Here is a 57,671-nt window from a genome sequence, read left to right as displayed (position 1 = left end):
ACAGTATAAAGTAATCCGTCCTGATTTGAGAGGGCATGGAGAATCAGGAGGTAAATTAGATAACTATTTTCTTTGCTCTGCTGATGATTTGAATGATACGCTAGAACATTTGCAAATTAATAGTTGTCATATAGCGGGTGTTTCACTAGGAGGATTAGCGGCTTTACTATTTGCAAAAAAATATCCAGATAAAGTGAGGACATTAACTTTTTCAGGTATCTTTCCAGTTATGCGAGATAATTGGGAAGAGTCTCAGGAGTATGAAGCAAAGTGCCATCAACAGCTGATGGAAAATATAGAAGTTGTAACTTATATGAATCAAATTCATGTGAAAAGCGATTGGAAAGCATTGCTTGAATCGTGGCAAGTTAAGGATTGGTACCCATTTCACGAAACGGGTGATGTAACTAATCTTCAAGTACCTACACTGTGTGTTGTCGGTGGAGATTCAGAAGATGAAGTTATGGCTGCTATGACGTTTAAACAATTAAATAATAATATACATATTGCGGTTATTCCGTTTGCAGGTCATCTAGTACATAGCAATCAACCAGAAATGTATTCGAATATATTGTCTAATTTCTTACAGAATGCGCAAGCTGCTAGTCGAGTATGATGATTTTTGGGTATAATAATATAGGATTTATTAATTGTATCGGTTAGGAGCGCAGCAAATATGAAAACAGTCGTTGTCATCGGTGGAGGTATTACTGGACTTTCTACTATGTTTTATTTAGAAAAATTAAAGAAGGATTATAATATAGATTTGAATTTAATCCTTATTGAGAAAGAAGAGTATTTAGGTGGTAAGATCCACAGTGTGGAAGAAAATGATTTTATTATGGAATCAGGGGCAGATTCTATCGTTGCTCGTAATGAATATGTTATGCCGCTTGTAAAAGAATTGAATCTAGAAGATGAAATGGTATATAACGAAACAGGTATTTCCTACATATATTCTAATAACATATTACATCCCATTCCGTCTGACACTATATTTGGGATCCCTATGAGTGTTGAATCATTATTTAGCAGTACGCTAGTCTCAACGAAAGGGAAAATTGTTGCTTTAAAAGATTTTATAACGAAAAATAAAGAGTTTACGAAGGATACATCACTTGCTGTATTTTTAGAAAGTTTCTTAGGGGAAGAGTTAGTTGAAAAACAAATCGCTCCTGTGCTTTCAGGTGTATATTCTGGTAAATTGAATGAGCTTACAATGGCATCTACATTGCCTTATTTACTGGACTATAAGAATAAATACGGAAGTATTATTAAAGGTTTTGAAGAGAATAAAAAACAGTTTCAGTCAGCAGGAAATAAGAAGTTTGTATCATTTAAAAGTGGACTATCTACGATTATTAATCGCTTAGAAGAAGTGTTGACTGAGACGGTCGTTAAAAAAGGCGTTGTAACGACGACTGTAAGTAAACAAGGAGATCAATATGAGATTTCTTTGGCAAATCATGAGACAATTCAAGCAGATTATGTTGTTTTAGCAACTCCGCATGATATTGCACAAACTTTATTACAGTCTAATGAGTTAAACGAGCATTTTAATAAATTTAAAAATTCATCGCTTATTAGTATTTACTTAGGTTTTGATATACTAGATGAACAATTACCAGCAGACGGCACAGGGTTTATCGTAACAGAAAACAGTGATTTACATTGTGATGCTTGTACATGGACGAGTCGGAAGTGGAAACATACGTCGAGTAAACAAAAGCTGTTAGTAAGAATGTTTTATAAGAGCACAAATCTAGTATATGAAACGATTAAAAATTATAGTGAAGAAGAATTAGTACGAGTTGCTTTATATGATATTGAAAAGAGCCTCGGAATTAAAGGCGAACCGGAAGTAATTGAAGTTACAAATTGGAAAGATTTAATGCCGAAATATCATTTAGAACATAATCAAGCTGTTCAAGGATTACAAGAAAAATTGACAGCTCTTTATCCTAAAATATATTTAGCTGGCGCTTCATATTACGGTGTCGGAATTGGTGCTTGTATTGGAAACGGAAAGAATACGGCCAATGAAATAATTGCTACATTAAGTGAAACGCATAATGAGTAGTTTTAAAATACATAAACAAAAACATCCCTCCAGCAAAAGAAGAGGGATGTTTTTATTTTACAGTAAGTATTATTTCTTTATTTGTTTTGTTATCTTGCTGAATTGTTAATGTTACTTTTCCAGATTCTTTAAAGGTGTATGGTGGTAGTTGATAAATTTCTTCAATTTTATGTTTTTCTTTTAACGTACTTGTAGATATGGGCGATATAGTAGGTGCCCAAGTTTCTTTTTTACCGGAAGGGTAGTCGATTTTTATTTGCGGGTGTTCTAAATGTATTGGTTCCCAAGAAACAAAATACACTTTAGTTTTCACATCTTTTTTCAGTAATTCTTCTGAGAAATAACCGAATTCGCCAACATTACCGAAAACAGTGTGATTTTGATTTTGGAATTGTATATCTAAATGACTAGGTTGATACGTTACTGCGTGATAAATCCCGTATGAAAGAGAAAGTGCGGCAGCGATTAAAATACCAATTGAAAATGTCTTAAAGCTATTTCCTTTAAAACTTGTCATCATGAATGAGTTTGGTGTGAATTTTTTTGCGAATAAAAAAATGAGTAAAATAAATAGAAGTGCTAAGCCAATGAAAATATACATAAAGTTTATACACCTCCGTAAGAAGAGTTACAACCTCCTAAATTATAACATAAAAGTATATGTTAGGAGGTTGTTTTTACAGGGGAAAAATACACCTGTGTCTATCTCTTCGTTAATGAGTTAGATACACTTCTCAGACTTACCGGATTTTCAAGTGAGAATGGAGACAAACAGCACGTTGTTATTGGGTGTTAGTTGCGTATAAAGAAAAAACAAAGAGAAAATCATCTCTTTGTTTTTTCTAATTTCCAAGAGCCAAATATTAATAAGCTACCAATAATAAAACAAATGACAATATTGACTGTTATTAAAACAAGGAACAACGGAATTTCGTTATGGATTCCTTTCCCAGTAAGGACTACGAATACGTCATTTAATGGTATACGATATATGTAACTAAGTACTAATATAAACGTAATTAATAAAATTTGATTTATCATACTTCCTAGTTTAGACCAGCGATTACGAAGTAATAAGCTAGAATCTTTAAGGGAACTAGTAGCGGCGTATGCGAAACGATTTAATTGTCTTGCTTGTAAAGATGAGAAGAACCCGACTAGCAAACCACCGATTGGTAATGTCCATGATAGCATTGTACATAGTATACCTAATAATGCGCCCACATTTGTTACTGTTATCGGGTGATAAGAGTTAAAGTGATGGAATAGTTTGGATCCTAAAAATAAGGATAAAATAATCCCGATTCCATATGGTAAATAAACGCCATAAATCATGAAAGTGCTGCTTTCCTGTGACAGTGCAAAGAATGTGCCGTACAATAAGAAAAAATTAACGATCATTCCTTGTGTAAATCCAAAGTAATAAATAAACTTAGGTAATTGAAACTGAAATTTTACTTTAGTGATGTATACAGTTAGTAGTGCTATTGCAACAAGGATGGTGACGATTAATAGTACAAGTAGCAGTTGTAAATTTATTTCACGAGTTGCTTTCATAAGGAAAAGTAGCGTAGTAAAGAGAATGAATAATAAAAATGAAGGCACTGAAAAATGGAATGAGTTCTCTACTGTGACTTCGTATGTTGGCATTTTTCTTAAGGATAAGTAACAAATACAAAGAGCGATTCCGTAAAATATAAAAGCTAAACTTGGATGGTTAGAGTTAGCAGTAAATAAAATAAGTGGAACAATCAATATAACTGTTAAAAGTGCAAAAAGATATTGATTCATTTTCATTTTACTACCAAATAAAAATTTTTCATGATATTGAGTTGTTGTATAAAGTGGTAATAAAATACTTGATGCGATTCCCATAAAAAGGGCAGAGAGTTCAATCCAAATTGTTGAAAAAGTAGCTAAAGACCCGCATAAAGTTCCGATTATCGCAAGCGCAAGAAAGTGTAATAATTGTTCACGTGCGTTTATTTTTGTTTTAAAAGAATGAATAAGAAAAGCGCCTGTATATTTAAAAGTGTAGAAGATAATGAGAGGGAACCAACCATTTAATAGTGTGTTGTATGAATTTCCGATAATGATAAAAAGGAAATAAGGTAAAAAGATAATTGTGTTCATGAGAGCGTATGTAAAATAATTATATTTTGTCATAAAAATAACCTCTTTGCAGTTGTTAATGATTTGAAATTCAATTTATAGTAATTATAGCATAAGGCGAAAATGGTAATCAAAAAGCAAGAAGGTATATTCTTAGTTTATATAGAATAAAAAGGTTGAGTGTCATTAGAAATGTTTGATTAGTGGGACATTGAGGACTTTCCTAATTATAAATATTTTTTCTGCTATAATAAATTAGTAGAGAGAAAGGAGTGATCCTATGGCATTTCCTGTGTTAGAAACAGAACGCTTGCGCTTAGTTGAAATAGAACAATCGTATTGTCAAAAAATATATGAAATATTTTCATTAGATGAAGTAACGTGTTATTATGGTATGAATTCTTTTACTGAGTTCGGACAAGCTTCACGTATGATTGAATCTTTTTCGAAAAATTACTATGAGAAAAAGGCAATACGTTGGGGAATCGTATTAAAAGAAACAAATACTTTAGTAGGGACAATTGGATTAAATAATTTACAACTTTGGAGTAAACGATCTGAGATTGGATATGACCTACATCCTCGTTATTGGGGAAACGGCTATGCTTCAGAGGCAGCTAGGGAAATCATTACTTATGGATTTCAAGAGTTAGGTTTATTTAGAATTGGAGCTATTACATATCCTGAGAATATTACTTCTTGCAATATGTTATCTAAAATAGGCTTCCAAAAAGAAGGCTTGTTACGTGGGTACATTCATCAAGGTAATCAACAACATGATGCATTAATGTATTCTATTGTAAGAACAGATGTTGAGGATATTCATTATTAATAAAAAGCCCATCTTATTTAAAATAAGATGGGCTTGTAAAAATTAACCTAACTTAGGTAATAAACGTTCTCCGCTTTTCATGTTACTTTTACATAAAGGGCATTTAGGCTCTTCTTCAAATGAAAAGTTCTTTCTCATCCATCCTAAACAATCCTCTGATTCACATTCCCAAACAGGGGTTTGTTCTGGTGGTACTTCTGCTACATCGTTCTTTCGATTGCGATACATGTAACCACTCCTTTTATGTAAAAAATTTTAGTTATATATTAAAAAGGTTGTTAACCGAGCTGGTAACAACCTTTTTATTGTTTAAATTATAGCTTTACAACGTTTTTAGCTTGAGGTCCACGGTTACCGTCTTCAACTTCAAAGCTAACTTCTTGACCTTCGTCAAGAGACTTGAAGCCGTCGCCAGTGATAGCTGAGAAGTGAACGAATACGTCGTTACCGTCTGCAACTTCGATGAAACCGAAACCTTTTTCGCTGTTAAACCATTTTACTTTACCTGTTAATGTCATGGTAATGCCTCCTAAAATTTAAAAAGATTACAATATGATCGGCCTTATTTGAATGAAAATAAAAGTTCACATATTATCAAAAACCCATAAGGAGTACAAAATGTTCCTGATTGATACTTGATAATATGCAAAGAAAGTATAGTGTTAAATTGACCTTAATTACTATCTTACAACAAATGGTGTGAAATAGCAAGTGTTGGAAAAATAAAGAAAAAATAGGGTGATTTATAGCAAAAGGCACAAAGACATCTCTTTTATTTATATATTATTCCTAATTTGGATTTATGCTAAAAATTGATGTAAGAAAAAATGTAGAGTAAATATTAATAATGTATTCTTTGTGGTAAAATATGGTTTATTCATTGATAGTAATTAAATATTATAAAAGGAGGAGAGAGAGTTGAAAAATGATTCATTTAATATAATTGAGGCAGCAAAAATAGGGAGGAGAAAAGTACACCCAATTTTTGCTGTAATATTAGCTATTATATTTTTGACTTTAGGCGAACTTTTTATGTTGTTTATGCTATTTTTACCGAAAGCTGAAACGACATTCATGAAAGGGATTTATGATAATGTTAGAATGCTGTTAACATTTGGAGGAGCTATATTCATTTTATTTATATGGGTTCGTTTTGTAGAAAAAAGACCTTTTTCGTCCATTGGTTTTTGGAAAGAGCAATGGATGAGAAAGTATTTGAAAGGTGCGTTAATAGGGTTTGTATTTATTTCAATACCAGTTATTCTACTACTATTAATGGGAAGTGTAAAATTACAAGTACAACATATTACCTCAACAGTGATAGTAGGAATAGTAGGATCTTTAGTTGCATTTTTAATACAAGGGGCAACGGAAGAAATTATTGTACGAGGTTGGTTATTCCCGGTTCTTTCTGTTAGAAGTCGTATATGGGTTGGAATAATTGTTACTTCTTTTTTATTTGGTTTTCTTCATCTACTCAATCCAGGAATTACAATATTATCTATATCGAATATAATATTAGTTGGTGTTTTCGCAGCTTTATACGTATTGAAAGAAGATGGCCTGTGGGGAATATGTGCATGGCACTCAATTTGGAACTGGGCTCAATATAATGTATATGGTTTTGCGGTTAGTGGTACAACTGTATATTCCACTCCAATTTTTAAGTCTATAACAAATGGACCAGAAATATTGCATGGAGGCTCATTCGGAATTGAAGGTAGTATTATTACAACAATTATGCTCTCTATCGCTTCAATTGTTTTATGGAGACAGTTATGGGGTAGAAAAGCGAAACAACGAGATTTTAGTTAATGAAAGTGGGAGAAACTATGGGGATTTTAGCGTTTGAAGGAGCGAGTGCTGTTGGTAAGAGTACAACGTGTCGTGAATTAGAAAAAAATTATGGTGCTTATATTATACCTGAGGTTAATTTTTTATTTGAAAGACCAAAAAATGAACATAGAACATGGTATTTTGAAAAACAAGTAGAGCGCTGGAATATAGCAATGCAGAAGTCGCAGCAATATGAGTTAGTAATACTTGATGGGGATATATATCAGCCGCTTAGCTATAATTGGTGTTTCCATTTTGATGTATTTAATCAACCGTTATCTTTAATAGAAAACTTTTATAAAGAAAAGATGATAAATAGGGAAATTGGTTTTCCAGATCAATATTTTTATTTATACACGAATGATGAAGAACTTAGAAAACGGAAAGAATCTGATGAGACGAAAAGAAGAAGGAACTTTGAAAAACATTTACATATATCAAAATCATTTCAGTGTTATTATGAAAATTTAAATAACGTTACAGAAGGATACTGCAAGTTAATCGAAGCGAAAAGCGTAAGAAATAATGAATTGGAAATTGTGAAAAGGTTAAAGGACTTGAAAGTGAATGAAGAAAGACGTTTTGATGTTTCGAGGCTAGCTGCTATTACGAAGTGGTTAAAAGAGAATCGTGCATATTAAAAAGCGGCGGGTGCCCTATAAGGCACCCGTTGTTTTTTATTTAAATGCAATATGTATACATCTACTTTATGTATTAACCTGGCATAAAGTTAAAGTAAGTATAATTGTAAGAAATAAAATTTGGTTATTCGACAGAATAATCTTTTAATTTACTTACAAAAGAAATACAATATAAGGAAATCTATAAAAGCTTTCCTATGTAGTTTAGGAGGAATAGGTGTATCAAAGTATTAAAAGGTTTATTGAAATAATTCTATTAAAGTAACTAATTATTACTGGTGAAAGGAGACTAAATTTAAGCATGAAGAAAGTTATTATTTCGGATCTAGATGGGACTCTATTAAGAAGTGATAAAACCATTTCAGAGAAATCTATTAATATTTTGAGGGAATGTAAAAATAAAGGGAGTGAACTGATTTTTGCCACGGCAAGACCTCCAAGAGCCATTAACCAGTATATTCCAAGTGCGCTAAAGAATGATATTATCATTTGTTATAACGGGGCTCTTGTACTTAAAGGTAATGATACTTTGTATAAAAAGGAGATTTCTAAAAATGTCATTTTAGAAATTATAGAAAAAGCAAAAAAGTATAACTTAAATAATATTTGCATTGAAATAAATGATAAGCTGTACTCAAATTTTGATGTTACTGATTACTTTGGCAATGTGCCGAATGAAGTTATAGATGTAAGAGAGCTAGACTTCAAAGAAGCTTTTAAAGTGATTCTTTGTACGAAGGGTTCAATAAATAAGAATTTAATTAAAGAACTTCCTGCCGAATGTAATGCAGTCATTACAGATAACGGAACATTGTGTCAAATTATGCATGCGGAAGTTTCAAAATGGAATAGTATTCAACATGTTCTTCAGCACCTTAATTACGAGGCATCTGACGTAATTGCATTTGGAGATGACTATAATGATATGGAAATGATAGAGAAGTGCGGTATTGGTGTAGCGATGAACAATGCTGTTGAGGAATTAAAATCAGTCGCTAAATTTATTGCAAAAAGTAACGATGAGGATGGCGTTGCTACATTTTTGGAAAGTAATAATTTTATTTATGTTAATTAGTGTGAGGAAATGAATGGCAGTAAATTGTAAAAAAAAGAGATGCTACACCTGTTTTTGATAGATATAAACTATGAATAGGGATATTTGGGAGGAAACAAGCGGGATGAAAACACTATTTAAAATATTAGGGATTATAGCTGGGATGGCGGTAGTTGGAGTAGGTTTAACGTATGGTATGCTGTATTATATGAATCATAGTAAACCGACAGCAAAAAAGACATCGCCGGCAGCTCCGGCAGTAGAAGTGTTAGCTGATAGTAATGTGAAAGCGGAAGATGCAAAGCTTTTAGAAAATGGGAATTATTCGTTACCGAATAGTGGTTTTAATAAAAATTTTAAATGGACTGATGAGAACATACAGACTGCATTACATGAAATGACACATCAAAAAACGAAAGCAGATCAAAAGTGGGGATATATTTTTATCACACAAGAACGTATTGAAAGTTTACTTGATATTGTAAATAGCAATGATCTTGTACAAAGAAGTGCATATATAGAGATTTTAGAACGATGGAAACAAGGAAAATATGAAAAGGTCGATGCTGATCATAACAAGATTTGGAAATTGCAAAGCGGGAATTTAGGAGAAGGAAAAGGAATTATGTCACAAGCGGAACAAAAAGAATTAATTAATCAAGTATTTATGCAAAAAGGTACATATTCAGGTAGTAAATTAATTGCAGGTGGGGGACAATCTAATAAATAAGATACATATCGATTTTGAAACATCTTTGTTGTTAAAAGCGCAAAGGTGTTTTTTATTGACATTAGAAATAAATGGGGATATATTAGCGTGATGATATTCTCACTTTCTATAGAAAAGTTAGGAATTGCAATTGCTATACATATAATTTGGAGTTTATTTATTGGATTTGGTCAAGCTTCATTAACGGCTTTAGTTTCAGAATTAAAACCAGCCGTGCAAGGGACTGTTATGGCGTTAAATAGTTCTGCCATGTATATTGGTATGACTATTGCTTCGGGAGTAGCTTCACTTGCTGTAAGTAATGGATTACCGTTTTCTTCTTTAGGAATAATGTGTGCAATTGCTAGTTTACTTGTTCTTCCAATCGTATATGTTCTAGTTAAAGAAAAGGAAACATCTAATAAAAAGAAGATGAGTATCTAAGTTATCTATTAGAAAAATGAGTTAATATTCTTCAAAGGGTATCAACTCATTTTTTCTTTAATACTGTTTCTATTGCACTTATATCTTTTTTAATAGTGTAAGAAACGATTGTAAAATGGGTGATATCCATCTAGTTTTATGATAGATCACATGACTTTGAATGACTGCTGGAGTTTCGATAGGGTGAAAATATAGTTGCTCTTTCTGACAATTTTCTTGTACAACGATGTAAGGGAGAATAGAGATTCCTAACTCGCACATAACGGATTGTTTAATCACTTCAACATTGGAAGTCTCAAATGTTTTATCAGGAATATTCCCGCTTTGACGTAAATAACGATCTACCATCGGTCTATAGCCGCAACTTTGTTCTGTAAATATAAACTGAGTTTCCTGTAATAAACGGAATGGATCAGTGTCGGCAGGGGAATGAGCAGGTAAAATCCATCCAAATGCTTCATTACAAAAAGTATGTGTAATAAAATCATTATGTTCTATAGTTTCTCCAATTAAGAAGATAATATCGGTTTCTCCTTCATGTAGTTTTTTCATTGCTTGTTCATTTGTATTTGTCTCAAGAACGATATTTACTTTCGGATGTTCCTGTTTGTAAGTACGTAATAATGGTGGTAAACGATATACTGCTAATGATTCGTTAGAAGTAATAGTTAATGTCCCTTCCAAATAATCATTACTTTGAGGGATTTCTTGCGCTTTTTCATAAATAGCAAGTAATTCTAGTGCGTATGGATGAAATTGATGACCTGCTTTTGTAAGAAGTACTTTTTTCCCTAATCGATCGAAAAGAGGAATGTGTAAATCATTTTCTAATGCTTTAATGTGCGCTGTAACAGTAGATTGCGCATAACCTAATGCATGAGCAGCTTTGGAAAAACCACCATATTTAACAATGGCACAAAATGTTTTAACATGCCTTATCTCCATAAGTGATACCTCTTTTATTATCATGATTTGTGAATGATTATATCATGTATTTCAATTTTTCAAATGATTAAATTTCTTTTAAAATTAAATTGTGAAAAAATTCATTCAAGTGATATTGGAGGAGAAAACATGGGTGAAAAGGGCTATCATGTAGCTATAGTTGGGGCTACAGGTGCAGTAGGTCAAAAAATTACTGAACTGTTAGAAAGTGAAATAAAGTTTAATATAATAGAAGTTACATTGCTTTCGTCAAAACGCTCTGCTGGTAAAACGGTACAATTTAAAGGGAAAGAGATTATTATACAAGAGGCAAAAACAACTAGTTTCGAAGGGATAGATATTGCATTTTTTAGCGCTGGAGGAGAAGTTTCCAGACAATATGTAAATCACGCAGTTTCTAGCGGTGCTATTGTAATTGACAACACAAGTGAATACCGAATGGCACATGATGTACCACTCGTTGTTCCAGAAGTAAATGCACACACTTTAAAGGAGCATAAAGGTATCATTGCAGTTCCGAATTGCTCAGCGCTACAGATGGTAACGGCCCTTCAGCCGATTCGAAAATCATTCGGTTTAGGACGGATAATCGTTTCCACATATCAAGCTGTATCAGGTTCAGGAATTCATGCGATTCATGAATTAAAAGAACAGGCTAAGTCGATGCTCGCAGGTGATGAGGTGAAGAGTACTATATTGCCTGCGAAACAAGATAAAAAACATTATCCAATTGCGTTTAATGTATTGCCTCAAGTAGATATATTTACAGAAAATGATTTCACATTCGAAGAAGTAAAGATGATTCAAGAAACGAAGAAAATTTTAGAAGATCCAAATTTAAAAATGGCAGCCACTTGCGTCCGAGTTCCAGTTGTATCGGGACATTCAGAATCGGTTTATATTGAACTTGAAAAAGAAGCGACCGTTGCAGAAATTAAAGAAGTATTACTGAATGCACCAGGTGTTATTTTACAAGATAATCCTAATGAACAAATTTATCCAATGCCATTATATGCAGAGGGGAAAAGAGATACATTTGTAGGAAGAATCCGCAAAGATCCTGATACGCCAAAAGCATTCCATCTTTGGATAGTCTCAGATAATTTATTAAAAGGTGCAGCTTGGAACTCAGTTCAAATCGCAGAGACATTGGTGGAAAAAGGGATTATTTAGTGTAGGGTTATTTGAAAATTAAAAACGGTAATAACTAGGAAAGTGTTAATTGGTATGCTTTCCTAGTTATTACTTAATGAGTATTTTACTAACTTCAATTAAATATTAATTGAAGTTAGTTTTTATTGTATTTTTATAAATATCAACTTTATCTGCAGAGAATTTTAAAGCTTTAGGTTCTCCATTAATTGTAAGGTTAATATTAATTGTTAAAGGCATTTCGACCTTTTTCACTACATCTTCTATAGCAATATACTCATCTTCTTGTTCGTTATAAAAAACAACGGAACTAATTAAAATCTCGTTATTTTCAATATCAATACTGCACATCATAGGGAATTTCTCGCCATTATTTAGTATTAATTTTCCCGATACTATTGAACCGTTTAACTCTTCTGTAAAATTTATTGTTTCTGCTGGTTTTACCCATGTCTCATCGCACTCTTCGTTTTCCTCTTCATCTAGTGCCCATTCCCATATTGGGTTTTGTTTTAAGTCTTCAATAGTTAATTCGTCAATTGGTTTGCTATTACTCATTAATATATTCTCCTCTTCCCCTGATAAATGGATGATTAAAACAACTTATTCTTTAATTGTAAAATGCGGATTTTTGTAATTCTATAAATACAAGTTTGCTCGTTTCAATAAATAGTGGATTGCCAATAAGAAGTTTCACTGTAGAGTTTTATCCATTTGAAATAATTTGATCTAGTCTTGAAAGGCTGTACTAAAATCCTATTCTTACGATGATTTTAACAAGGTTTTATTTAGACAGCAAATAATGTCTTATGAAAAGGAAAACCGTGGTTGTAATGGGGGAAATAGCAAAAAACATCAAGAATAAATAAAAGTATTTTGGTAGGATATGTACAATGTAAAGGGGAGATTATGGTGTATCAAGTAAATGGGTACTTTTCATCGCTAAAAGGAAGTCATTATGAAATTGGAAAACAGCAAGGGGAGTTTGTGAAAAATCATCCGTATCTCATTCCACAATTTATGCAGCAAGAAAATTTAATATCAGATAACCATTGGACAGAGTCTAGAAATGTACTAAATCAATATTGTCCAGGAATTAATGAAGAAATTGAGGGGTTTTGCGAAGTATTGAAAATTCCTTCTAGAAATATGATGTATTATTATCAAACACTATTAAAGGCAGGTTGTAGTCATTGTGCAGTATTGCCACAAAAGACGGATTCAGAGCATACGTATGTATTAAGAAATTATGATTTATCACCAAAAATAGATGATATGCGTTTTTGCTCGACGCATGTTGAAGGTGCGTATGTACATAGTGGTTTTTCTACTCAATATTTTGGACGAACAGAAGGAGCTAACGAGCATGGGTTATCTGTTACATTTTCGGCATGTGGTCAACCTGTAGGGAATATCGAGGGATTAAGAAAACCGATGGTAAGTGGTTTGCAATGTTTTGCGGTAATTCGAGTATTATTGGAGAAATGTAAAAATGTGCAGGAGGCTAAGTCACTAGTAGAAGAAATGCCAATTGCAAGTAATATTAATATAATTGTGACTGATCCTTTAGAAGCAGCACATATTGAAATGTTTGACGGGCATAAATCAATAACAACAATTGAAGATAATAATCATGCTTTTATTGTATCTACGAATCATGCGGTTAGTTTATCCATTAAAAAGCTAAATAATAGAAAGCTAGAACAATCTACGAAGAGATATCACATTTTACATGAGCATTTAAACCGAAATGAACATGTGAGTATGGAATCTTTAAAAGGATTGGTAGAGTGTGAATATCCTATAGGATTGACAGTGCATAACTATGAAGAATGGTTTGGGACGTTGCATTCTGTTTTGTTTGATTTACATGACCGTTCAATGAATATTTGCTTCGGATCGCCACTTTTCAACGAGTGGTACTCATTGAAAGTTGGAGAAAGCCTTCCGTTTTCCGAGGTGAGTGTGAACTTTAAAAATAGTAAATATACTGATTTTTGGAGAGAAGACAAAAATGAATGGATTCCTAAAGATTAAAAAGGGGTAAAATGAAGGGAGCGGAAATAGACAGGAGGGGTTGCCATTGCTACAAGCTATGTTACCAATTATTCTTATCTTTTTTCTAGTCGCTTCGATGTATATAATCTATCAAAAAAGAAAAAAAGCGGGGATAAAAGGATTAAAAAGTGCATTAACTTCTATTTGTTGCTTTTTAATTGCAATCTTAAATTTATGTGCATATTGGCTTCATTTTGGAGGTGTTTTTACTTGGCTATTTTCAATCGTATTATTGCTAGTGGGGGCATATTTTACAAAATATATTCCAACCTCTAAAAAGGTACACTAAAATTGTATGAGTTTATACGTATCGGTTTTATCCCGTATTAACGGCCAGCCCGATTGTTGTGGGCTAATAATCAGTGGAGGATGAACAAAATCCCCCACTGATTAAAGTTTCACTTTATTTCGTAATGAAAAAAGATTATTCTATTAAGTCGTTGTGCATCGGCTTCATAGAATAATCTTTTTTTATGTTTATTTTTGTAGAGAATGTACTGTTATTTTTAGTTGTTCAATAAATTCACGGGTTGCAGCGCACATATATTTATCTTTTCTAAAAATAAGTCCTATATCTATTGTTGGAATGGGTTTTTTAATTCTAATAGCCTGAATGTGTTCGTTTTGCAAAAAGTCTATATATGGTTTTGGTAACACTGTAATTCCCATACCTTTTGAAACCATTTGAATTAAAGCTTCCATCGTACTAATTTCTAAAATTGGTTTCGGTTTAAAGTTAAAGTTTTGACAATGGGATGTAATTAGTTCTGTTAAATAGAAATTTTGGGGCAGTAGAATTAAAGGATAGTCTTGTAATTCTGCAATTGATACACAATCACGTTCAGTTAAAGTATGACCAGTGGGTACGACTAATGTAAGTTCACTTTTATAAAGCGGGATCGATACAATTTCTTTATCTTGTACCGGAAGAAATGTAATGCCAATATCTAATTCATTTTGTAATAATTTTTCACGAATTTCTCCTGTGCGAAGACCTAGCACAGAAAGCTTGATATTTGGATATAGATTATTGAAGTTCAATATGGCTGGCGGTAATAAATAATTTACGACGGTTAATAAAGAGCCGATTGTTAAGGAACCATACTGTAATCCATTTAAATCTTGAATGGCAGAACGGGCTTGTTCGACTTCATGAAAAATTGTTTTACTATGCGATATTAAAATTCTTCCTGCTTCAGTTAAAGATATTTTTTTACCAATTCGATCGAAAAGTGGCATTCCCACTTCATGTTCTAATGCACGTATTTGTTGACTTAGTGAAGGTTGTGAAATATTTAATTTCTCGGCTGCTTTTGTGAAATGTAATTCTTTTGAAACAGCTAAAAAGTATTCTAATTGCCGTAATTCGATTGGAATCACCTCAAGTTTAATTATAGGATATACCTATCATTATCATATAAATAATTGAATTGAACAATGGTTTTAAGGGATTTATAATCACCTTATCAGAAATGAATTGATTATAAAAAATGGATAGGGGGGTGAAATAATAAATCAATCTTTTGAAAAGTTATGCCGATAGTAAGAGGAGGAATTAAAATGACTAAAGCGTATGAAGTATTATCTCTAAATATAGGACTACCAAAAGAGGTTATTTATGATGGGAAGTTAATTCAAACAGGGATAAATAAAAAGCAAGTAAAGGAACCGGTTTTTTTATCCTTTTTAAAGTTTAATGGAGATGGACAGGCGGATTTAGTTCATCATGGAGGGGTAGATAAAGCGGTTTGTGTTTATTCTGGTGACCACTATCCGTACTGGGAAAAAGAGTTGAATCAAGAGCTTGTATATGGGGCTTTCGGTGAAAATATAACAGCAAGAGGAATGCGTGAAGAGGATGTTTGTATCGGAGACACGTTTCAATTTGGAGAAGCGACTGTACAAATAACGCAGCCAAGACAACCATGTTTTAAATTAGCGAAGAAATATAACATTCCAAAGCTACCATTATATTTTCAAGATACAGGCTATACAGGGTTTTATTTTCGAGTATTAAAAGAAGGATGGATATCGCCAATTGATACTTTAAAGTTGTTGAATCCTGATCCAAAAGGTGTGTCAGTTTCGTTTGCTAATCGCATAATGCATAAAGAAAAACAAAACTTTGAAGAACTCAAAAGAATTTTAGAAGTAAATGCACTTTCAGCTAGTTGGAGAAAAACGTTTGAAAAGCGTATAAAGGGAGAAGAAATTAATACGAAGGAACGACTTGAAGGAACAAAAGAATAAATGAATAATAATTTTATAAATGGTGCATTTCTATTAGTAAAAGTTAATTAGAAAGCACTATTTTTATATAATAAACCAATTAATATTTTAAAATCTTAATATTAATTTAATTGACTTACCTTTAAATAGTCAAAAGAAAAAATAAATTCGACTATTTTTTATATTTTATGATACTATATTGATTTGAAAGGCCTATTATTCTAGGAGTAGGTCATATAAGTATATTTAATTTAATGGAATTGATGTATGGAGGGACAACATGGGGAATGTTGATAATTTTGCAAATCTTCTATTAGAAGAACCGAAAAGGGAGCAGTTATTTCCTTTATTTGAAGAAGTGTTTGGGATTACAAGTCAAACATGGCATGATTTTTCAGCGAAAGGATATTGGGATTATACATACAAAGCATTATCATTTTTACAAGATGATAATGTGATTGCAAATGCTGCGGCATTTTCACTTCCACTACTAATTAATGGTGAAAAAATAAGTGCAGCCGGTATTCAATCAGTAATGACACATCCGGATTTTCGTAGACGAGGACTTATGACACAATTGCTTAATAAGTTGATAGAAGAAATAGATAAGCAATGTGAATGTATTCTCTTGTTTACTGAAAATCCGAAACTATATACATCATTTGGTTTTCAAATTGTGCAGGAATATTTGATGACTGTACCATACGATAAAAAAAATAATAAAGATTCTTTGCTTAGAAAGTTAGATTTTTATAATGAAGAGGATAGACAATTAATAAGTGAAACCATTGCTAATAGTCAAAGGCTTTCTAATATGTTTTCAACATTAAACTACCAACCTTCTTTTTATTTGAATATGTATGATTCGAAATGGAATGAAAAACTGTATTATTCTAAGAAACTAGATACAATGATCGTTTATGAAGTAGAAAATGAAAAGCTAAAATTATTTGGAGTATTTGCTCTGGTACTTCCAATTTTAGATGAGTTATGCGAGGAAATTTCTGAATCGTTTAAGGAGATTGAATTTTATTTTTACCCAGATCAATTAGGAATTGATGATGTGCAATTAACAGAATTACAATCTAGTAAATATTTAATGGTTCGAAGTAATAAAGAGCTAGATTTTAAAGGTTATAAATTCCCGGTCTTAACGGAGTTTTAAATAGTAATTCAAACGCTTTTTTATGGAGGAATTATGAAAACATCATATATACCAAATCATATTGAGCAACTTACTGTAATGAACACACCTAAATACGCCAAACTGGAAGACAATCATACATTCATAGTCCATTCGAAAGAAGAAACAGATTTTTGGCTGAAAACACATTATGGTTTTGAAGTAATGAATGGCCATGTATTTTATGATGAGATAATGACAGATTTTCAGGCTGAAGTTCAATTGCGCATGAATCCAAATGCGATATACGATCAAGCAGGTCTTTTTGTTATGATTTCGGAAAACTGTTGGTTAAAAACATCTTTAGAATATATTCCTGAAGGTCCATCTCATCTAGGGGCTGTCGTAACGAATAATGGATATTCTGATTGGTCAACGCAAGACTATCCAAATGAGTTTGCGAGGAAACAACTAAGTTTTCGAATTATTCGAAAACTTAGTGATTATACGATATATGTGAAAACGAATCAGCAATGGGAACAAATAAGAATCGCCCATCTGATGGAAGACTTAGGTAATGTACCTGTTAAAATAGGTTTTTATACTTGTAGTCCTTCTAAAAATAATGGATTCGAGACAGAGTTTTTCGATTTTACAATTGAAGAACTATAGATGGGAAAACCGCATTCTTATTAAATGAGAATGCGGTTTTTATTAATTTAAAGATTAATTGTATCAACTGCAGTAAAAATCCTCTGTGGAATAAAGTTCCGTTTTATTGACTAAAAATGATTTAATACTTATCATTTAATAATGTTAAATATTAATTTGCATAATAAACTAGAAATAGTAAGGAAATAACAGTCTATATGACTTAAAGAAGGAGGGATTTGAATTATACAATAATAATTTCATAAAAAAGGAGATTATGTATGAAATCATTCCGCAAGTTATTACAATATTTAAGACCATACATGTTCTTCGCTATTATTGGACCATTATTTATGGTACTGGAAGTTGCGATGGACCTAATTCAACCGACTATAATGCAGCATATTATTGATGTTGGCATTGCAAATCGGGATCTGAATTATGTAATAAAAATGGGGCTTCTAATGATAGGGGCGGCGGCGCTTGGATTAATTGGTGGGCTTGGCTGTATGATGTATTCTACAAAAGCAGCTGTTAATTTTGCTACAGATATAAGAAAAGAAGTGTTTACAAAAATTGAAACATTTTCTAGTAAAAATCGTGATTCATTCGGAACAGGTAAATTATTAACAATCGTAACAAATGATATTACATCAATTCAATCAGCGATGACTATGATGTTACGTGTCCTTGTTCGTGGTCCGTTATTGTTTATTGGTAGTATAATTATTGTTTTTGTAACAGCGAGAGAGTTATTTCCTATTTTACTTGTAGTTGTACCGATTTTATTAATTGCGATTGTACTCATTGCGAGTCAAGCGAGCGGATCGTTTAAAAAGGTGCAAGAAGCATTGGATAAAGTAAATACAAAGTTACAAGAAAATTTATCTGGAGTACGTGTTATAAAAGCGTATGTAAGACAGAAATATGAAATCTCACAGTTTGGAAATGTTAACAAAAACTTAACGAAGATAAATATTCGAGCTGTGCAGCTCATTTCGTTAATGATGCCGATTATTATGCTAGTTGTAAATGGCGGGATTGTTGTAACTTTATGGATAGGTGGAGAAAAAGTATTTAATGGTACACTCCAAGTAGGGGCTATTTTAGCTTTTATTAACTATTTAAATATCATTTTAATGTCACTTATGTCTATTAGTATGGTATTTATTCAAATTGCACGTGCTTTTCCATCTGCGGATCGTGTACAGCAAGTTTTAGATACTGAAGTGGACATTGTAAGTGAAACAAATGCATTTGACACAGAGCATGTAGAAGGAAGTATTGAGTTTAATCATGTTAGCTATAGCTACACAAAAAATAATGAATATGTTTTAAAGGATATTTCATTTAATGTTCGTAAAGGTGAAAAGGTAGGGATTATCGGTTCTACAGGAAGCGGTAAGTCTACATTAGCAAAGTTACTACCACGTCTTTATGATGTTGATCAAGGAGAAATATGTATTGATGGTATAAATGTAAAAACATATGATCTCCAAAAACTTCGCGCATCAATCGGCTTTGTACCTCAAAAGGCAGTGTTGTTCTCCGGGAGTATAGAAGAGAATATGCGTTATGGCAAAGAAAATGCCTCACATGATGAATTAGAAATAGCTGCTTCATCTGCCTGTGCGACTGAGTTTATTAATAAGCTAGAGGACTCTTATCAATATAACTTAACACAAGGTGCAACGAATTTATCTGGTGGTCAAAAACAACGCTTATCCATTGCAAGAGCGCTTGTGAGAAAGCCGTCAATTCTTATATTAGATGATTCTACATCAGCAGTTGACGCAAAATCCGAGGCAAACATACAAGAAGCATTAAGAACAGAGTATAAAGGAACAACGATATTATTAATTGCATCCAAAATCTCTTCTATAATGGATGCCGATAAAATTCTTGTACTAGATAACGGTGAATTAGTTGGAAATGGTACACATGAACAACTGTTAGAACAATGTGAAGTCTATCAGGAAACTTATCTTTCCCAAGGTGGCAATATACAGAAAGAAGGCGGGAAAGAAAATGCGTAATTTTCAAGGACAATTTGCTAATAAAGGTGGACGTAACGCACCGAAGATGGGAAAAGCGCAGAATACTAGAGGAACTGTAATGCGGATATGGAACTATATGGGGTATCAAAAAGCCTCACTTATGTTCGTTATTTTTCTAGTATTTGTTACTACATTACTCGGATTATTAGGTCCGTATTATATGGGAGTAATTATTGACCAATACATTGTGCCAAAAGATTTAAGTGGTACTGCGAGAATGTGTATGCTACTTATCGCAATTTATGGTATAACGGTGCTTTTAACATGGCTACAAACGTTTGTAATGATTAATGTTGCATTAAAAACAATACAAAAAATACGACAAGATATTTTTGAGAAAATCCAAACACTTTCGCTACGATTCTTTGATATTCGTTCTCAAGGTGATTTAATGAGTCGAGTGACAAACGATATTGATAATTTAAATCAAGCTTTGACACAAAGTGTTGTACAGATTATTTCATCAGCGTTAACATTTATAGGTGTAACGATTGCGATGTTTTCATTAGATTGGATTTTAGCAATTGTAACTTTAATTACAGTGCCAATTATGTTTTTCGTTACAAAAAAACTAGTTGCATATAGTGGTAAAAACTTTGCGAAGCGTCAAAAAGATTTAGGTGAATTAAACGGATTTATCGAGGAAGCTATTACAGGTGCAGACGTTACAACATTGTACGGAAAAGAAAAAGAAACAGTACAGAATTTTAATAAGATAAATGAACAGCTAAGAGTTTCAGCTACAAAATCTGATACGTTTTCAGCTTTTATTTTTCCAAGCATGAACTTTATTAATAACTTAGGAATGGGGCTTGTAATTGGTGCTGGATCCGTTATGGTTTTAAATGGTATGACAACAGTAGGTGTTATTGCGGCCTTTATTAACTATTCTCGTCAATTTTCAAGACCTCTTAGTCAATTTGCAACTTTAATGAATACAATTCAAGCTGCAGTTGCTGGAGGAGAACGCGTCTTTGAAATTATGGATGAAGTACCAGAAATTCAAAATAAAAAAGATGCATTAGTTGTACAAAAATTGCAAGGAAATGTAGTGCTTGAGAAAGTTTCATTTGGGTATGCGGAAAATAAAACGATTTTAAAAGATGTGAGTCTTGAGGCAAAACCTGGTGAGACAATCGCTTTAGTTGGTCCAACTGGATCAGGAAAAACAACAATTATTAATTTGTTAACTCGCTTTTATGATATTCAAAAAGGACAAATTAACATTGATGGAAAAGATATAAAGAATTATGATATTAATTCTTTGCGAAGTAAAATAGGGGTTGTTTTACAAGATACGTATTTATTTGCAGGAACAATAATGGATAACATTCGTTATGGACGTTTAAATGCAAGTGATGAAGAAGTAATTGCAGCAGCTAAAGCAGCTTCAGCTCATTCTTTTATTAAGCATTTGCCAAATCAATATGAAACAGAAATTGCTTCAGAAGGATCGAATTTAAGTCAAGGACAAAAACAACTCCTTGCAATTGCGAGAGCGATTTTAGCTGATGCAGATATATTAATTCTCGATGAAGCAACATCTAATATTGATACGAGAACAGAATTGCAAATTCAAGCAGGATTAAATAATTTAATGAGAGGGAGAACAAGTTTTGTAATCGCTCATCGACTTAAAACCATTGAAAAAGCAGATCAAATACTCGTTATTAAAGATGGTAGTATTTTTGAAAGAGGGAATCATGAATCTCTAATGGAAGATAGAGGATTTTACTTCGATTTGTATACTAGTCAGTTTAAAATTTAACCAAATATTGATGTAATGCGGTTTCTCGTAAAAGAGAAACCGCATTTTTAATTATACAAGTATGGATTTCTAATCTTTTGGTAGTATTAATTGTTAGGAAAACATAAATCGGAAAATACAGTTTGGTATTCTGGATTAATCGAAGATCAGTAGTTAAGGTTGCATAGTATTTATAGTTTTTTTCTAATTTTTCAAGTGTTGTCAAATAAATATTCTTCATTATAAAAATGAGAAATCAAAGTAGCCTTAATGAAAACCTCCTCCTTATATAAAACTCTTCTTATTTAGTATGATATGGTGCGGATTTTGTTGCTAGAAGGCGCCCACCTTACGACTTCAAAAGTAAAAAGGATAGGTGAGAGGATCTACAGTTAAAAATTAGCATAGCTATGGACCTAGTTGATAATAATTGAAATAGCACTTAAAACTAATAAAATTGCCATAATGATGTTAAATAATTGGTTATGTTTTAATAAAAGTTTTTGGAATAGCGAACCGAATAGGCACCAACTAAACGTACTCATTAAACCGACTACACCTAAAAATAATGAAAAAAGAAGGTAACTAGAATATGAATTGTAGTAAGGGAGAATAAAAGTTGATACTACAGTCAGTCCGAATAAAATTCCTTTTGGGTTAACGAATTGAAGTGCAATTCCTACTAAAAATAAACTTTTATAACTTTTTTTCTTTGTATCTATGTTGCTTTTACTAGTGAGTATTTTAAAAGCTAAATACAGCATATAAGCTACACCTAAAAATTTTAAAGGGAATTCAATTATTGGCAAAATGTTTATAAGTACGATATTAAAGAAACTACATAAAGAAGTGATGATGAAAAAACCGAAAGCCACTCCTAAACAAAATTTAATGCTTCTTTTTAACCTATGTTGGTTGGCGTATGTCATAGCTAAAAAATTGTTAGGGCCTGGTGTGAAGCTGCTAATAAAGACGAATATTAAAAAAGAAAATATAGACATTTCAAAACCTCCCTGTAATTTGTATGTTATAATGACCGAAAAGAACAATATAACGTGTGCTTTTTATTATACATAACGGACGTTATATTGTATATGATATAGGGGTGTTTTTTATGGAGGAAATTCAACTTATCCTTGCAAAAAATTTAAAAGCTATTCGAGAGAAAGAAAAGCTGAGTTTAGAAAAAGTTTCACAATTAAGTGGTGTAAGTAAAACGATGATCGGACAAATTGAAAGGGGAGAATCTAGTCCGACACTTACAACGATTTGGAAAATTGCTAATGGACTGAAAGTTTCTTTTACTTCTTTAATCAATAACCCACAGCCAGATACGAAAGTTGTTTTACGAAATGATGTTCAAGTATTATTTGAAGGCAATGGGAGATATAAAGTTTATCCATCATTTCCTTTTCAAGATGATAGACATTTTGAAATCTATACTGTTGAAATTGACACTGAAGGAAAGTTAAGTTCTGAAGCGCATAAAGAAGGAACTGAAGAATTTATAACGGTGTTTGATGGTGAATTGACAATTGAAGTAAATGATTGCCAATATAAATTAAATAGTGGAGATTCAATTAGGTTTAAAGCGGATAGACAACATAGTTATTATAATTCAGGAGACATTCTAACGCGGTTGAGTATGACAATATATTATCCAGTTTCATAAAATGGTATTTACATAAAAATTATAATGAGATTCGTAAGTATAAAACCATCTATATAGGATGGTTTTTATTTTGTGACAAATTATAAAAAAAAGACACTCGTTTGAGTGTCAACAAAGTATTGCTCTCGCGTATAGGATCGGAGAATGTTTCTCGAATACAAATTGAGAGATGATTAGTAAAAGAGAAACTGTCTTCACATTTAATGTAACATCGGTAAGGGATGGAGTAAATTGATAATGTTTATACGGAATATTTAGTATAGATAGTTTCTACTATTGTTATAAGGGAATCTTTTGTTGGTAGGAAAGTATATTATTAATTTTTTTAATAATTAATGTGGATAATGAAATTGAGAAATTATTGGATATAGAAGAAAAATTAAAATTTGGATTTTTACAATACACTTGAATTTATTTATCATTATAATAAAAAAGATGAATCCTGTTCCCTACAGAATTCATCTTTTGAAAAATTATACTATTTATCAGGAAAGTCTTTCATTTAAGGGATGCGATAAAGTCGGTTTGTATAAGCTATATACTATTTGTTTTTATTACAATTACATCCTTTTTTCTTTACATAGCCTTGTTGAGCTAAATCACTTTGCGATTGGGAATTGGAAGATTGAGAATTCGAAGTTTGAGAGGATGCTGAAGAGCTACTAGTTTTATTATGAGAGTTGTTTTTTCGATAGTTATAATTACTCATAGCACTTTCACCTCCAATATAATATATAAATATTATATGTATGTACTCTATTAATTGTTACGATAAAGAATAAGAAAAGAAGATATACAATAAAAATCTCCTAGGTATTTTCCGAGGAGATAAATGGTGTTTTTTGAAAATGTATAAATTAATATCCCCAGTAAAGGGGAAAATAATATGAATCTTGGTAATATAAATTTTGTTGTTGAGTAGAGGGGGTTGATTGGTTTATCATACCTCGGTTTTGATTACAGTTTGCGGGAGGTCCAATTACTGTAGTGGATTGAATAGGCGATATTGCTTGCTTCCATTGCTGTTCATCGAGACAATAAGTATGAGCCATCATATTAGCTGGGGTTAATCTTAAAATATCAGATCCAAAAATAACTTCAGGGGTAGGGGCATCAAAAATAGCTAATAAATGTGTGTTATCAGTTGTTGCGATCTCATAATGCCACCAAGCTTGCGGGACATTTGCAACTTGCCCTGGCTTTATAGATAAGTTTAAAATTTGATTCGTAAACGGATTAAGTAACGAAACGACAGCGGACCCTAAAATACAATACACGAGTTCAGCTGCATTTTGATGAATGTGTGGTTCTACAACATTACCTGTACTTAAATAAATATCTAACAAAGAAGTGTTTGCTAATGTATTTAACTGTTTAATGCTAAGTACGTTTATATAATTTTGAGCATCTTTTTAAAAAAAATTACTTTTACTTAAATCATGAGTGAAATTGGTTGATGGGGAAGTGTAGTCGACATTAGAAGTCAATTGTATTACCTGCCTTTCTATTTGAAAGTCATTGTACAAAATTAGGATATGAGTCTAGTTTTTGGAGTGTGCATTTGTAGTTATCACAATGAATCTTCAATAATTTATCCAACAAATAAAATCAAACATTAGATTAATTTGCAATAAATAATCAACAAATTAGCAAAAAACAAAAATAATGTTAACATACTTCATTTTATATTCACATAATATGGTTTTAGTTGCTTTATCTAAAAAGAATTTCTCTTGTGCAAAAAAATATTCCAAATACGCTAGTTATCTAATTAAATACGGTGCTAAATAAAAAATCTTATATGAAGTAAAGGAATTAAGAGCGAACAAGAAAATATTGAAAAGGAAGTGAAGAGTTGTATTAATACTGAGAATAAAACTAGGTGATTTGAAATGCTGTTAAAAGCCAAGCTTCAAGAGAAATATATATCAATTGTGAAATGAGGTTGATTATAATGGCATGGATGATGATACTAGCACTTACGATATCTTCAAGCATTGATAATTTTGGTGTAGGTATTTCATATGGAATACGTGGTATTCGAATAAATGCCTTCTCAAACTTTATTATTTCTGTCATTTGCTTTCTTTTTAGTGCAGCAGGAATTTATTTTGGTGTCTGGCTATCTAAAGTATTGCCAGGAATATTTCCGGTGATCGTTGGTTCATTACTGTTAGTGATTATTGGTATTCGTATTATGTTACTCGCCATGCCAAGACAAAATAAAGAAGTGGCATCTATAAGAGAAGTAGAGGGAGAAACTTCAAATAAAGATGGTGTCTCCGGAAGTCTGAAAACAATTATGAAAGATCCAACGAAGGCAGATATTGATAAGTCTGGAAGTATTGGGTTTGTTGAATCTCTTTTCCTTGGTGTCGCTCTTTCAGCAAATGCTCTTACAAATGGATTAGGTGCTGGTTTATTAGGATTATCACCTATTGCAATTTGTTTAGCTGCATCAATAGCTAGCTTTATAACTGTGTGGGCAGGCGTAGTACTAGGAGAAAAAGTAGCAAATGTAAGAATTGGAAAGTTCACGATTGGACAGTTTGGGACGCTTATTAGTGGTGTTTTATTAGTTATTATTGCTTTTACTGCATTTTTAGATTAGTAGGATAAAAAACTAGCAATTTTACTATAACGGTTTCGGATTTGAAGTGCAAAATTAAAAACAGCCATAAAAAAAGCAACGCTTCCTTTATTAGAGGGCATTGCTTTTTTCTTTACGATAATTTCTGTTCAATCATTAATTGAGCTTTAGCTGTATGAACATAATTTAGCCAGTCTATTGATACGTTTTGATTTGTATTGAAATAGCTTTCAACTACATCTAAATGAGATAATTCCGTATTAATTGAAACGGGATTACCGTTTAATTTAGTACTGTACATATAATGTGCTTTTTCAGGAAAAGCAGCAAATGTAAAATCAATAATTGTAGAACCTTCAGGCAAATAAATGGGCCTTAAGTTAGTGGTATAAGTAGTAATAGTATTTTCAAATAGCTCATATGAGACTAGGTCATGAAAGATGAAAGGATCTTTCGTTAATAAATGGTTATTAAAAATTGTATCATCAAGTATGCTATATGAAATCTTTTTGATATCATTATCGAAATTATTTAATAAATAAAAAACGCCACTATTATTTATCCTCTTTGCCAATCGTGTTTGAATAATAATTACTTGTTCAACATCATTAATAGTAATTTTAGTTTTTAAATTAGAGTTGAAATGGTTATTTTCAAGCGCTATATTATCTTCGAAGGATTTTATATTAGGCTTATATAATTGATGAATCATTCCAAGGATTTTATAGCAATCAAGCACACTTGAAGTTGTGATATATATTTGAGAAACTTTCGATATGTCTTGTGCCTCTTGAAGTTGCGAGTAAGCAGAATAAATGGGGGTGAAATTATAATGTAATTCAAATGAAAGGTTAGTATCATAAAAGTTATTAATACCTCTATTTAATTCGACTATATTTTGTTGAATTTGTTTTACGTAGCCATTTAAAAAGTTTCGCATGTTTTCATATCGCTCTTTATGGAGATGTTTGAAAGCTAGATTTTCCAATTCATGCTGGATATCGTATAAACCTAATCGCTTTGCAAGTGGTGCAAATAATGTTAATGTTTCATTTGCATAAGCTACTTGTTTCGCTGGTTTTTTTACACCCAAAGTTTTTATGTTATGAAGACGATCTATAACTTTAATAATGCTAACACGTATGTCTTGTTGAGAAGCTAGTAATAACTTTTTAAAATTAGTTGCTTCGTATAATGCTTTCTCTGGATTTTGTTGTTTATTTACTTTGGTTAACCCATCTACAATATATCGAATGGTCGTACCAAAATGCGACTCCACTTCTTCTAAAGAATGATTGGTGTCTTCTACGACATCATGTAATAATGCAGCAATCAAAGTTGTAGCATCAGCTTTATAATGTAATAAAATTTCTGTAATAGCAAAAGGGTGAATAATATATGGTTCTCCTGTTTGACGGTATTGTCCATCATGTGCTTGCTTGGCAAACTGTATAGCTTTTTTCATTAGCCTTAATTCTTCAGGTTGTAGATAATTTGCCTTTTGTAATAAAACCTCATTCATATAAATCCATCCCTTAAAGTTATTTCTAATAATAATTCTATATAATATGATAAAGACCTTTGAAAATGGCAATGAAATTATAAAAGAATGTAATGCTTTAAAAGTAAAAGAAGATACTTTGTTTACTATTAAGTTATTTCGAAAACAATATAATCGGATAATAAATAAAGTGGATAATATAAAAATGCATTTTTATGTCACATCCTTCCATCATCGTTCGTCTTGTAAGTAGAACGAAAAGGAGGGATTTTTTATGAATAAATTTGATATAGCAATTGTTGGTGGGGGGCTTGCTGGGTTAACGGCATCTATATATTTAGCGAAAAAAGGAAGAAAAGTTGTTGTATTAGAAAAATCTAGCCGTTTTGGTGGCAGAGCGATGACAATAAATAAAAATGGCATCTATATGAATCTTGGAGCACATGCTTTATACCGCGGAGGAGAAGCGTTCTTAACATTTAACGAGCTTGGTATGAATCTTTCGGGAGGAATACCGTCCACGAAAGCACACGGAATATGGAAAGATGAGGTATATACAATCCCAACTGATTTCCGTACCATTTTATCAACGCCATTACTTTCATGGTCAGCTAAAATACAATTTTCTCGTCTTATGATTCATTTAGGGAAATTGGATATAAGTGTGATTCCAAAAATGAGTCTTTCTGTATGGGCAGAAAAAGAAATACAGGATCCTATGGTACGAAATATATTTTATGCGTTATGCCGAACAACGACATACACATTTGCTCCTACCATCCAATTAGCATCGTCTGTATTAAAACAAATACAACGTTCGATGAAAGAAGGAGTTTTTTATGTAGATGGTGGTTGGGAGACAATTATAACAAAATTAAAAGATATAGCTATAAATGCTGGTGTTAAATTTCAGGAAAGTAAGCATGTTTTGGAAATAGAACATTGTGAAGATATACAAAAAATACGCTGTTTAGACGATGATATATTCGAAACTGATGCTGTTATCGTGACGATTCCAGTGAAAGAAGCTTGTAAAATAATAAAAGGTGCAGAAAAAACTAGTTTGCACGTATGGGGTGAACAATCGTTACAAGTGACAGCAGCTGCATTAGATATGGGTTTGAAACGATTACCTAATCCTACCCATCAATTTGCATTAGGGTTAGATCAACCTGTATTTTTTACGAACCAATCGAGATCAGCTAAGTTAAGTGAAGATGGATCGATAGTTGTAAGTTTGATTAAGTATCATAATCCTATGGAAGTAATAAATAGTATTAATAATGATAAAGAACAGTTAGAAAAAACGATGGAGCTATTACATCCTAATTGGAAACGAGAAGTTGTTGTTAAGCAATATTTACCTAAAATAACTGTTGTTCATGATTTTCCGCATATTGGCCGAGGAGAAAATCCGGGGCCTGCAATTCCTGAAATGCCAGGCGTATACGTAGCAGGAGATTGGGCTGGGCACAATGAAGTATTAGCTGATGCAGCAGTAGCAAGCGGGAAACGAGCGGCATTACACATTTTAAAGCAATTAGAAAGAGAGGCTATTCAACATGGAAACGGAGCAATTATATGAAGCGCATAAACCTTTATTATTTTCTTTAGCTTATCGAATACTAGGGAGTGTTATGGACGCTGAAGATATAGTCCATGACGTATTCATTTCATTAAATAACATGGATGATAGTCAGTCTGTTGAAAATATAAAAGCTTATTTATGTAAAATGGTAACTAATCGTTCAATTGATAAATTACGTTCCGCGGCACATAAGCGGAACGTATATATTGGAATGTGGTTACCTGAGCCGCTTGTGGAAGAAAATGATAACCCGTTTGAGTCATTCGTAATGAAGGAATCTCTTTCTACAGCATATCTTTTACTTTTACAACAGTTATCTGAAGTAGAAAGGGTTGTATTCATATTAAGAGAAGTTTTTGGTTATGATTATGAAGAAATAGCCTTAATAGTTGGTAAGAGTAGTGCGAATTGCCGGAAGATATTTCAGCGTGCACGAAAGAGTATTTTGGATAAACCGAAGCATCAGAAATTAAGTACGAAACTAATGGCCACTTATGTTGAAAAATTTGTAGAATCATTACAACGAGGAGATGCACAAGGGATGTTAGAAGTTTTAAAAACAGATGCGATATTCAAAGCAGATGGTGGCGGGAAAGTTACTACTGCTATAAATCCGATTTATTCTGCAGATAGAATTATACGTTTGTTCTTTGGAATTGCAAAAAGGTTACCAGGTGAGTATGCTGTTGATTTCAAAATGGTAAATGGTGCACCGGGTGTCATTGTAAAAATAAATAATAAGGTGACTTATGTGCTTTCATTTGCATTTCATGATGGGAAAATTTCAAACATTTATATGATGGTTAATCCAGAAAAACTTATGCATTTAAATAAAAATAAATAAAGACGTACTTCAGTTGAAGCGCGTCTTTATTCATTCACTGCATTATTTGTGAGAAAAATGACTCCAGCCTCAAAACTTGGTGAAAGTAAAAAGGCTAGGTAGACAAAGCTTTACTTTATTTCTCTAACATTTCAAGAGGTACATCTTTTTCGCCAGCTACCTCAAATTTAATTTCCCCGTCTTCTTCATAAATGCGTTTAATAATCGGTATAGTTATCATTAGTTTTTTATGCTGTTTACGTCTTCTAGCAGCATCTAAGTTAATCACGTTCATGTGTAAGCATCCTTTCTCACAGAAATATATAAACAAAAGAAAATGCGTCCGAAAAGGGCGCTTAGTTGAATTAGAAATACCGATTCATTTAAATGGGGTATAGATTATTTTATAATTGCAATTTGATTGTAAAATAATGTAACGAAATAATTACACGTAGAAATTAACTTTACCAAAAAACGAAACAATATGCTATAAAAAATTTAATTATTTGTCATATAACAGGAAAAAGGTTTACATTTCGCATATAATGAAAAGTAGACGTGCATCATGAACTTTTTCATCATATTGCTTGGAAAGGCGATGGAGAAAATGAATACTCTAGATTCATTATTATTGCAACTTGAACAATATGGAGAAGAGCATGATCGACATAAAGAAAAACGAGAAGAAAAATTACGAAATATTTCTCGAGAAATGGGACAGTTTTTATCAGTTTTAGTAAAGGGGTGCAATGCAAAAAACATTTTAGAAATTGGAACTTCAAATGGTTATTCTACATTGTGGCTAGCAAATGCGGTAGATGAAGCAAATGGAAATGTTACAACTGTAGAACTTTCTTCAGAACGGGTTGGAGAGGCACTTGAAAATTTTGAAAAGGCAAATCTTACACAGCGAATCGATATTCATAATCAAGAGGCTGGGGCATTTTTAGATTCTCAAGTAGATCGTTCATTTGATTTTATTTTCCTAGATTCAGAGCGCACGCAATACATGTGGTGGTGGGAACATATAAAACGTATGTTAGAACCAAAAGGTTTTCTTGTTATTGATAATGCAACTTCTCATGCGGAGGAACTAGCAGAATTTATAAAGATGATTGAAGAAGATGATACGTTTGAAACGGTGTTATTAGCTTTTCAAAAGGGAGCATTTGTTGCGCGAAAGAATAATTAGAAGTGAGCTTAATATTATTATCACATTGAAAGATAACATATGTCAAAAAATAGAGTACTGTATGATTTTAAGGAAGTTGATAAATGGAATTAATAAAGGTAATCCATGAAGAATCGGCCTTTAGCATGTTGCTCTCTAGGTCTTAAGTCTGAGGAGAATAATGTTGAGAACAGGTATACTTATACTAAGAAACAGGGAATGACTGCATAAGCAGGTATTTCTTGAAAAATCGATTTCAAACAAGAAAAATGTATATGAAATACGATATATTAGACGAAATATAGTGCACATAAATTCGCACATATAAATAAAGGAGCGATTTTGTTGACTGAACTCGAGAAAAAGGAACCTGTATCGATTGTAAAAGATAATAATGTAGAAGTAGTGGTTGATACAGTAATAAAAGATGCAGAACTTGAAGAATTGAATAAAGAAGCGGATCTTTATGTACAAAAGTTAAATAGCGAGCAAAATACAGATTTATCAAAAGTATTGTCCCAGCTTGGAGACTTGGGTGATAAAGAGCAACAAGCGGCAGGACAAACGCTATCGGCATTAAAACGTCCTGTAACAGCGATGATGAATGGAAAGAATGAAGAAATTCCAAATACATTGTTAGAATTGCGAAAAGTGGTATCTGAACTTGATCCGAACACATTAAAGGCAACTGGTATGAAGAAACTTATGTTTAAAGTGTTCAAGAAAAATCCACTTGAAAATTACGTGCATAAATATCAATCTATAGATAAGCAAATCGAGGAGATTATTAGATCACTTCTAATTGGCCGTGATAACTTGCAAGAGGATACTGTTGGTCTTGAAATGTTAAAAGAACAATCACATGATAAAATTCACGCTCTTGATAAACAAGTATACTTAGGTAGAAAACTTGCTGGAATGCTTGAGGCTGAGAAACAAAATCCAGAGCGTCAAAAGGATATTCCACTAATAAACGATGCATTAGAAAAGATACTTGTACGTACACGTAATATGCAACAAGCGAAAAGTGTGTTATTACAATCTATCGCATCTGTAGATATTATTAAGAAAAATAATGAAAAGTTAACAGAGGCAATTCGTAATGCGATTACGATGACACAAAATGTAGTAACTGTTTCAGCTGCAATACAGCTTGCATTAACAAATCAACGTAAAACAATCGATGCAGTTAATGCGACAAATGAAGCAATCGAATCAATGGTACTAAGCAATTCTCAAGCATTGAAACAAAATACAGAAGAAACAACAAAACTTCTGGAAAATCCTGCCATTAGCATGGATAAATTACGTGAATCATTCCAAAATGTATTCGCTGCTATTGAAGCATCTGAGAAATCGTCAGAACGTATTATCGAGTCTAGTAAGAAATTTGTAATTGAACTTGACACATTTAATGATGAGATGAAGCAGAAACTCATACAACATCCAAAGAAATAACAGATCATTAGAGGAGGTGAAAAAATGAGTTTCATTCAAGGAGTATTATTACTATTAGGTTCATTACTATTAATAGCATTTTCTGTCGTTGTTTTAGTTGTATACTTCGGACGTAAACTTTATTTTTCATGGACGAAACCATATAAGAGAGCGCAAGATTCTATTGAGAAGTTATCGAATAAATCAACACCGTTTTTACAAGAATTTACGCAGCACCCACTCTTTTATCGCTGGATTCGGACTGAAGGGACAAAAGAACAAAATACATTAAATACACTTTTCTGTACATCAGGCCAACGTACGAGAGAGCAAGTATTCTCAATGTTACCGAAAGAGAAGCAGAAAAAAGTACATGTGATGGCAAAAACAACGAAAAAGCTTACAAATGAAGATATCGATATCGCAACGATGAAAGTGAAAAATTTCTTGAGACAAGAAACACAGCAAACTGTTAAACCGACAGACCTATCGTTTTATAAATTGTATTTTTATGATCGATACCCTGATGCATTAAATACAATTCAAGCGTACAAACGATCGATTAATCCTTCATTACAAAGAACGGTTGATGACATTACAATTTCAGTATTGAATGCACTTCCATACTATCAAGAACAACGTATGTTTGAACAACAACATAAACTTGAAACGTTTTTAATGAAAGACTTAACAGCGATGTTATCATTAGTGGTACAACTACCACCATCACAACGTCCTGAAAAAGAAGAAGAATTAAAAATTTACTTGCAAAATTTCCAAAAAGAAATGGAAGCAGTAGAACGTGATATTCGCGACTCCATTGATCATGATTTGAATGTGAAAATGAGAGCAGCGACTGAGAAATTTAAGAATAAATAGAAGAGACCGCCCTAAAAGCTAAGTAATTCGGCTTTAAGGCGGTTTTTTTAATAAGGGATTTATAATCATTATACCCTTTTGTATCCACTCACGTGTATTAACGTATATATCATAATAGCTTCTTTGTCCAGCGGTTGTGTTAGCGTTGTTGGGATCATCAACAATATTTCTCCATACACTAGATGGACTTATGTGAAACTGTATATATGATTTTTTTGTTTAATAGCCATATTTAATCCTTTTACAAGCGCATTTACATTTAAATGCTGCCTTTTTTATTCTATTACCTAAAATACTATAACATGATGAAATAGGAGAGCTACAATTGAGAAAGTTTCATATTGAAACTTCAAATTAATAGAAATAGTATTTTTGCTGAAATTTTCTTTCAATATAACTAAACTGTATATATCCTTCATATGCTTGTTAGTAACGTGAAACTTCCTTTCACTGATTGTTACACAATTTTTGAACAAGATGGAAATGAAATTACAAGTATAGGAGGATATTAAAATGAAAGTGTTATTTGTGTGTTCTGGAGGAATGTCCAGCGCAATTGTTGTAAACGCTTTAAAAAAAGAAGCGGAGAAAAAAGGTGTCGATATGGAAGTGCATGCGATTGGAACAAATGAGGTTGAGGAAGAAGTCAAGAATGGTTGGGATGTTGTAATGGTTGCTCCTCAAGTACGCCACCGCTTTGATTTTGTAAAAAAGCTTGCAGAACTGGTATCTGTTCCGTGTGGTATTATTCCGCCCCAAGCATATACCCCACTAGGTGGACCGACGTTATTAAAAGCTGTAAATGAATTAATTCGTTAGGAGGTAGTGTTATGAATAAGTTTGTCTCGTTTCTTGAGGATAACTTATCTGGACCAATGGCAAGGCTGTCCGAGCAAAGGCATTTACAGGCAATTCGTGATGGGGTAATTTCGGCATTACCATTTATTATCGTAGGGAGCTTCTTTTTAATTGTAGCATTTCCGCCACTTCCGAAAGATAGTTTCATTTCGCTTTGGGCAGCGAAACATCAGGCGAGCATTTTAATACCATATCGTCTAACTATGTTTATTATGTCATTATATATAGCATTTGGTATAGGATACAATTTAGCGAAAAGTTATAAGTTAGATGCCTTATCAGGAGCACAGCTTGCAGTATGTTCATTACTTTTAACATTGACGCCTGAATTAATCGATAAAAAAGGATTTATGCTTCCGATGACAAATCTCGGAGGACATGGATTATTCGTTACGATGATCGTCTCAATTTTATCCGTTGAGATTTTAAGGTTTTGTAAGAAGAGAAATGTAATGATTAAAATGCCAGAACAAGTACCGCCGTCTGTATCACGTTCTTTTGAAGCACTTATACCTGCTGCGTTCGTTATTATTATTATGAGTCTAGTTACTGTCGTTTTTAGTATTGATTTACATCATGTTGTTGATAAATTAGCGGCACCGTTAGTAAAAGCTGGTGATAGTTACTTCGGTGTGATCATTCCAGTATTTTTAATTACATTTTTTTGGTCGTTCGGTATACATGGTGTGTCGGTTGTTGGCACTGTTGCCCGTCCATTATGGGAAGTATACTTAGGAAAAAATGGTGAAGCAGTTGCTAGCGGGGCAGATCAGTTGCCATTCATTGCACCAGAACCATTATATCAATGGTTTATATGGATTGGTGGTTCTGGTGCAACGTTAGGGCTTGTATTAGCTATGATTGTATTTGGTCGATCAAAATATTCGAAAGCATTATCAAGAACTTGTATTGTACCTGGTATTTTTAATATTAATGAACCTGTTATTTTCGGATTGCCGATTGTACTAAATCCCATTTTAATTATCCCATTTATCATTACACCACTAGTAACAGCAACTGTTGCATACTCAGCAACTGCGATGGGATTTGTTACACCGACACATATAATGCCTCCGTGGACATTACCCGCTCCAATTGGTGCGTATTTAGCAACAGGTGGGGATTGGCGAGCGATTGTACTCGTATTTATAAACATAACAATTTCATTTCTTATTTATCTTCCATTCTTTAAAATGTATGACAAAAACATGCTTGAAATTGAGAAGAATGGTGATGAAGAATCTGTGAATGCATAACGCATATACAGTAAATTATTAGTGATAGACAATTTGTCTATCACTTCTTTCATATAGAATTGAGAGAAGGTGAAAAGGAATGTATATAAAATTTAGTTATAAAGGAGTATTTTTACTACTATTTGGGGTGATTTGTTCGAATTTAATTTTTGTACCTTTATTAAAAATGCTAAATCTATCACAAATGCATAGTATATGGTTGATTACAAGCATTGCGACAAGTGTTTTGCTTACGATAGTTGTTTCTTTCATTGATGGAACATTTGTATCGAAAGCTCAGTTGTTTTTTAGATTTATATTGTTTTCAGTAGGATGTACGTTGTTTACTTATATGATTGTTTTTTAGCAAACGAAACGTATCATCGTAATTCGAGTATTGTATCGAGCGCAACAGGTGCTAAGGAATCTGTGATTTTAGGGAATATAACATTCCCTCCAATACGAAGAGGAAAATGAGGCGAGAAAATGAGGTACATGATTGGAGTAGACGGTGGGGGAACGAAGACCGAATCAATTGCTTTTGATCGAGACGGAAACGAGCTTGCAAGAGGTACGGGTGGGTTTGGAAATATATTAATAGATTATGAAGAAGCATTTCTGCATATTTTGGAGGCGATTGATCAATGCCAGAAAAATGTAGTGAATGGACACTGCGTTTGTATTTGCTTAGGATTAGCGGGTATAAGTGGAGTAAATGCAAATGAATTAACATTACGATTAATAAAGAAGTATGGAATAAAAGTTGAAGTTTTTAATGATGCAATGATTGCACATGCAGCTGCCTTAAAAGGTAAGGATGGAATTTTAACTATAGGTGGTACAGGTGCAATTTGTATAGGAAAGAAAGGCGAAGTGTACGAATATAGCGGTGGATGGGGACATATTTTAGGAGATGAGGGAAGTGGATATTGGATTGCATTACAAGCTTTAAAGAAAATGGCATTACAATTTGATCAAGGAGTTAGACTTTGTTCATTAAGCTTGAACATTCAAAATCAGTTTCAACTTTTAACACCATCGCATATAAAAAGTCTAGTATATACTTCTTCAAAAGATAAGGTTGCAGCAATCACACCATTAATTATTGAGGAAGCGAGAAATGGGAATGATAACGCACATGAAATTATAATGCAAGCTGGTAAAGAATTAGCGAGAATTACGGTAGATGCTTATAATAAGATGCAATTTGATTTACCTGCTTCAATTGCAGTAAGTGGTAGCATATTACGTTTAGTTCCTGAAGTATATGCTACATTTAAGAAGTGCTGTGAGGAAAGTATTGGAGAAGTTACATTTGTATCACAATCAGAAATGGCAGCGAAAGGAACATACTATTTATTGAAGGATAAATATTTTGCGTTGTAAATGGTTAAATGAGAATTTTTGTATGATTTGTAAAAATGTGATGTTAAAATATATAAAGGGATGTAGAGTAAGAAAAGTACAATATACGTAGTAATTGAATACTATATATGTATTCCCATAAAGAAAGTGAATGATTACATGATTAATAGCATGCAGTTTTTGTATATAGTGGCTTCTTATTTATTTGGAAACATATTGACCGCTTATATATTAACAAAATGGAGACATAACGTTGATATTCGTGAAGAAGGAAGTGGAAATCCGGGCGCAAGAAATATGGGGCGAGTATATGGCAAGTGGTATTTCGTCGCTACATTTTTAGGTGATGCAATCAAAGGTGCAATAGTAGTTTATATTGCAAAATATCTTTTTGAAGATTCTACATTCATAATGTTAACATTATTGGCCGTTATAATCGGACATATTTACCCAATTTTGTTTAAAGGCAAGGGTGGAAAAGGCATTTCAACATTTATTGGAGGATTAATCGCATTTGATTATTTGATAGCGCTTATCCTCTTGGGTATTTTTATTATATTTTATTTAATATTCAAAGGATTTACGAAGCCGGGGTTAATTACAATCGCTTGTTTACCACTTTGCATGATTTTTTATTCTTACTCTATTGTTACGACTATTTTAAGTGCACTTATTATTGTACTTATTTTATATGTAAATCGAGAATAAAGTGAACCTTTAATAAGTGGGGGAATCTCCACTTATGATTTTTATGATTTAGATAGTGAGGGATAAATAGAGATAAAGGAGATAGGACATGGGGTTAATTTATAAGGTTGCTGATCAAGCTTGGGAATTTGAAAGTATACATAAATTGAATTATAAAACATTTGTAGAAGAGATTCCGCAACATGAAGAAACAAAAGAACGTTTTCGTATAGATTGATTTCATGAAGAAAATACATATTTAATTTGTTTAGATGGGAATAAGTTAGTAGGTATGGTCGCGGTGCGGGGAAAACGACCATTTTCGTTAGATTATAAAATTTCAAATTTAGATTTTTATTTGCAAGAGCATGGAGAAAAAGTATATGAAATTCGTTTACTCTCAGTAGAACGTGAATATCGAAATGGAAGAGCGCTGTTAGGCTTAATTCGCTTTTTACATCGTTATTTGCTTCTAAATGGATATGAATTAGCACTCATTTCAGCAACAACACGTGAACTTGCATTATATAAGCAAATGGGATTCAAACCTTTCCATACATTAGTTGGAACAGAAGCAGCAGCTTTCCAGCCAATGTATGTTACACCTGCTATGTTTGAAGAGTCGAGTGTTGGAGGGATTATGAAGAAAGAATATACGTTTTTACCTGGTCCGGTAGATATTGAAGAGAATGTTCAAAAGGCATTTGCTGCTAAGCCTATTTCTCATCGTTCTAAATCGTTTCAAGTAACGATGGGAAATGTAAAAAAACGATTACTTCAAATGACGAAAGCAAAACATGTACAACTCATGTTAGGAACAGGGACGTTAGCGAATGATGCCATTGCTTTACAGTTATGTTCTTTAAAAGGTAAAGGGATTATTTTAGCAAATGGGGAGTTTGGTAATAGATTAATTGGCCAGGCAAAACGTGTACATTTAAATTTTGATACGTATAAAAAAGAAATGGGAGAGCCGTTTATTTATACTGAATTGGAAAAAATAATGGCAACCGGAAATTATGAATGGCTCTGGTTTGTTCACCATGAAACATCAACTGGAATGTTAAATAATTTAGAAGAGCTAAATGCTCTTTGTAAAAAGTATCAAACGAAACTTTGTGTAGATTGTATAAGCTCAATTGGAGCAATACCAATAGATTTGAAGGATGTATATTTTGCAAGTGGTGTTAGCGGAAAAGCAATTAAATCATATACAGGAGTATCTTTCGTTTTTCATAACCATATTGTAAAAATAAATGAAGCAATACCTGTGTATATGGATATTGGTATGTATGATGGGAATGATAGTATTCCGTACTCCCATTCATCGAATTTAATTTATGCATTACAAGAAGCATTGAAGAGATTTGAAGATGAAAAGGCATTTGTAAAAATAAAAGAAACATATGCTTTTATTGAACAAGCTATTACTAGTATGGGTTTAAAGCTTGTTTCCCCTAATGAACATGCAGCGTCAATTATTCTTACTGTTCAATTAAACGAAGGGCAGTCTTCTAAAGCTGTAGGCGATGCATTAGCATTGCAAGGGTATATTATTCATTATGAATCAGCATATTTACAAAAGAATAACTGGATTCAAATAGCATGCCTTAATCACTATAAAGAACGTGATATGAAGAGGATGTTGAATTGTTTGCAGATGTGGGTATTAAAAAAGGGCGTGCATATATAATGAATGTTTTCATAACATAGTTGGTTGTATATAAAGGAGTTATTACTTACGAAAACTAAGGAGACTAGGATTAGATTATAAACAATTAGAAGGGGTGTTAGTATGATAACTAGAAAACTACCATTACATATAGAGGATATTAAAAATGCCCAAAAAATTTTGGATAGAAATGCTCGTAAAACACCATTAGTTAAATCATTTTATTTGACTAGTAAAACGGGTGGAGAAATTCACTTGAAATTAGAGAATATGCAATTAACGGGTTCTTTTAAATTCCGTGGTGCATTTAATAAAATGTCTCAGTTGACAAATCAAGAAAAAGAGAGAGGAGTTATTGCGTGTTCGGCAGGTAATCATGCACAAGGGGTTGCTTTATCTGCTCATTTACTTGGTATTAAGAGTAAAATCGTGATGCCAGTTTCTGCACCTCAAGCGAAAGTTGAGGCTACTCGAGGATATGGATCAGAAGTTGTTTTATATGGTGAAACTTTTGATGATGCAAAAGCAAAATGTGAGGAAATTATACGAGAAACGGGAGAAACATACTTACATCCATATGACGATGTAGAGGTAATGGCTGGTCAAGGTACAATTGGTTTAGATATCCTTGATGATATGTGGGATGTTGAAACGGTAATAGTTCCTATTGGCGGAGGAGGGATTATTTCTGGTATTGCAGTTGCATTAAAATCTTTTAATCCATCAATTAATATTATTGGTGTACAAGCGGAAAATGTGCATGGAATGAAGGCTTCTTATGATAAAGGGACAATTGTAGAACATTATGATGCACCTACTATAGCAGATGGTTGCGCAGTTAAAATTCCTGGGAATTTAACTTTTGAAGTTGTAAAAGAATTAGTAGATGATATTGTAACAGTATCTGAAGAAGAGTTAGAAGTAGCGATGAAAGACTTATTACAACGAGGAAAAGCTGTCGTAGAAGGAGCAGGTGCTTTAGCTACCGCTGCTCTGCTTGCAGGGAAAGTTGATAAATATATTAAAGGAAAAAAGGTAGTAGCGGTTATATCTGGTGGAAACGTAGACTTGCAGCGTATATCAAGTGTTTGTGAGCACTTTTTTGTAGCTAATGAAGTAAAATGATATTTTAAATAAATTAGCAATATGAAAGAAGAGCTAAGAGAAAACATCTTAGCTCCTTTTTATTATGCCTGTGCTGAAGTAAATAATGACTCCATTTTTAGTTTACTCTTTTCTCTAATTTCAGCATCTGCATGACGCATAACATATTTATGCGCTACAGCGATTGCTAAAACATCATCTAATAAGCCAAGCCCAATAATAGCAGCTATATCTGGAATGAAATCGATTGTAAATACGTAATAGGATAAAGCAGCTAATATTATGAGTTTAGCCTTGGTAGGTAACTCTTTCTTTTTCATTGTGTAGAATAAAATAATACTTTCATATACGCTGGATTTACCGAGGTTCGCTGAGCTTTTTTTGAACTTTTTCCAAAGTGTCTGTTTCTCCATTTAAACACTCCTTTTATAAAACATAGATTTTTTAAAAGGATGGACAAAGAAGTGAGGGAATAATCAATTTTATTGTATTTCTTATTGTATATTTCCATAAGAATGAGAAATTACCTGTTCAAAAAAATATAATGTATGCATCGACTCACAGTATTTCGTTACATAGTTTGTATAGTAAAATATATGTGGAGGATTCAATTATTATTAAGCATTTAATAAGCGGTATGGGGGAAGGGAAATGAAAATAATAGAACTGCCAATTGAATTTGAATTTAACGGAAAAAAACAATGTATTTATCCGAGCTTAATTATATTAAACAATGAATTAACTTTAGTAGATACAGGTTATACAAACTTTTTACCTTTAATTGAAAATGCAATAGTTAAGCATGGGTATGAGATGAAAAACTTAAAAAATATAATTATTACTCATTATGATGACGATCATATAGGGTCTTTATACGATTTCAAAGTGAAATATCCTCAAATTAATATTATTGCTAGTGAAATTGAATCTAACTATATTAGTGGTGATATAAAATCAGAGAGGTTGGTTCAAGCTGAAGAAATGCTAGAACGTATGCCGAATGAAGAAAAAGAATTTGGTGAATGGTTTATACAGCAGTTGAAAAATGTAAGACATATTTCTGCTGATGAAAAGGTATATGATAGTCAAATGATTTTAAATAATGAATGTCAAATAGTGGCGACGCCAGGACATACTTCGGGGCATATTTCATTATATTTCCCAAATTTGGACTGTGTAATTACGGGAGACGCAGCCGTTCAAGAGAACCGTGAATTAGTAATTGCGAATCCGAACTTTTGTTTAGATATAGAAAAAGCGGAACAGTCTTTAAAGAAGATTAAAGATCTTAAAGCGGAAAGTTATTATTGCTATCACGGAGGGAAACTTACCATATTAAATTAGTGTTCACTTTTATCACCTTGTAACTATATTTCCGGACATTTGTAATATATATGTATGGGAACTTATATGTTTAAAAAAGTTATAGGGGGAGAATATGAGCTCTTTCTTTGATGTAATAGCAGATATAATTTTATTTTATCCTAGAAATGACATGAAATTAAAACATCATATTGCGAAGTTAAGCGAATTTGAGTGGTTTCGAAATCTACATGAAGATACGAAGTATACAAGTTTAATTTGGAGTAATAGAAAGATTAAGAAGTACATTTTATCTACTGCTAACATGGAAGAATTAATTAAATCCGAGCAAAAACAAAAGGAATTTGTCTATCTTGTACACGATGAATATAAAAAAAGAAGATAAGAATTTTTTTATTTTTCATATTTGGCGAAACAAATGGTACAATGAAAGCTAATGTGAAAAATAAGGAAAAGAAGTGGTCTATTTGAAAAACTTTTTAGAATTAGGAATTAGTGAAACTTTTAATCATACATTACGTGAAAATGGAATTACAGAAGCAACACCAATTCAAGAGAAAGCGATTCCGGTAATACTGTCTGGTAAAGATATAATTGGTCAAGCAAAAACTGGAACAGGTAAAACACTTGCATTCGTGTTACCGATTTTAGAAAAAATCGATCCAGCGTCTAGTGATGTTCAGGCTTTAATTGTTGCACCAACAAGGGAGCTAGCACTGCAAATTACAGCTGAAATTAAAAAAATGCTTGTTCAAAGAGAAGATATTAATGTACTAGCGATTTATGGCGGGCAAGATGTAGCACAACAATTAAGAAAATTAAAAGGTAATACACATATTGTTGTAGCGACACCAGGAAGATTATTAGATCACATACGACGTGAAACAATTGATTTAAGTAATCTTTCAACGATTGTACTAGATGAAGCAGATCAAATGCTTTATTTCGGTTTCTTATATGATATTGAAGATATTTTAGATGAGACACCTGGTAGTAAACAAACGATGTTATTCTCAGCAACGATGCCAAAAGATATTAAAAAATTGGCGAAACGTTATATGGATGAGCCGCAAATGATTCAAGTACAAAGTGAAGAAGTAACGGTAGATACAATTGAACAACGTGTCATTGAGACGACAGATCGTGCAAAGCCGGATGCACTTCGTTTTGTTATGGATCGTGATCAGCCATTTTTAGCAGTTATTTTCTGTCGTACAAAGGTTAGAGCAAGTAAGCTTTATGATAATTTAAAAGGACTAGGTTATAATTGTGCTGAACTTCATGGTGATATACCTCAAGCGAAACGTGAAAGAGTTATGAAGAGTTTCCGCGAAGCTAAAATTCAGTACTTAATTGCGACTGATGTAGCAGCTCGTGGACTTGATGTAGATGGTGTAACGCATGTATTTAACTTTGATATCCCTGAAGATGTAGAAAGTTATATTCACCGCATTGGCCGAACAGGACGTGCTGGTGGATCAGGTCTTGCAATTACGTTCGTTGCAGCGAAAGATGAAAGATATTTAGAAGAAATTGAAAAAACGCTTGGTGCACCACTGCAAAGAGAAATAATCGAACAACCAAAGATAAAACGTGTGGATGAAAATGGAAAACCGGTACCAAAGCCGGCTCCAAAGAAATCAGGTCAATATCGTCAAAGAGATAGCCGTGAAGGTTCAAGAAGTGAATCAAGACGTGATTCGAGAAATAGCTCAAGAAGTGATTCAAGAAATAGTTCTAGAAATGAAAATAACCGATCATTTAATAAGCCAAGTAATAAAAAAGGTAGTACAAAGCAAGGTCAGCAAAGACGTGGCCGTTAAATAGTTATTATTGTAAAAGAGTCGCAAAAAATTGCGGCTCTTTTTTGTATTTTTATTACGAAGTCGATATAAGTACAAGGGTGATTTTAATGAGTAAATTTTAAAATTTCATTCACCGTATTAAAAATAAAATTTAAAATTCATAAAGGAAATATAAAGTAGGGTGTCGTATATGTGCTGTAAGAGGAAACTTTTTACTAACTAAGCATATAATTTAAGTAGACCGACAGTCGGTCTATTGAGAAGGAGAACATGAATGAGAATCGTAAAGGAGTATGAAGAGCGTAGAAACGAGATTTTAGAAACCGCTGAAAAATTATTCGTTACAAAAGGCTATACGAAAACAACAGTAAATGACATTTTAAAAGAAATCGGTATAGCGAAAGGGACATTTTATTACTATTTTAAGTCGAAAGAAGAAGTGATGGATGAAATCATTATGAGGATTATTAAAGCGGATGTTACTAAAGCGAAAGCAATCGCCTCTAATCCGAATATCCCAGTTTTAGATAAGTTATTTCAAATTTTAATGGAACAATCGCCAAAATCAGGAGATATAAAAGAAAAAATGATTGAACAATTTCATCAGCCAAATAATGCAGAAATGCATCAAAAAAGTTTAGTGCAATCAATTATACACTTATCTCCTGTTTTAACAGAAGTGTTAAAGCAAGGAATTGACGAAAAAATATTTTCTACCCCATATCCTCAAGAAACGATTGAATTATTAATTTCATCAGCACAAGTAATATTTGATGATGGTTTATTTCAGTGGAAGCCTGAAGAAATGCTGAGAAGAGCTGAAGCTTATATTAAAATGATGGAAGCTTCAGTTGGAGCGAAGGAAGGATCTTTTGATTATATGTTGGAGGTTTTAATCAAACAGAAATAATAATTTTCTGTTTGATTACTATAGACCGACAGTCGGTCTAAAAAATGAAGGGTGTGAGTATGATGTCAATTAGCACAAAATCTTCTATGAAAGATTTTCATTTAATGGTGACTGGACAAATTATAACAATTTTAGGATCGACGCTCTTGCGTTTTGCTTTGTCTTTATATGTGCTAGATATAACAGGGCGTGCCGATATATTTGCTGGATTATATGCAATAACGAGTATTCCATTTTTGTTGGCACCTCTCGGCGGGGCAATTGCAGATCGCTTTAATCGCCGTAATTTAATGGTCATCTTTGATTTTATAAATGCTGCAATTGTATTAGGCTTTATCGTTATATTATTTAATGGATCTGTATCTATTATATGGATTGGAATTGTTATGTTTCTATTAGCGGTTGTTAGTGCGATGTACGCCCCAGTTGTAATGGCAAGTATTCCGCAATTAGTACCAGAAAAAAAGCTAGAACAAGCGAACGGTATCGTTAATGGTGTGCAAGCATTATCAAATATTGTTGCACCTGTATTAGGAGGAGTATTATATGGCATAATTGGTTTGAAAGTGCTCGTCTTAATAAGTGGCCTTGCATTTTTTCTATCAGCGATATTAGAAATGTTTATTAAAATACCATTTATAAAAAGAATGCAAGAAGACCATATCGTACCGACAATTGTAAAAGATATGAAAGAAGGATTTCTTTACGTTTTAAAACAACCCTTTATTTTGAAATCTATGCTTCTTGCAGCGTTACTAAATTTAATTTTGACGCCCTTATTTGTTGTTGGTGGGCCTATTATTTTGCGAGTAACTATGCAAAGTAGCGATACGATGTACGGAATTGGGATGGGATTAATCGATTTTGCTACAATATTAGGTGCATTGTCAATCGGTTTCTTTGCTAAAAATCTGCAGATGAAAACACTGTATTATTGGATGTTTGTTATTGCTTTATTAGTTCTACCAATGGCGTTATCAGTTACACCATTTATCCTTAGTATGGGACATTATCCACCATTTATCCTCTTTATACTTTGTTCTATTTTTATCGCAATGATTATGACAATCGTCTCCATTTATGTAATTACCGTTGTACAAAAGAAAACACCGAATGAAAATTTAGGGAAAGTAATGGCAATCATAACAGCAGTGTCTCAATGTATGGCACCAATTGGGCAAATTGTATATGGTTTTATGTTTGAAGGGTTTAGTTTGAAAATTTATTTACCTATATTATGTATTAGTTTCATATTGATAATATTAGCTTTTGTAACTAAGAAAATATTACGGAATGAGGGGAACTAGTTTGATATGATTAGGCGAATGTTAAAAAGGGATTTCTCTCAAAATAAAATGATTTTCGTTATTTTATTTACGTTTATAATACTATCGTCTCTTTTAATGGCTAGTGCTTCAAGTATGGTTGTAAACCTGTTCAGTTCAATGGATCAGTTATTTAAACAATCAAATGCACCTCACTTCGTACAAATGCACGCTGGAGAAATAAATCAAAAATCAATTGATTCTTTTGTAGCGAAAACACCATTTGTAAAAGAACAGCAAACGGCTGAAACAATCCTAGTGAATGGATCTAATGTTTTCATAAAAACTAAAGAGCATGCAGAACAAAATAGTGTAATGGATATAAGTTTCGTTAAACAAAACACTTCTTTTGATTTTCTATTAGATTTAAATAACAATGTAATAGATGTTTCAAAAGGTGAAATTGGTGTGCCAATTTATTATATGCAAAAGTATGATTTGCATATTGGAGATAAAATATGGATTGTAAAAAATAATATTGAACTGGAATTTACAATTTCAACATTTGTTCGTGATGCTCAAATGAACCCATCAATTGTTAGTTCGAAGCGATTCGTAATAAGTGATGAAGACTTAGAAAGAGTAAAAAGAAATGTTGGAGAAAGTGAATATCTTATTGAATTTCAGCTAACAGATTTAAATAAAATAAACGAATTTGAAAATATATACCAGTCATCGAACTTACCTCAAAAAGGACCCTCTATTACTTATTCTCTCTTTAAAACTCTCAATTCGTTAACTGATGGAATAATAGCAGCAGTACTTATGTTAATAAGTGCATTATTAATGCTAATCGCAATTTTATGTATTAAATTTACGATTATTACGTCTATGGAAGAAGATTATCGTGAAATAGGTGTTATGAAAGCGATTGGGATTCAAAATAAAGATATTCAAAAACTGTATGTAACAAAATATGTCGTTATTTCTGCTAGCGGCTGCATATGTGGATATATTCTTTCATTATTTGCTACAAAAGTCTTTACCACTAATATCGTACTTTATATGGGTGCGACAGATAAAGGTATTTTACATTATATCGTGCCCATGATAGCTACATTATTAATGTTTGTAGCTGTTATACTGTTCTGCCGACTTATTTTGCGGAATTTCAGGAGAATTACAGCGATGGATGCTTTAAGAACTAGAGATAGGATAGGAATAACAAAGTATAGTAAATCTTTTTCGCTCTATCAAACTAACATTTCAAATGTAAATATATTTTTTGGTATACAAGATGTAGTGAAGCGATTGAAGTTATATCGAGTATTAAGTGTTGTTTTAATAATAGCGGTGTTTATGATTATTGTTCCAGTTAACTTTTTGTATACAATTAAGTCACCGCAATTTGTGAATTATATGGGGACAGGAAAAAGTGATATACGAATAGATTTACAGCAATCAGAAGATATAGAGAAACGATTTAAAGACGTATTATCGTATATACGAAACGATGATGATGTGAAAAAATACGCAGCATTTGTGACGAGTGCATTTAAATTGGTGAACGATGAGGGGGCATATGAAAATATAAATGTAGAAGTTGGAGATTTTACTAAATTTCCACTAGAGTATGTTGAAGGTATGGAACCAAAAAATGAAAATGAGATTGCTCTTTCTTATATGAACGCAAATGAATTAAAAAAGAATGTAGGTGATGAGTTAGTTCTAATGGTAGAAGGAAAAGAAAAAGAGCTAACTGTAAGTGGGATATATCAAGATGTGACGAATGGTGGAAAAACAGCTAAGGCAAACTTACCATATAACAAGGAAAATATATTATGGTTTATTGTAAATATAGATATAAAGCCTACAGTGAATATGCAAGAAAAAATGGAAGAATATAAACAAAGTTTTTATTCCGCGAAAATAACAGATACGAATGAATATTTGTCTCAAACTTTAGGAGAGACAATTAAACAATTACAACTTGTGACTCAAGTTGCAATTATGATTGCTATAACGATATCTATTTTAATTACTGCAATGTTTTTTAAAATGTTATTGGCAAAAGACTCCTCACAAATTTTAATTATGAAAAACATCGGGTTTTCTTACAAAGATATTCGTATGCAATATGTAACTCGTTCTATTGCCATTGTATTAATTGGTATCGTAACAGGAACATTTATAGCTGCTACGTTTGGAGAAATGCTAGTAAGTTTGTTAGGTTCCTTTATGGGAGCTGCTCACATAAAGTTTGTAGTCAATCCGGTTGTTTCTTATGTAATATGTCCAGCTATTCTGTTTATAGCAGTATCCGCAACAACACTTTTCAGTAGTTTTACTGTGAAACAAACAAATGATTTAAAAGTAAATGGAGAATAGGAGGTGTGTAAATTGAAAAAAAATTTAGAAGTAAAACAATTAAATAAAATATATTCAATAGATGGAAATAGATTTTGCCACGTGCTTAAAAATATAGATTTAGAGATTAATGAAGGAGAGTTTGTATCGGTCATGGGACCTTCTGGTTCTGGAAAATCGACGTTACTTTATAATATTAGTGGTATGGATCGGATGACTTCAGGAAGTGTGAAAGTTGCTAGTAAAGAAATATCATTTATGAATGAGGAATCGTTAGCAAAATTACGGCTCAGCGAAATGGGATTTATTTTTCAGCAGAGCAATCTTCTTAGAAATTTGGATCTTTTTGATAATATAGTTTTGCCTGCGTATTTAGCAAAAGTTGAGAGTAGGAAAATAATAAATAAACGTGCACTTGAGTTGATGAAGAAAACGGGAATTAGTCAAATTGCAACTAATAATATAACTGAAGCATCAGGAGGACAATTACAAAGGGTATCTATTTGTAGAGCGCTCATAAATAAACCTAATATTATTTTTGCTGACGAACCAACGGGTGCTTTGAATTTAAAAGCGACAGAAGAGGTAATGAATATTTTAGCAAATATAAATCGTACGGGAACTACAATTATGCTAGTTACTCATGATGTAAAGGTAGCAGCTAAAACAGAAAGAGTTCTCTTTATGGTGGACGGAGAAATTGTTAGCGAAATAAGAATGGGTAAGTATAGGAACAATGATTTGAAAGAGCGAGAAGAGAAGCTGTTAAAATGGTTGACAGAAATGGGATTTTAATAATCTTTTAGTATGAATTTAAAAGAATATGTATCATTAGCTCCTATTGTAATTAGGAGTTTTTTCTTTGTATAAAAGTCTAAAATTAGATATAATAATTTTCTGAATATTTAAAAGGAGTGGTTTTAATGAAAAATGAAACGTTACGCACACAAGAAGATATTTTAAAAATGTTGGATTCATTATTAAGACCTGCAGAACCGTTTTGGAATGAATTTTATGCGGATAGAGAAAAGGATGTTCCGTTTTTTGAAAATGTTCCAGATGAGAACCTAGTTTCGTATATACAAAAAGAATGGGTTTCCAAGGGGAAAGTGTTGGAGCTTGGATGTGGTCCAGGAAGAAATGCAATTTATTTAGCGACTGAGGGATTTGATGTAACAGCGGTGGATTTGTCTATAGAAGGCATTAGTTGGGCGAAAGAGAGGGCATTAGAAAAAGGAATAGAAATTCACTTTATTTGTGATTCAGTTTTTAATTTAGATGCTCAAAATGAATTTGATTTTGTATACGATTCGGGTTGTTTGCATCACATTCCGCCGCATAGAAGAATGAATTATGTGGATTTAATTAAAAACTCATTAAAATCGGGTGGTTATTTCGGATTAACATGTTTTGCAGCAGGTGATTTAGATGAGCGAAATGGATCAGAAATAACTGATTGGGACGTATATAGAGGATGGAGTTTACAAGGTGGACTTACATATTCAGAAGAAAAATTAAGAGAGATATTTAAAGAATTTGAAGTAATTGAAATAAGAAAGATGAAACAAATTGAACAACCGAATGAACTGTTTGGAGAATCATTTCTTTGGACAGCATTATTTAAGAAGAAATAAAAAAGTAGATAATTGACAAACTCATCGTTTTTATAGACAATACACTTATAAGAATATATGTTCGGTTTTTGTTATCCGATGTATGTTTTGCATAAATACATAACAAGGGGATGTCTCTAAATGAGTAATACAAATCAAAAAATCACTACGTTTTTAATGTTTGAGGGCAATGCTGAGGAAGCGATGAATTTTTACACGTCGCTATTCGATCAATCAGAAATTGTAAGTATCTCTCGTTACGATGCAAATGGACCTGGTAAAGAGGGAACTGTAATTCATGCAACTTTTACGTTAAATGGACAAGAGTTCATGTGTATTGATAGTTTTGTAAAGCATGATTTTACATTCACTCCAGCTATGTCTCTTTATGTAACTTGTGAAACGGAAGAAGAAATTGAAACGGTTTTTAATAAGTTAGCACAAGATGGAGCAATTCTTATGCCTTTAGGTTCCTACCCATTTAGTAAAAAGTTTGGCTGGTTAAATGATAAGTATGATGTGTCTTGGCAGTTAACTCTTGCTGAATAAAATAGAAAAAGTGTAGCTTATTTATTTAATAGGTTCGGTTAAGAGGTTGAAAATTAAAATAACATTAAAAAAGGCGTTCTAACTGTCAACAGGTATGGAACGCTTTTTTGTTGGTATATCAATCTTTTTTTGAAATTGGCAATTAAATATCTCTAATGTGTTTCTAAAGGTCAATGACTGTTGCACCAATGCCTTTACTATGGATTTTTGATGACAACCAAGAACGAAAAGGTATTCTTGATGTTAAACATTCAATACCTTCATCAACATTGGATTATTTACCAGAGGATGGGGTTCAAGATTACATCAATTCAAATCAAACAATTGAATACGCACATACTCTAGAAGACCAAATCCAAGGTCAAATTGAAGCTGGCTTTGTTATAACGGGTCTTTATGAGGATGATTTTGGTGGAACAAGGATATTAGATAAGCATATTAAAACTTTTATTGCTACAAAAGCTATAAAGTTAAATGTTGATTAAAAATTTTAGCTTGTTACACGGGGCTTTAGCCAAAGAAGGTTCTTAAAAACAGTGAAAGTTCAATATATGTCAAAAAGGATGGCACCTGCCATCCTTTTTCGTGTGTATTTTGAGTGTCAAAACAAGTTTTATCCCTCTTAACTGAAGCCGTAATATAAATAGGCCACGCTTTTTTATATTAAGAATTTTGCTTGCCGAATCTTTTTCCAAGTTTAGCTAACAGTTCAGGTTGATCCCCTTGGCTCATTACAACTTCAATAAAGATAAGTCGATCCATATTAAAAGTTATTTTAGATAAGACTTCTACCAACTCTGTTTCATTTTTCACTTTAAATGTGAGACTTTTTTCTTCTGATCCGAATACGTTTGGAAATTTATCATAATCCCACATTTGTATATCATTATACGGTTGATTTGGGCCGTGAATCGCACGTTCAACAGTATATCCATTATTATTGATTAAAAATATAATTGGTTTTAAATTGTGACGTAGTATAGTAGATAGCTCTTGAACAGTTAACTGAAAAGAGCCATCACCAATAATTAAAATGTTCCGTCGTGATAAATCAGCGAGCTGTGTTCCAAGTAGAGCAGGTAATGTATAACCGATGGATCCCCATAATGGTTGCCCTACGTATGTAGTGTTGTTTGGTAAAGGGATAGAGGCGCTACCAAAGAAAGGTGTTCCTTGTTCTGCAATTAAGACATCGTTTTCTTTTAAAAAATGATACATTTGTTGCCAAAAACGTTTTTGCGTAACCATTTGTACTTTTGGATTGAAATCTTCAGTTATAGATGACGATTCTGAGATAAATGGCTTAATTTCAAGATTTTCTTCATTACGATGCTCGATTGAATCGCTTAAATGTTGTAAAACATCTTGCATAAGAACAGGCCCGTATTTTTTATCTATAATTTTCACAGTATAGGGATGGATTTCAATAACTTGTTCTTTCGTAAAACCTTGTGTAAAACCACCGGTAATAGTATCAGTTAATTTCACACCGATACTAATGATACAGTCAGATTCATCAATTCTGTTTCGTAAGTAGGCTGAGCTAACATCACCACTATAAATCCCTATAAATTGAGGGTGTTTTTCTGGGAATATACCTTTTCCCATACTTAACGTTGCGATAGGAAACCCCGTTTTTTCTACGAAATGTTGTAAATCTTCTTCAGCATGAAATCGGTTCACTTCAAAATCTGCTAAAATAACAGGTTTTTTGGCGCTATTTATTTTTGAAGTGGTATGTAGAAGCATTTTATCCAATGCTTCTTTATTACTTAAAATGGGTTTGTTTAAAATTGGTTCCGTAGGTTTATTAATTGGTTTATTATATACATCAATCGGTAAATTAATATGAACTGGACGTTTTTCATTCCAACATGCACGAAGTACACGGTCAATTTCCTCAGCAGCATGTTCAGGGGTTAAATTTGTTTGTGCTACAGTGATCTCACGATACATATTTGAAAAGTGATCGAACTTTCCATCACCTAAAGTATGATGAACGAGTTCTCCATTTTCCATTACCTTTGTTGTTGGCGTACCAGTTATTTTTATAACAGGAACGTTTTCTGCATATGAACCAGCAATGCCGTTAATTGCGCTTAATTCTCCAACACCAAAAGTGGTAATAAGAGCAGCTATGCCTTTTATACGGGAATATCCATCTGCTGCATATGCAGCATTTAATTCATTGCAATTTCCAATCCATTCTAAATTTTTATGTGCAATCACATTATCTAAAAAGGCAAGATTATAATCACCAGGAACACCAAATATATGCTCAATTCCTAATTCGTGTAGTCGATCTAATAAATATGTACTTACAGTGTATTGCATTTTCATGTGAATCATCTCCTAGTTGTTTTAGGTTATTGTAATTAACTATTAAACACACTCAAAAAGGTTAAGTGCCTTGATTAAAATATTCATTACTGAATTGTGGTATAATTTACATGTAGGGGGAAAGTAGATGACACAACATAAAGAAGAACAGATGAATGAGGCATTAGCATTATTTTACTTTGCATATAAAACTTTCACAGAAAAACCAGATGAAATTATAAAAGAATACGGTATACAGCGTGTACATCATAGAATACTGTTTTTTATTGCTCGTTTTCCAGGGATTAGTGTAAATGAGCTGCTATCGCTGTTAGAAATAAGTAAACAAGCTCTTCACGGACCATTACGCCAACTGTTAGAAAAGGGACTGATTGATAGTAATGAAGCTACACATGATCGTCGTGTGAAACAGCTATCTTTAACAGAAAAGGGTGCAGATTTAGAGAGAAAGCTGAGCGATGTTCAAAGACAGCAAATGGGAGCTATTTTTTCAAAGTTCGGTGGAGCTTGTGAAGAAAATTGGCATCAAGTTATGAATGAAATGGCGAATAGTCGTTCAGGTTTTGATGCATGGATGTCGAAAAGGGAAATACCAGTCAATCAAAAATAACGAGAAAAAATATCTGTTTTTATAGTGTGAAAAAGAACAAATTTTATCCATGCATTTGGCAAATATGGATAAATCATAGTATGTATGGATAAAAAAATTACATTGCCAAAAACTTTATATGTGTACGTATTGGAACATTAAAAATTCATATTTCCGAGAGGGGAATTATAATGATAAAACTTGTACTTATTCGTCACGGACAAAGTTTATGGAATCTTGAAAATCGCTTTACAGGATGGACAGATGTAGATTTATCAGAGAATGGGTTAAGTGAAGCAAGAGAAGCAGGGGCAATATTAAAGGAAAACGGATATACTTTCGATGTTGCTTATACATCTGTGTTAAAACGAGCAATCCGGACTTTATGGATTGTTCTGCATGAAATGGATCTTACTTGGGTGCCTATACATAAATCATGGAAATTAAACGAAAGACATTATGGAGCACTACAAGGATTGAATAAAGAAGAAACTGCAAAGAAATATGGAGAAGAACAAGTTCATATATGGAGAAGAAGTGTTGATGTGAGACCACCTGCTCTTACTGAAGATGATCCTCGATATGTGGCGGCTGACCCAAGATATAAAACACTCAAAAAAGGTGAATTCCCATTAACTGAATGTTTAGAGGATACGGAAAAAAGAGTACTTGATTATTGGCATTCAGAAATTGCGCCGTCATTAAAAAATGGTGAAAAAGTAATTATTTCATCACACGGTAATACAATTCGTTCCCTAGTAAAATACTTAGATAATCTTTCAAGTAATGGAGTAGTATCATTAAACATTCCGACTAGCATTCCGCTCGTTTATGAACTAAACGAAAATTTACGTCCGATTCGTCATTATTACTTAAGTATGGACGGAGAAGTACCTGAAGGGGAAATTCCGAAACATATTTCTTTTTAACATGAAAATTTGAAACGCATGCTTGTCTACATATACAATGTAGATTCATGATAAAAGACGTGGCCTCTTTCTAATGTATATGCGATGTAGCTAATTTTAGAAGGTTGTCCACGTCTTTTGTCATAAAGAGAGCTGCTTGCGCATGTAATGATATCGTGAGTAGTTTTTGAATGGAGGGTGATGTGATTGACGATCTCTAACATTCGAATCGGCTTATTTATTCTAGCAATCGTCTTTGTAGTTCTTGTTTTCTTTTATTGGAAAAATGAAGAATTGTATGAGGAGAAGAAACAACGAATTCGAAAAACTTGGTATGGATTATTCATAACATCAGTCACAGTTTATTTCATGATAAAAGGAATCGATTTAACCCTCTGGAAAAACTTATTAATGTTCACCGCGATGGTAATTTTCGTTGATATTGCATTCATTTTGACACCTAACATTTCAGAAATATGGGGTGCGAAATTTAGCGATATCGGAAAGACGGTCCAATCAATTAAACGGTCATTAATTGCTTCAAAAGCGAGAGGAGAAATATACACGACAATTATTCAAAATGTAAATCCAGCAGTATTCGGTACAATGGAATGGCAAACGGAAGAGGCATATACAAAAAGTCTAAACGAATTTTTAGATTCATATGGGGAAAAAGTTGGAGCGAAAATTGTTGTATTTGAAGCAGCGAATGAATTAAATACGAATTTCCGTGGTATTCGCTCTCAATTTAGTATTACAATACCTTTAGAATATATAGAGCAATTGAATGAACAAAAAGCAGTTCAAGTAGAGAACGTTGGGATTATACCAGCAAAAATAGTTAGTGATGTTTTCATTGTTATTGATGGGAAGAAGAATAATCTACAAGATCGAGATTTTGAAAATGTATATAATTTAACAATACATCATAGTTATTTTAGTAAATAAGGACAGAATCGTTTTCTGTCCTTTTCTTCTATACATAAATTCAGAACAAAATCCGACAAAGTTGAATAAAATTGGACAATCATTCCTACACTAGCACGTAGAGGTGATTGTAGTGATAAAAGATTATGACAATGATTTTTTTAAAGAAGAAAATGAAGATACAACAGATTTTTCTTTAATAAAAGGAGATACTTTACAACAAGTAGAAGAGTTAGAAGAAGAATTAAAAAGAAAATCATAAGTGTACACTCTGTCTGCATTTGCTATATAATATAAATACAAGGTTGTATCTTTTTATAAAGGGGGAGAAGAGATGGCAGAATTAAATGTACAAAAATCTTCGTTTTTTAAAGAAAAAAAAGAAGAAGAAAATACAGATTTCTCTCTTGTGAAAGGTGCATTAACGGAAAATATAAATCGTTTAGAAAAGCTTATGAATAGTAATAGTTCGAAATTTATACATGTAAAAAAAATAAAAGAAAATGCATAGGCATTTTCTTTTATTTTTTATCCTGCTATTTGTGGCCTAATAATCAGTGTGGGATGAACAGAAAGCACACTGATTAAAGTCTCATTTTATTTAACATTAAACTTTCCTTTTACTTTTTTAGGTAAATCTGCTTCCTGAATTTCCTCATAGGATTTCACTTCAATAGATGATATTTCATTCTTATCTTTATCCTCTTGATCTACATAAAGGCGTAAAAACGCGTTTTCATTTAATTTATGGTCGTTTTCTTTTTTTGTACTTCTAAATGTAATTTGTTTTTTCACTCCGTCTTCATCATATGCGGGCAACGTGTAGTTCCGTAAGCTTCTACCTTCTACTTTTTCGATAGCGCCTTCGCCTTTTATCTGTATGTAATATACATCTTTACCAATTCTATTCAGTGATGCTCTCTCACAGCCGATAGTAAAACTAGTAAATAATAAACATAGTGTAAGAATAGCTAAAAACTTTTTCATTTTCTTTATCTCCTTCAATTTGTTTCTTTGAAAAGTATACGACTATTTTTTTATTAGAAAAATTGATTTTGATTACAGCACCCTTACAATGTTGTAAGAGTATAAGGTATAGAATGAAGAAGGATTAAATTGAACCGTTCATAACAAATTTTAAAACGTTTAAAGAAAGGTAAAATAATGAATCATGGTATAATAATAAAGGACTTACATAATATTTTTTTATTTTGAGAGGAGCTTGAAAAATGTATTCTACTTTAGAACAATTAACAAAGCACCCTGTATTTTATCATTTTGCAGAAATTTCAAAGATTCCTAGAGGGTCAGGTAATGAACAGGAAATTAGTGATTATTTAGTGAGTTTTGCGAAAGAGCGTAACTTAGAAGTGATTCAAGATGAAGCATTAAATGTCATTATTAAAAAAGAAGCAACTGCTGGCTATGAAAATGTTCCAGCTATTATCATTCAGGGGCATTCTGATATGGTATGCGAAAAAAACCAAGCAACAGTTCATGATTTTGAGAAAGATCCGATTGAACTAAGAATTATTGGAGATATGTTATATGCTAACGAAACAACTTTAGGTGCTGATAACGGTATCGCAGTTGCATATGCATTAGCTTTATTAGATTCAACAGAAATTCCGCATCCAGCTTTAGAAGTTGTCATTACAACGGAAGAAGAAACGACAATGGGCGGAGCTTTCGCTGTTGATCCAAATCATTTTGACGGAAAGATTTTTATTAATATCGATTCTGAAGAAGACCATAAATTACTTGTAAGTAGCGCAGGTGGTGCGAAAGCGGTTGAAACAATTTCGGTAATTTGGGATGAGACACCAGTGGATATGGACGCATATCGTCTATATGTCGGAGGACTTAAGGGCGGACATTCTGGTATGGAAATTGATAAACAGCGCGGAAATGCGAACAAAGTACTAGGACGAGTTTTACGTGATTTATCAACTAATATTCAATTTGATATAAGTGACGTACACGGCGGATTAAAAACAAATGCAATTCCGCGTGAAAGTGTAGCTACAATTTTATTACGTCAAGATGATGTGCAGCAAGTAGAAGAAAAGTTAAAATCATGGACACGAGTATTACAAGAAGAAATGCGCGCTGTTGATCCAGATGTTCATGTTACACTTACAAAATTGGATGAGAAAATAGAAAAAGTATTTGCTAAAGAAACACAAAAACAACTTATTTCATCATTATTCTTAATTCCAAATGGCATTCAAAGTATGAGCATGGATATTAAAGGTCTTGTAGAAAGTTCAACAAATTTAGGAGTTATTGAAACATTGCAAGATGAAATTAAATTACGAAACGAAGTAAGAAGTTCTGTAAGTAGTTTAAAACAACATATTGCAGATGAAATTAAATATATTGCCGAATTAGTGGGGGCGACATTTGAAAAAGAGTCAGAGTATCCAGAGTGGCCATACAATCCAAACTCACAGATTCGCAATTTATTTGAAAAGGTGCATCAAGAGAAATACAACAAAGACGCTGAAATCTTTGCTGTACATGCAGGAATTGAATGTAGTGTATTCGTTCAAAAGATGCCTGAATTAGATGCGATTTCATTTGGTCCAGATATTTTCAACGTCCACACTCCGGATGAACATATTAGTATTTCTTCTGTTGTGAATAACTGGGGATTCTTCATTGATGTAATGAAGGGGACGAAAGAATTAGCTAAGTAATAAACGATGAAATGAAAAGCAGACTATAAAAAATGAACTAATTCCATAACGTTAGACTGCGTATTTCATTCGCCATCCTTTAGGGCATGAGTTCGGTATTCAAGAGGGCACTGAAAAACTTGCG

Annotated in this window: 56 protein-coding genes and 6 pseudogenes (1 of these 62 running past the window's edge); 46 read left to right on the top strand and 16 right to left on the bottom strand. The window is 32.6% G+C overall.

Going from position 1 to position 57,671, the window contains the following annotated elements:
* Together U860_RS0125195 and U860_RS0125190 are read left to right on the top strand one after the other, a co-directional pair.
* Positions 1 to 616, top strand: the 3' portion of a protein-coding gene (locus tag U860_RS0125195) for an alpha/beta hydrolase (protein ID WP_025150693.1). Its footprint begins 113 nt before the window's first position; 616 of the gene's 729 nt are visible here — the last part of the coding sequence; its start codon lies off the left edge, out of view; its stop codon occupies positions 614 to 616.
* 60 nt (positions 617 to 676) lie between these two features.
* Positions 677 to 2,080, top strand: coding sequence for a protoporphyrinogen oxidase (locus U860_RS0125190; protein WP_025150692.1), 1,404 nt, complete (start codon positions 677 to 679; stop codon positions 2,078 to 2,080).
* Between the two features lie 52 nt (positions 2,081 to 2,132).
* Here the strand turns inward: U860_RS0125190 and U860_RS0125185 are convergent, their stop codons facing one another.
* Together U860_RS0125185 and U860_RS0125180 are read right to left on the bottom strand one after the other, a co-directional pair.
* Positions 2,133 to 2,681, bottom strand: coding sequence for a hypothetical protein (locus tag U860_RS0125185; RefSeq protein WP_025150691.1), 549 nt, complete (start codon positions 2,679 to 2,681; stop codon positions 2,133 to 2,135).
* A gap of 224 nt (positions 2,682 to 2,905) precedes the next feature.
* Positions 2,906 to 4,246 carry a hypothetical protein gene (locus U860_RS0125180; protein WP_025150690.1) on the bottom strand — a complete coding sequence of 447 codons (1,341 nt, stop codon included), beginning with the start codon at positions 4,244 to 4,246 and terminating at the stop codon, positions 2,906 to 2,908.
* Positions 4,247 to 4,472: 226 nt separating this feature from the next.
* On the opposite strand from U860_RS0125180, the gene U860_RS0125175 reads away from it, so the two are divergent.
* Complete coding sequence (locus tag U860_RS0125175; protein WP_002171934.1) at positions 4,473 to 5,024, top strand: GNAT family protein; 552 nt, start codon at positions 4,473 to 4,475, stop codon at positions 5,022 to 5,024.
* Between the two features lie 42 nt (positions 5,025 to 5,066).
* Here the strand turns inward: U860_RS0125175 and U860_RS0125170 are convergent, their stop codons facing one another.
* Complete coding sequence (locus tag U860_RS0125170) at positions 5,067 to 5,252, bottom strand: cold-shock protein (protein WP_000286200.1); 186 nt, start codon at positions 5,250 to 5,252, stop codon at positions 5,067 to 5,069.
* Positions 5,253 to 5,338: 86 nt separating this feature from the next.
* A complete protein-coding gene (gene cspD / locus U860_RS0125165) occupies positions 5,339 to 5,542 on the bottom strand; it encodes a cold-shock protein CspD (RefSeq protein WP_000176365.1) in 204 nt (67 codons plus the stop codon).
* Between the two features lie 400 nt (positions 5,543 to 5,942).
* Here cspD and U860_RS0125160 point away from each other — a divergent pair, with 400 nt between their 5' ends.
* The 5 genes and pseudogenes from U860_RS0125160 to U860_RS0125140 all read left to right on the top strand — a co-directional run.
* Positions 5,943 to 6,839, top strand: a complete 897-nt coding sequence (locus tag U860_RS0125160) for a type II CAAX endopeptidase family protein (RefSeq protein WP_025150689.1) — start codon at positions 5,943 to 5,945, stop codon at positions 6,837 to 6,839.
* Positions 6,839 to 7,501 carry an AAA family ATPase gene (locus tag U860_RS0125155; RefSeq protein WP_025150688.1) on the top strand — a complete coding sequence of 221 codons (663 nt, stop codon included), beginning with the start codon at positions 6,839 to 6,841 and terminating at the stop codon, positions 7,499 to 7,501. The genes U860_RS0125160 and U860_RS0125155 overlap by 1 nt, the downstream gene beginning before the upstream one ends.
* Before the next feature lie 301 nt (positions 7,502 to 7,802).
* Positions 7,803 to 8,576: a Cof-type HAD-IIB family hydrolase gene (locus U860_RS0125150; protein WP_025150687.1), complete on the top strand. Its 774-nt coding sequence runs from the start codon at positions 7,803 to 7,805 to the stop codon at positions 8,574 to 8,576.
* Between the two features lie 103 nt (positions 8,577 to 8,679).
* Positions 8,680 to 9,285: a PRK06770 family protein gene (locus tag U860_RS0125145; protein WP_025150686.1), complete on the top strand. Its 606-nt coding sequence runs from the start codon at positions 8,680 to 8,682 to the stop codon at positions 9,283 to 9,285.
* Positions 9,286 to 9,366: 81 nt separating this feature from the next.
* Positions 9,367 to 9,708: pseudogene (locus tag U860_RS0125140) on the top strand (MFS transporter); the annotation flags it as partial.
* Positions 9,709 to 9,786: 78 nt separating this feature from the next.
* On the opposite strand, the gene U860_RS0125135 reads toward U860_RS0125140, so the two are convergent.
* Positions 9,787 to 10,677, bottom strand: coding sequence for a LysR family transcriptional regulator (locus U860_RS0125135; protein WP_115610351.1), 891 nt, complete (start codon positions 10,675 to 10,677; stop codon positions 9,787 to 9,789).
* A 105-nt stretch (positions 10,678 to 10,782) separates the two neighbouring features.
* On the opposite strand from U860_RS0125135, the gene U860_RS0125130 reads away from it, so the two are divergent.
* Positions 10,783 to 11,826, top strand: coding sequence for an aspartate-semialdehyde dehydrogenase (locus U860_RS0125130; RefSeq protein WP_025150683.1), 1,044 nt, complete (start codon positions 10,783 to 10,785; stop codon positions 11,824 to 11,826).
* Between the two features lie 105 nt (positions 11,827 to 11,931).
* On the opposite strand, the gene U860_RS0125125 is transcribed toward U860_RS0125130, so the two are convergent.
* The gene (locus U860_RS0125125; RefSeq protein WP_025150682.1) at positions 11,932 to 12,363 is read right to left on the bottom strand and encodes a hypothetical protein; all 432 of its coding nucleotides are present in this window, start codon (positions 12,361 to 12,363) and stop codon (positions 11,932 to 11,934) included.
* Between the two features lie 354 nt (positions 12,364 to 12,717).
* Here U860_RS0125125 and U860_RS0125120 point away from each other — a divergent pair, with 354 nt between their 5' ends.
* Both U860_RS0125120 and U860_RS0125115 read left to right on the top strand, forming a co-directional pair.
* Entirely contained in the window at positions 12,718 to 13,842 is a 1,125-nt protein-coding gene (locus U860_RS0125120; protein ID WP_025150681.1) for a C45 family peptidase, read from the top strand.
* 46 nt (positions 13,843 to 13,888) lie between these two features.
* Entirely contained in the window at positions 13,889 to 14,152 is a 264-nt protein-coding gene (locus U860_RS0125115) for a hypothetical protein (RefSeq protein ID WP_025150680.1), read from the top strand.
* Positions 14,153 to 14,340: 188 nt separating this feature from the next.
* On the opposite strand, the gene U860_RS0125110 is transcribed toward U860_RS0125115, so the two are convergent.
* Positions 14,341 to 15,243 carry a LysR substrate-binding domain-containing protein gene (locus tag U860_RS0125110; RefSeq protein WP_025150679.1) on the bottom strand — a complete coding sequence of 301 codons (903 nt, stop codon included), beginning with the start codon at positions 15,241 to 15,243 and terminating at the stop codon, positions 14,341 to 14,343.
* Positions 15,244 to 15,423: 180 nt separating this feature from the next.
* Here U860_RS0125110 and U860_RS0125105 point away from each other — a divergent pair, with 180 nt between their 5' ends.
* From U860_RS0125105 to U860_RS0125085, 5 genes are all read left to right on the top strand, one after another.
* Positions 15,424 to 16,113, top strand: coding sequence for an MOSC domain-containing protein (locus tag U860_RS0125105; protein WP_025150678.1), 690 nt, complete (start codon positions 15,424 to 15,426; stop codon positions 16,111 to 16,113).
* A 259-nt stretch (positions 16,114 to 16,372) separates the two neighbouring features.
* Complete coding sequence (locus tag U860_RS0125100; RefSeq protein ID WP_025150677.1) at positions 16,373 to 17,257, top strand: GNAT family N-acetyltransferase; 885 nt, start codon at positions 16,373 to 16,375, stop codon at positions 17,255 to 17,257.
* A 33-nt stretch (positions 17,258 to 17,290) separates the two neighbouring features.
* On the top strand, positions 17,291 to 17,887 hold the full coding sequence (locus U860_RS0125095; RefSeq protein WP_025150676.1) for a DUF1349 domain-containing protein: 597 nt from the start codon (positions 17,291 to 17,293) through the stop codon (positions 17,885 to 17,887).
* A 260-nt stretch (positions 17,888 to 18,147) separates the two neighbouring features.
* Positions 18,148 to 19,902, top strand: a complete 1,755-nt coding sequence (locus U860_RS0125090; protein WP_025150675.1) for an ABC transporter ATP-binding protein — start codon at positions 18,148 to 18,150, stop codon at positions 19,900 to 19,902.
* On the top strand, positions 19,895 to 21,691 hold the full coding sequence (locus tag U860_RS0125085) for an ABC transporter ATP-binding protein (RefSeq protein ID WP_025150674.1): 1,797 nt from the start codon (positions 19,895 to 19,897) through the stop codon (positions 21,689 to 21,691). Before U860_RS0125090 ends, U860_RS0125085 begins: the two co-directional genes overlap by 8 nt.
* A gap of 86 nt (positions 21,692 to 21,777) precedes the next feature.
* Here U860_RS0125085 and U860_RS36630 read toward each other — a convergent pair.
* A pseudogene (locus tag U860_RS36630) lies at positions 21,778 to 21,899 on the bottom strand (glycosyltransferase family 2 protein); the annotation flags it as partial.
* A gap of 187 nt (positions 21,900 to 22,086) precedes the next feature.
* Complete coding sequence (locus U860_RS0125075) at positions 22,087 to 22,671, bottom strand: LysE family transporter (RefSeq protein WP_025150672.1); 585 nt, start codon at positions 22,669 to 22,671, stop codon at positions 22,087 to 22,089.
* Positions 22,672 to 22,727: 56 nt separating this feature from the next.
* Between U860_RS0125075 and U860_RS0125070 the strand changes: the two genes are divergently transcribed.
* Complete coding sequence (locus tag U860_RS0125070; RefSeq protein WP_115610349.1) at positions 22,728 to 23,342, top strand: XRE family transcriptional regulator; 615 nt, start codon at positions 22,728 to 22,730, stop codon at positions 23,340 to 23,342.
* Between the two features lie 857 nt (positions 23,343 to 24,199).
* On the opposite strand, the pseudogene U860_RS0125065 reads toward U860_RS0125070, so the two are convergent.
* A pseudogene (locus tag U860_RS0125065) lies at positions 24,200 to 24,829 on the bottom strand (cupin domain-containing protein).
* 464 nt (positions 24,830 to 25,293) lie between these two features.
* Between U860_RS0125065 and ytaF the strand changes: the two are divergent.
* Positions 25,294 to 25,953 (top strand): sporulation membrane protein YtaF, encoded by a 660-nt coding sequence (gene ytaF / locus U860_RS0125060; protein ID WP_025150669.1) that lies wholly within the window; start codon positions 25,294 to 25,296, stop codon positions 25,951 to 25,953.
* Positions 25,954 to 26,065: 112 nt separating this feature from the next.
* On the opposite strand, the gene U860_RS0125055 is transcribed toward ytaF, so the two are convergent.
* The gene (locus U860_RS0125055; RefSeq protein WP_025150668.1) at positions 26,066 to 27,454 is read right to left on the bottom strand and encodes an HD domain-containing protein; all 1,389 of its coding nucleotides are present in this window, start codon (positions 27,452 to 27,454) and stop codon (positions 26,066 to 26,068) included.
* A 253-nt stretch (positions 27,455 to 27,707) separates the two neighbouring features.
* Here U860_RS0125055 and U860_RS0125050 point away from each other — a divergent pair, with 253 nt between their 5' ends.
* Together U860_RS0125050 and U860_RS0125045 are read left to right on the top strand one after the other, a co-directional pair.
* Positions 27,708 to 29,018: an FAD-dependent oxidoreductase gene (locus tag U860_RS0125050; protein ID WP_025150667.1), complete on the top strand. Its 1,311-nt coding sequence runs from the start codon at positions 27,708 to 27,710 to the stop codon at positions 29,016 to 29,018.
* On the top strand, positions 28,996 to 29,865 hold the full coding sequence (locus U860_RS0125045) for a sigma-70 family RNA polymerase sigma factor (protein WP_025150666.1): 870 nt from the start codon (positions 28,996 to 28,998) through the stop codon (positions 29,863 to 29,865). Before U860_RS0125050 ends, U860_RS0125045 begins: the two co-directional genes overlap by 23 nt.
* Before the next feature lie 115 nt (positions 29,866 to 29,980).
* Here the strand turns inward: U860_RS0125045 and U860_RS36050 are convergent, their stop codons facing one another.
* Positions 29,981 to 30,139 carry a hypothetical protein gene (locus U860_RS36050; protein WP_002085567.1) on the bottom strand — a complete coding sequence of 53 codons (159 nt, stop codon included), beginning with the start codon at positions 30,137 to 30,139 and terminating at the stop codon, positions 29,981 to 29,983.
* A 303-nt stretch (positions 30,140 to 30,442) separates the two neighbouring features.
* Between U860_RS36050 and U860_RS0125035 the strand changes: the two genes are divergently transcribed.
* The 3 genes from U860_RS0125035 to U860_RS0125025 all read left to right on the top strand — a co-directional run bounded on the left by U860_RS0125035 (position 30,443) and on the right by U860_RS0125025 (position 33,331).
* Complete coding sequence (locus U860_RS0125035; protein WP_025150665.1) at positions 30,443 to 31,036, top strand: class I SAM-dependent methyltransferase; 594 nt, start codon at positions 30,443 to 30,445, stop codon at positions 31,034 to 31,036.
* Between the two features lie 324 nt (positions 31,037 to 31,360).
* Complete coding sequence (locus tag U860_RS0125030) at positions 31,361 to 32,473, top strand: toxic anion resistance protein (protein WP_025150664.1); 1,113 nt, start codon at positions 31,361 to 31,363, stop codon at positions 32,471 to 32,473.
* A gap of 24 nt (positions 32,474 to 32,497) precedes the next feature.
* Positions 32,498 to 33,331 (top strand): DUF3974 domain-containing protein, encoded by an 834-nt coding sequence (locus tag U860_RS0125025; protein WP_002171962.1) that lies wholly within the window; start codon positions 32,498 to 32,500, stop codon positions 33,329 to 33,331.
* A gap of 72 nt (positions 33,332 to 33,403) precedes the next feature.
* On the opposite strand, the pseudogene U860_RS36625 reads toward U860_RS0125025, so the two are convergent.
* Positions 33,404 to 33,615: pseudogene (locus tag U860_RS36625) on the bottom strand (family 10 glycosylhydrolase); the annotation flags it as partial.
* A gap of 229 nt (positions 33,616 to 33,844) precedes the next feature.
* On the opposite strand from U860_RS36625, the gene U860_RS0125020 reads away from it, so the two are divergent.
* The 7 genes and pseudogenes from U860_RS0125020 to tdcB all read left to right on the top strand — a co-directional run bounded on the left by U860_RS0125020 (position 33,845) and on the right by tdcB (position 40,273).
* Positions 33,845 to 34,150 carry a PTS sugar transporter subunit IIB gene (locus U860_RS0125020; protein ID WP_025150663.1) on the top strand — a complete coding sequence of 102 codons (306 nt, stop codon included), beginning with the start codon at positions 33,845 to 33,847 and terminating at the stop codon, positions 34,148 to 34,150.
* Positions 34,151 to 34,161: 11 nt separating this feature from the next.
* Entirely contained in the window at positions 34,162 to 35,445 is a 1,284-nt protein-coding gene (locus U860_RS0125015; protein WP_025150662.1) for a PTS sugar transporter subunit IIC, read from the top strand.
* A 79-nt stretch (positions 35,446 to 35,524) separates the two neighbouring features.
* On the top strand, positions 35,525 to 35,791 hold the full coding sequence (locus U860_RS0125010; protein ID WP_025150661.1) for a hypothetical protein: 267 nt from the start codon (positions 35,525 to 35,527) through the stop codon (positions 35,789 to 35,791).
* A gap of 119 nt (positions 35,792 to 35,910) precedes the next feature.
* Positions 35,911 to 36,810: a BadF/BadG/BcrA/BcrD ATPase family protein gene (locus tag U860_RS0125005; protein ID WP_025150660.1), complete on the top strand. Its 900-nt coding sequence runs from the start codon at positions 35,911 to 35,913 to the stop codon at positions 36,808 to 36,810.
* A 138-nt stretch (positions 36,811 to 36,948) separates the two neighbouring features.
* Positions 36,949 to 37,497, top strand: coding sequence for a glycerol-3-phosphate 1-O-acyltransferase PlsY (plsY, locus tag U860_RS0125000; protein WP_025150659.1), 549 nt, complete (start codon positions 36,949 to 36,951; stop codon positions 37,495 to 37,497).
* Between the two features lie 88 nt (positions 37,498 to 37,585).
* Positions 37,586 to 39,169: pseudogene (locus U860_RS31970) on the top strand (aminotransferase class V-fold PLP-dependent enzyme).
* A gap of 102 nt (positions 39,170 to 39,271) precedes the next feature.
* Entirely contained in the window at positions 39,272 to 40,273 is a 1,002-nt protein-coding gene (tdcB, locus tag U860_RS0124990) for a bifunctional threonine ammonia-lyase/L-serine ammonia-lyase TdcB (RefSeq protein ID WP_025150658.1), read from the top strand.
* Positions 40,274 to 40,335: 62 nt separating this feature from the next.
* On the opposite strand, the gene U860_RS0124985 is transcribed toward tdcB, so the two are convergent.
* Positions 40,336 to 40,665, bottom strand: coding sequence for a DUF1232 domain-containing protein (locus U860_RS0124985; protein WP_025150657.1), 330 nt, complete (start codon positions 40,663 to 40,665; stop codon positions 40,336 to 40,338).
* Positions 40,666 to 40,903: 238 nt separating this feature from the next.
* Here U860_RS0124985 and U860_RS0124980 point away from each other — a divergent pair, with 238 nt between their 5' ends.
* From U860_RS0124980 to U860_RS31965, 10 genes and pseudogenes are all read left to right on the top strand, one after another.
* Complete coding sequence (locus U860_RS0124980) at positions 40,904 to 41,596, top strand: MBL fold metallo-hydrolase (protein ID WP_025150656.1); 693 nt, start codon at positions 40,904 to 40,906, stop codon at positions 41,594 to 41,596.
* Positions 41,597 to 41,690: 94 nt separating this feature from the next.
* Positions 41,691 to 41,960, top strand: coding sequence for a hypothetical protein (locus U860_RS0124975; RefSeq protein ID WP_025150655.1), 270 nt, complete (start codon positions 41,691 to 41,693; stop codon positions 41,958 to 41,960).
* A gap of 73 nt (positions 41,961 to 42,033) precedes the next feature.
* Positions 42,034 to 43,398 carry a DEAD/DEAH box helicase gene (locus U860_RS0124970; protein WP_025150654.1) on the top strand — a complete coding sequence of 455 codons (1,365 nt, stop codon included), beginning with the start codon at positions 42,034 to 42,036 and terminating at the stop codon, positions 43,396 to 43,398.
* Positions 43,399 to 43,654: 256 nt separating this feature from the next.
* On the top strand, positions 43,655 to 44,290 hold the full coding sequence (locus U860_RS0124965; RefSeq protein WP_025150653.1) for a TetR/AcrR family transcriptional regulator: 636 nt from the start codon (positions 43,655 to 43,657) through the stop codon (positions 44,288 to 44,290).
* 59 nt (positions 44,291 to 44,349) lie between these two features.
* Positions 44,350 to 45,597, top strand: coding sequence for an MFS transporter (locus tag U860_RS0124960; RefSeq protein ID WP_025150652.1), 1,248 nt, complete (start codon positions 44,350 to 44,352; stop codon positions 45,595 to 45,597).
* A 6-nt stretch (positions 45,598 to 45,603) separates the two neighbouring features.
* Entirely contained in the window at positions 45,604 to 47,943 is a 2,340-nt protein-coding gene (locus U860_RS0124955) for an FtsX-like permease family protein (protein WP_025150651.1), read from the top strand.
* Positions 47,944 to 47,955: 12 nt separating this feature from the next.
* Positions 47,956 to 48,717, top strand: a complete 762-nt coding sequence (locus U860_RS0124950; protein WP_025150650.1) for an ABC transporter ATP-binding protein — start codon at positions 47,956 to 47,958, stop codon at positions 48,715 to 48,717.
* 128 nt (positions 48,718 to 48,845) lie between these two features.
* Positions 48,846 to 49,556, top strand: a complete 711-nt coding sequence (locus tag U860_RS0124945; RefSeq protein WP_025150649.1) for a class I SAM-dependent methyltransferase — start codon at positions 48,846 to 48,848, stop codon at positions 49,554 to 49,556.
* Positions 49,557 to 49,676: 120 nt separating this feature from the next.
* Complete coding sequence (locus tag U860_RS0124940; protein WP_025150648.1) at positions 49,677 to 50,084, top strand: VOC family protein; 408 nt, start codon at positions 49,677 to 49,679, stop codon at positions 50,082 to 50,084.
* Between the two features lie 191 nt (positions 50,085 to 50,275).
* Positions 50,276 to 50,569 (top strand): annotated as a pseudogene (locus tag U860_RS31965) (SAM-dependent methyltransferase); the annotation flags it as partial.
* 178 nt (positions 50,570 to 50,747) lie between these two features.
* Here the strand turns inward: U860_RS31965 and U860_RS0124930 are convergent.
* A complete protein-coding gene (locus tag U860_RS0124930) occupies positions 50,748 to 52,424 on the bottom strand; it encodes an alpha-keto acid decarboxylase family protein (RefSeq protein WP_025150647.1) in 1,677 nt (558 codons plus the stop codon).
* Between the two features lie 127 nt (positions 52,425 to 52,551).
* Here U860_RS0124930 and U860_RS0124925 point away from each other — a divergent pair, with 127 nt between their 5' ends.
* The 5 genes from U860_RS0124925 (at position 52,552) to spoIISB (ending at position 55,359) form a co-directional block, all read left to right on the top strand.
* Positions 52,552 to 53,034, top strand: a complete 483-nt coding sequence (locus tag U860_RS0124925) for a MarR family transcriptional regulator (RefSeq protein ID WP_025150646.1) — start codon at positions 52,552 to 52,554, stop codon at positions 53,032 to 53,034.
* Between the two features lie 170 nt (positions 53,035 to 53,204).
* Complete coding sequence (gene gpmA / locus U860_RS0124920; RefSeq protein ID WP_025150645.1) at positions 53,205 to 53,942, top strand: 2,3-diphosphoglycerate-dependent phosphoglycerate mutase; 738 nt, start codon at positions 53,205 to 53,207, stop codon at positions 53,940 to 53,942.
* A 186-nt stretch (positions 53,943 to 54,128) separates the two neighbouring features.
* The gene (locus tag U860_RS0124915) at positions 54,129 to 54,869 is read left to right on the top strand and encodes a type II toxin-antitoxin system SpoIISA family toxin (RefSeq protein WP_025150644.1); all 741 of its coding nucleotides are present in this window, start codon (positions 54,129 to 54,131) and stop codon (positions 54,867 to 54,869) included.
* Positions 54,870 to 54,981: 112 nt separating this feature from the next.
* Positions 54,982 to 55,110, top strand: coding sequence for a hypothetical protein (locus tag U860_RS0124910; protein ID WP_002171984.1), 129 nt, complete (start codon positions 54,982 to 54,984; stop codon positions 55,108 to 55,110).
* Between the two features lie 72 nt (positions 55,111 to 55,182).
* Positions 55,183 to 55,359: a stage II sporulation protein SB gene (spoIISB, locus tag U860_RS36045; protein WP_025150643.1), complete on the top strand. Its 177-nt coding sequence runs from the start codon at positions 55,183 to 55,185 to the stop codon at positions 55,357 to 55,359.
* A gap of 86 nt (positions 55,360 to 55,445) precedes the next feature.
* On the opposite strand, the gene U860_RS0124900 is transcribed toward spoIISB, so the two are convergent.
* A complete protein-coding gene (locus U860_RS0124900) occupies positions 55,446 to 55,835 on the bottom strand; it encodes a YxeA family protein (protein WP_002171986.1) in 390 nt (129 codons plus the stop codon).
* A 242-nt stretch (positions 55,836 to 56,077) separates the two neighbouring features.
* Between U860_RS0124900 and pepD the strand changes: the two genes are divergently transcribed.
* Positions 56,078 to 57,547, top strand: a complete 1,470-nt coding sequence (pepD, locus tag U860_RS0124895) for a beta-Ala-His dipeptidase (RefSeq protein WP_025150642.1) — start codon at positions 56,078 to 56,080, stop codon at positions 57,545 to 57,547.
* Positions 57,548 to 57,671 lie beyond the last annotated feature (124 nt).

Source organism: Bacillus sp. H1a, from assembly GCF_000633475.1.
Taxonomy (GTDB): Bacteria; Bacillota; Bacilli; order Bacillales; family Bacillaceae_G; genus Bacillus_A; species Bacillus_A paramycoides.
Note: the sequence above shows the minus strand (reverse complement) of the source record. Positions and strands in the feature narration are given on the sequence as shown.

Coding starts and splice junctions, on each gene's coding strand:
- U860_RS0125025 (WP_002171962.1), top strand. CDS start 32,498: ATGAGTTTCATTCAAGGAGTATTATTACTATTAGGTTCATTACTATTA.
- U860_RS0124965 (WP_025150653.1), top strand. CDS start 43,655: ATGAGAATCGTAAAGGAGTATGAAGAGCGTAGAAACGAGATTTTAGAA.
- U860_RS0125050 (WP_025150667.1), top strand. CDS start 27,708: ATGAATAAATTTGATATAGCAATTGTTGGTGGGGGGCTTGCTGGGTTA.
- U860_RS0125170 (WP_000286200.1), bottom strand. CDS start 5,252: ATGTATCGCAATCGAAAGAACGATGTAGCAGAAGTACCACCAGAACAA.
- U860_RS0125180 (WP_025150690.1), bottom strand. CDS start 4,246: ATGACAAAATATAATTATTTTACATACGCTCTCATGAACACAATTATC.
- U860_RS0124900 (WP_002171986.1), bottom strand. CDS start 55,835: ATGAAAAAGTTTTTAGCTATTCTTACACTATGTTTATTATTTACTAGT.
- U860_RS0124980 (WP_025150656.1), top strand. CDS start 40,904: ATGAAAATAATAGAACTGCCAATTGAATTTGAATTTAACGGAAAAAAA.
- U860_RS0124985 (WP_025150657.1), bottom strand. CDS start 40,665: ATGGAGAAACAGACACTTTGGAAAAAGTTCAAAAAAAGCTCAGCGAAC.
- spoIISB (WP_025150643.1), top strand. CDS start 55,183: ATGGCAGAATTAAATGTACAAAAATCTTCGTTTTTTAAAGAAAAAAAA.
- U860_RS0125095 (WP_025150676.1), top strand. CDS start 17,291: ATGAAAACATCATATATACCAAATCATATTGAGCAACTTACTGTAATG.
- pepD (WP_025150642.1), top strand. CDS start 56,078: ATGTATTCTACTTTAGAACAATTAACAAAGCACCCTGTATTTTATCAT.
- U860_RS0125100 (WP_025150677.1), top strand. CDS start 16,373: ATGGGGAATGTTGATAATTTTGCAAATCTTCTATTAGAAGAACCGAAA.
- U860_RS0125155 (WP_025150688.1), top strand. CDS start 6,839: ATGAAAGTGGGAGAAACTATGGGGATTTTAGCGTTTGAAGGAGCGAGT.
- U860_RS0124945 (WP_025150649.1), top strand. CDS start 48,846: ATGAAAAATGAAACGTTACGCACACAAGAAGATATTTTAAAAATGTTG.
- U860_RS0125035 (WP_025150665.1), top strand. CDS start 30,443: ATGGAGAAAATGAATACTCTAGATTCATTATTATTGCAACTTGAACAA.
- cspD (WP_000176365.1), bottom strand. CDS start 5,542: ATGACATTAACAGGTAAAGTAAAATGGTTTAACAGCGAAAAAGGTTTC.
- U860_RS0125190 (WP_025150692.1), top strand. CDS start 677: ATGAAAACAGTCGTTGTCATCGGTGGAGGTATTACTGGACTTTCTACT.
- U860_RS0125090 (WP_025150675.1), top strand. CDS start 18,148: ATGAAATCATTCCGCAAGTTATTACAATATTTAAGACCATACATGTTC.
- U860_RS0125145 (WP_025150686.1), top strand. CDS start 8,680: ATGAAAACACTATTTAAAATATTAGGGATTATAGCTGGGATGGCGGTA.
- U860_RS0124975 (WP_025150655.1), top strand. CDS start 41,691: ATGAGCTCTTTCTTTGATGTAATAGCAGATATAATTTTATTTTATCCT.
- U860_RS0125185 (WP_025150691.1), bottom strand. CDS start 2,681: ATGTATATTTTCATTGGCTTAGCACTTCTATTTATTTTACTCATTTTT.
- U860_RS0125135 (WP_115610351.1), bottom strand. CDS start 10,677: ATGATAATAAAAGAGGTATCACTTATGGAGATAAGGCATGTTAAAACA.
- U860_RS0125150 (WP_025150687.1), top strand. CDS start 7,803: ATGAAGAAAGTTATTATTTCGGATCTAGATGGGACTCTATTAAGAAGT.
- U860_RS0125085 (WP_025150674.1), top strand. CDS start 19,895: ATGCGTAATTTTCAAGGACAATTTGCTAATAAAGGTGGACGTAACGCA.
- U860_RS0125010 (WP_025150661.1), top strand. CDS start 35,525: ATGTATATAAAATTTAGTTATAAAGGAGTATTTTTACTACTATTTGGG.
- tdcB (WP_025150658.1), top strand. CDS start 39,272: ATGATAACTAGAAAACTACCATTACATATAGAGGATATTAAAAATGCC.
- U860_RS0125005 (WP_025150660.1), top strand. CDS start 35,911: ATGAGGTACATGATTGGAGTAGACGGTGGGGGAACGAAGACCGAATCA.
- U860_RS0124960 (WP_025150652.1), top strand. CDS start 44,350: ATGATGTCAATTAGCACAAAATCTTCTATGAAAGATTTTCATTTAATG.
- U860_RS0125015 (WP_025150662.1), top strand. CDS start 34,162: ATGAATAAGTTTGTCTCGTTTCTTGAGGATAACTTATCTGGACCAATG.
- U860_RS0124930 (WP_025150647.1), bottom strand. CDS start 52,424: ATGAAAATGCAATACACTGTAAGTACATATTTATTAGATCGACTACAC.
- U860_RS0125020 (WP_025150663.1), top strand. CDS start 33,845: ATGAAAGTGTTATTTGTGTGTTCTGGAGGAATGTCCAGCGCAATTGTT.
- gpmA (WP_025150645.1), top strand. CDS start 53,205: ATGATAAAACTTGTACTTATTCGTCACGGACAAAGTTTATGGAATCTT.
- U860_RS0125130 (WP_025150683.1), top strand. CDS start 10,783: ATGGGTGAAAAGGGCTATCATGTAGCTATAGTTGGGGCTACAGGTGCA.
- U860_RS0125045 (WP_025150666.1), top strand. CDS start 28,996: ATGGAAACGGAGCAATTATATGAAGCGCATAAACCTTTATTATTTTCT.
- plsY (WP_025150659.1), top strand. CDS start 36,949: ATGATTAATAGCATGCAGTTTTTGTATATAGTGGCTTCTTATTTATTT.
- U860_RS0125175 (WP_002171934.1), top strand. CDS start 4,473: ATGGCATTTCCTGTGTTAGAAACAGAACGCTTGCGCTTAGTTGAAATA.
- U860_RS0125055 (WP_025150668.1), bottom strand. CDS start 27,454: ATGAATGAGGTTTTATTACAAAAGGCAAATTATCTACAACCTGAAGAA.
- U860_RS0124955 (WP_025150651.1), top strand. CDS start 45,604: ATGATTAGGCGAATGTTAAAAAGGGATTTCTCTCAAAATAAAATGATT.
- U860_RS0125125 (WP_025150682.1), bottom strand. CDS start 12,363: ATGAGTAATAGCAAACCAATTGACGAATTAACTATTGAAGACTTAAAA.
- U860_RS36050 (WP_002085567.1), bottom strand. CDS start 30,139: ATGAACGTGATTAACTTAGATGCTGCTAGAAGACGTAAACAGCATAAA.
- U860_RS0125105 (WP_025150678.1), top strand. CDS start 15,424: ATGACTAAAGCGTATGAAGTATTATCTCTAAATATAGGACTACCAAAA.
- U860_RS0124940 (WP_025150648.1), top strand. CDS start 49,677: ATGAGTAATACAAATCAAAAAATCACTACGTTTTTAATGTTTGAGGGC.
- U860_RS0125075 (WP_025150672.1), bottom strand. CDS start 22,671: ATGTCTATATTTTCTTTTTTAATATTCGTCTTTATTAGCAGCTTCACA.
- U860_RS0124925 (WP_025150646.1), top strand. CDS start 52,552: ATGACACAACATAAAGAAGAACAGATGAATGAGGCATTAGCATTATTT.